This window comes from Vibrio sp. 10N.261.52.C11 (genome assembly GCF_041471405.1).
Lineage (GTDB): Bacteria > Pseudomonadota > Gammaproteobacteria > Enterobacterales > Vibrionaceae > Vibrio > Vibrio crassostreae_C.
This window is the reverse complement of the sequence record NZ_JBFROI010000014.1, coordinates 115,343-173,013: the sequence shown is the minus strand read 5'-3', so window position 1 is coordinate 173,013 and position 57,671 is coordinate 115,343. Positions and strand designations below refer to the sequence as shown.

51 protein-coding genes and 2 pseudogenes (1 of these 53 cut by a window edge) are annotated in these 57,671 nt (G+C 44.8%); 15 read left to right on the top strand and 38 right to left on the bottom strand.

Annotated features, from left to right (window positions below):
- From serS to lrp, 5 genes are all read right to left on the bottom strand, one after another.
- A protein-coding gene (gene serS, locus AB4323_RS06145; RefSeq protein WP_017107656.1) for a serine--tRNA ligase crosses the window boundary here: on the bottom strand, positions 1-306 show its 5' portion. Its footprint begins 1,002 nt before the window's first position; 306 of the gene's 1,308 nt are visible here — the first part of the coding sequence; its start codon is at positions 304-306; its stop codon lies beyond the left edge, outside the window.
- A gap of 142 nt (positions 307-448) precedes the next feature.
- The gene (locus tag AB4323_RS06140; RefSeq protein ID WP_017060249.1) at positions 449-1,804 is read right to left on the bottom strand and encodes a replication-associated recombination protein A; all 1,356 of its coding nucleotides are present in this window, start codon (positions 1,802-1,804) and stop codon (positions 449-451) included.
- A 64-nt stretch (positions 1,805-1,868) separates the two neighbouring features.
- Entirely contained in the window at positions 1,869-2,465 is a 597-nt protein-coding gene (gene lolA / locus AB4323_RS06135) for an outer membrane lipoprotein chaperone LolA (RefSeq protein ID WP_372098779.1), read from the bottom strand.
- A 75-nt stretch (positions 2,466-2,540) separates the two neighbouring features.
- On the bottom strand, positions 2,541-5,717 hold the full coding sequence (locus tag AB4323_RS06130) for a DNA translocase FtsK 4TM domain-containing protein (protein WP_372151927.1): 3,177 nt from the start codon (positions 5,715-5,717) through the stop codon (positions 2,541-2,543).
- Between the two features lie 163 nt (positions 5,718-5,880).
- Positions 5,881-6,375 (bottom strand): leucine-responsive transcriptional regulator Lrp, encoded by a 495-nt coding sequence (gene lrp, locus AB4323_RS06125; RefSeq protein WP_004734558.1) that lies wholly within the window; start codon positions 6,373-6,375, stop codon positions 5,881-5,883.
- Positions 6,376-6,531: 156 nt separating this feature from the next.
- On the opposite strand from lrp, the gene ald reads away from it, so the two are divergent.
- Positions 6,532-7,656, top strand: a complete 1,125-nt coding sequence (ald, locus tag AB4323_RS06120) for an alanine dehydrogenase (RefSeq protein WP_102332952.1) — start codon at positions 6,532-6,534, stop codon at positions 7,654-7,656.
- A gap of 155 nt (positions 7,657-7,811) precedes the next feature.
- Here the strand turns inward: ald and AB4323_RS06115 are convergent, their stop codons facing one another.
- Both AB4323_RS06115 and cysB read right to left on the bottom strand, forming a co-directional pair.
- Positions 7,812-9,014 (bottom strand): methyltransferase, encoded by a 1,203-nt coding sequence (locus AB4323_RS06115; RefSeq protein WP_102393838.1) that lies wholly within the window; start codon positions 9,012-9,014, stop codon positions 7,812-7,814.
- Between the two features lie 140 nt (positions 9,015-9,154).
- Positions 9,155-10,129 (bottom strand): HTH-type transcriptional regulator CysB, encoded by a 975-nt coding sequence (gene cysB / locus AB4323_RS06110; RefSeq protein WP_017060244.1) that lies wholly within the window; start codon positions 10,127-10,129, stop codon positions 9,155-9,157.
- A 322-nt stretch (positions 10,130-10,451) separates the two neighbouring features.
- On the opposite strand from cysB, the gene AB4323_RS06105 reads away from it, so the two are divergent.
- Together AB4323_RS06105 and miaE are read left to right on the top strand one after the other, a co-directional pair.
- On the top strand, positions 10,452-11,216 hold the full coding sequence (locus AB4323_RS06105) for a DNA repair protein (RefSeq protein ID WP_102332954.1): 765 nt from the start codon (positions 10,452-10,454) through the stop codon (positions 11,214-11,216).
- Between the two features lie 143 nt (positions 11,217-11,359).
- The gene (gene miaE / locus AB4323_RS06100; protein ID WP_372151925.1) at positions 11,360-12,115 is read left to right on the top strand and encodes a tRNA isopentenyl-2-thiomethyl-A-37 hydroxylase MiaE; all 756 of its coding nucleotides are present in this window, start codon (positions 11,360-11,362) and stop codon (positions 12,113-12,115) included.
- Positions 12,116-12,219: 104 nt separating this feature from the next.
- Here the strand turns inward: miaE and pyrF are convergent, their stop codons facing one another.
- The 11 genes from pyrF to AB4323_RS06045 form a co-directional block, all read right to left on the bottom strand.
- Complete coding sequence (gene pyrF, locus AB4323_RS06095) at positions 12,220-12,915, bottom strand: orotidine-5'-phosphate decarboxylase (protein ID WP_017060241.1); 696 nt, start codon at positions 12,913-12,915, stop codon at positions 12,220-12,222.
- Between the two features lie 124 nt (positions 12,916-13,039).
- A complete protein-coding gene (lapB, locus tag AB4323_RS06090) occupies positions 13,040-14,215 on the bottom strand; it encodes a lipopolysaccharide assembly protein LapB (RefSeq protein ID WP_017060240.1) in 1,176 nt (391 codons plus the stop codon).
- 12 nt (positions 14,216-14,227) lie between these two features.
- On the bottom strand, positions 14,228-14,500 hold the full coding sequence (locus AB4323_RS06085; RefSeq protein ID WP_017060239.1) for a LapA family protein: 273 nt from the start codon (positions 14,498-14,500) through the stop codon (positions 14,228-14,230).
- 129 nt (positions 14,501-14,629) lie between these two features.
- Positions 14,630-14,914, bottom strand: a complete 285-nt coding sequence (gene ihfB, locus AB4323_RS06080; RefSeq protein ID WP_017060238.1) for an integration host factor subunit beta — start codon at positions 14,912-14,914, stop codon at positions 14,630-14,632.
- Positions 14,915-15,035: 121 nt separating this feature from the next.
- Positions 15,036-16,706 (bottom strand): 30S ribosomal protein S1, encoded by a 1,671-nt coding sequence (rpsA, locus tag AB4323_RS06075; protein ID WP_010439921.1) that lies wholly within the window; start codon positions 16,704-16,706, stop codon positions 15,036-15,038.
- Between the two features lie 106 nt (positions 16,707-16,812).
- Positions 16,813-17,493 carry a (d)CMP kinase gene (gene cmk, locus AB4323_RS06070; protein ID WP_017060237.1) on the bottom strand — a complete coding sequence of 227 codons (681 nt, stop codon included), beginning with the start codon at positions 17,491-17,493 and terminating at the stop codon, positions 16,813-16,815.
- Positions 17,494-17,785: 292 nt separating this feature from the next.
- Entirely contained in the window at positions 17,786-18,532 is a 747-nt protein-coding gene (gene kdsB / locus AB4323_RS06065; RefSeq protein ID WP_017060236.1) for a 3-deoxy-manno-octulosonate cytidylyltransferase, read from the bottom strand.
- A complete protein-coding gene (locus AB4323_RS06060; protein ID WP_004736429.1) occupies positions 18,532-18,711 on the bottom strand; it encodes a Trm112 family protein in 180 nt (59 codons plus the stop codon). The genes kdsB and AB4323_RS06060 overlap by 1 nt, the downstream gene beginning before the upstream one ends.
- A complete protein-coding gene (gene lpxK, locus AB4323_RS06055) occupies positions 18,692-19,699 on the bottom strand; it encodes a tetraacyldisaccharide 4'-kinase (protein WP_029235494.1) in 1,008 nt (335 codons plus the stop codon). The genes AB4323_RS06060 and lpxK overlap by 20 nt, the downstream gene beginning before the upstream one ends.
- Positions 19,700-19,712: 13 nt before the next feature.
- Positions 19,713-21,461 (bottom strand): lipid A ABC transporter ATP-binding protein/permease MsbA, encoded by a 1,749-nt coding sequence (gene msbA, locus AB4323_RS06050; protein ID WP_372151924.1) that lies wholly within the window; start codon positions 21,459-21,461, stop codon positions 19,713-19,715.
- Between the two features lie 31 nt (positions 21,462-21,492).
- Positions 21,493-23,820, bottom strand: a complete 2,328-nt coding sequence (locus tag AB4323_RS06045) for a DNA internalization-related competence protein ComEC/Rec2 (RefSeq protein WP_372151921.1) — start codon at positions 23,818-23,820, stop codon at positions 21,493-21,495.
- 17 nt (positions 23,821-23,837) lie between these two features.
- On the opposite strand from AB4323_RS06045, the gene AB4323_RS06040 reads away from it, so the two are divergent.
- Complete coding sequence (locus tag AB4323_RS06040; RefSeq protein WP_372151919.1) at positions 23,838-24,350, top strand: DUF2062 domain-containing protein; 513 nt, start codon at positions 23,838-23,840, stop codon at positions 24,348-24,350.
- A gap of 205 nt (positions 24,351-24,555) precedes the next feature.
- Here AB4323_RS06040 and lolE read toward each other — a convergent pair whose 3' ends face one another.
- Genes lolE through lolC form a run of 3 tightly spaced genes read right to left on the bottom strand, consistent with a single transcriptional unit; the run spans position 24,556 to position 27,694 of the window.
- Positions 24,556-25,800, bottom strand: coding sequence for a lipoprotein-releasing ABC transporter permease subunit LolE (gene lolE / locus AB4323_RS06035; protein WP_017072111.1), 1,245 nt, complete (start codon positions 25,798-25,800; stop codon positions 24,556-24,558).
- Positions 25,801-26,493 (bottom strand): lipoprotein-releasing ABC transporter ATP-binding protein LolD, encoded by a 693-nt coding sequence (gene lolD / locus AB4323_RS06030; protein ID WP_017060230.1) that lies wholly within the window; start codon positions 26,491-26,493, stop codon positions 25,801-25,803.
- A complete protein-coding gene (gene lolC / locus AB4323_RS06025) occupies positions 26,486-27,694 on the bottom strand; it encodes a lipoprotein-releasing ABC transporter permease subunit LolC (RefSeq protein WP_372151917.1) in 1,209 nt (402 codons plus the stop codon). Before lolC ends, lolD begins: the two co-directional genes overlap by 8 nt.
- Before the next feature lie 227 nt (positions 27,695-27,921).
- Between lolC and AB4323_RS06020 the strand changes: the two genes are divergently transcribed.
- The 4 genes from AB4323_RS06020 (at position 27,922) to AB4323_RS06005 (ending at position 33,473) form a co-directional block, all read left to right on the top strand.
- On the top strand, positions 27,922-28,491 hold the full coding sequence (locus AB4323_RS06020; RefSeq protein ID WP_017065300.1) for a hypothetical protein: 570 nt from the start codon (positions 27,922-27,924) through the stop codon (positions 28,489-28,491).
- A 6-nt stretch (positions 28,492-28,497) separates the two neighbouring features.
- Positions 28,498-31,959, top strand: coding sequence for a transcription-repair coupling factor (gene mfd, locus AB4323_RS06015; protein WP_229647169.1), 3,462 nt, complete (start codon positions 28,498-28,500; stop codon positions 31,957-31,959).
- A gap of 63 nt (positions 31,960-32,022) precedes the next feature.
- A complete protein-coding gene (locus AB4323_RS06010; RefSeq protein WP_017065298.1) occupies positions 32,023-32,790 on the top strand; it encodes a peptidoglycan binding protein CsiV in 768 nt (255 codons plus the stop codon).
- Between the two features lie 137 nt (positions 32,791-32,927).
- Positions 32,928-33,473, top strand: a complete 546-nt coding sequence (locus AB4323_RS06005; protein ID WP_017060225.1) for a GNAT family N-acetyltransferase — start codon at positions 32,928-32,930, stop codon at positions 33,471-33,473.
- 111 nt (positions 33,474-33,584) lie between these two features.
- Here AB4323_RS06005 and AB4323_RS06000 read toward each other — a convergent pair whose 3' ends face one another.
- The 7 genes from AB4323_RS06000 to hinT all read right to left on the bottom strand — a co-directional run bounded on the left by AB4323_RS06000 (position 33,585) and on the right by hinT (position 40,138).
- Complete coding sequence (locus AB4323_RS06000) at positions 33,585-34,874, bottom strand: NAD(P)/FAD-dependent oxidoreductase (RefSeq protein ID WP_009847154.1); 1,290 nt, start codon at positions 34,872-34,874, stop codon at positions 33,585-33,587.
- Between the two features lie 512 nt (positions 34,875-35,386).
- Positions 35,387-35,926: an alpha/beta hydrolase YcfP gene (ycfP, locus tag AB4323_RS05995; protein WP_009847155.1), complete on the bottom strand. Its 540-nt coding sequence runs from the start codon at positions 35,924-35,926 to the stop codon at positions 35,387-35,389.
- A 108-nt stretch (positions 35,927-36,034) separates the two neighbouring features.
- Entirely contained in the window at positions 36,035-36,889 is an 855-nt protein-coding gene (locus AB4323_RS05990; RefSeq protein WP_102429150.1) for a phosphotransferase, read from the bottom strand.
- A 169-nt stretch (positions 36,890-37,058) separates the two neighbouring features.
- A complete protein-coding gene (gene lpoB, locus AB4323_RS05985) occupies positions 37,059-37,649 on the bottom strand; it encodes a penicillin-binding protein activator LpoB (RefSeq protein WP_004736264.1) in 591 nt (196 codons plus the stop codon).
- Between the two features lie 86 nt (positions 37,650-37,735).
- Positions 37,736-38,119 (bottom strand): YcfL family protein, encoded by a 384-nt coding sequence (locus AB4323_RS05980; protein WP_017060222.1) that lies wholly within the window; start codon positions 38,117-38,119, stop codon positions 37,736-37,738.
- On the bottom strand, positions 38,119-39,510 hold the full coding sequence (locus AB4323_RS05975) for a hypothetical protein (RefSeq protein ID WP_280532479.1): 1,392 nt from the start codon (positions 39,508-39,510) through the stop codon (positions 38,119-38,121). Before AB4323_RS05975 ends, AB4323_RS05980 begins: the two co-directional genes overlap by 1 nt.
- Before the next feature lie 277 nt (positions 39,511-39,787).
- Entirely contained in the window at positions 39,788-40,138 is a 351-nt protein-coding gene (hinT, locus tag AB4323_RS05970) for a purine nucleoside phosphoramidase (RefSeq protein WP_017065295.1), read from the bottom strand.
- A 277-nt stretch (positions 40,139-40,415) separates the two neighbouring features.
- Here hinT and AB4323_RS05965 point away from each other — a divergent pair, with 277 nt between their 5' ends.
- Complete coding sequence (locus AB4323_RS05965) at positions 40,416-42,407, top strand: methyl-accepting chemotaxis protein (RefSeq protein ID WP_372109965.1); 1,992 nt, start codon at positions 40,416-40,418, stop codon at positions 42,405-42,407.
- A 197-nt stretch (positions 42,408-42,604) separates the two neighbouring features.
- Complete coding sequence (locus AB4323_RS05960) at positions 42,605-43,771, top strand: DUF1887 family protein (protein ID WP_017065293.1); 1,167 nt, start codon at positions 42,605-42,607, stop codon at positions 43,769-43,771.
- 213 nt (positions 43,772-43,984) lie between these two features.
- Here AB4323_RS05960 and udp read toward each other — a convergent pair whose 3' ends face one another.
- The 4 genes from udp to AB4323_RS05940 form a co-directional block, all read right to left on the bottom strand.
- Entirely contained in the window at positions 43,985-44,743 is a 759-nt protein-coding gene (gene udp, locus AB4323_RS05955) for a uridine phosphorylase (RefSeq protein WP_017065292.1), read from the bottom strand.
- 282 nt (positions 44,744-45,025) lie between these two features.
- Positions 45,026-47,383: a zinc/cadmium/mercury/lead-transporting ATPase gene (locus tag AB4323_RS05950; protein WP_372151915.1), complete on the bottom strand. Its 2,358-nt coding sequence runs from the start codon at positions 47,381-47,383 to the stop codon at positions 45,026-45,028.
- A gap of 153 nt (positions 47,384-47,536) precedes the next feature.
- Complete coding sequence (locus AB4323_RS05945; protein ID WP_017065289.1) at positions 47,537-49,000, bottom strand: MATE family efflux transporter; 1,464 nt, start codon at positions 48,998-49,000, stop codon at positions 47,537-47,539.
- A 179-nt stretch (positions 49,001-49,179) separates the two neighbouring features.
- Positions 49,180-49,596, bottom strand: a complete 417-nt coding sequence (locus tag AB4323_RS05940; protein ID WP_017060213.1) for a CBS domain-containing protein — start codon at positions 49,594-49,596, stop codon at positions 49,180-49,182.
- A gap of 302 nt (positions 49,597-49,898) precedes the next feature.
- Here AB4323_RS05940 and AB4323_RS05935 point away from each other — a divergent pair, with 302 nt between their 5' ends.
- Both AB4323_RS05935 and AB4323_RS05930 read left to right on the top strand, forming a co-directional pair.
- On the top strand, positions 49,899-50,132 hold the full coding sequence (locus AB4323_RS05935) for a hypothetical protein (protein ID WP_017060212.1): 234 nt from the start codon (positions 49,899-49,901) through the stop codon (positions 50,130-50,132).
- A 167-nt stretch (positions 50,133-50,299) separates the two neighbouring features.
- Entirely contained in the window at positions 50,300-50,596 is a 297-nt protein-coding gene (locus tag AB4323_RS05930) for a hypothetical protein (protein ID WP_029235295.1), read from the top strand.
- Between the two features lie 97 nt (positions 50,597-50,693).
- On the opposite strand, the gene AB4323_RS05925 is transcribed toward AB4323_RS05930, so the two are convergent.
- Positions 50,694-51,680: a glycosyl transferase family protein gene (locus tag AB4323_RS05925; RefSeq protein ID WP_081324522.1), complete on the bottom strand. Its 987-nt coding sequence runs from the start codon at positions 51,678-51,680 to the stop codon at positions 50,694-50,696.
- 167 nt (positions 51,681-51,847) lie between these two features.
- Here AB4323_RS05925 and AB4323_RS05920 point away from each other — a divergent pair, with 167 nt between their 5' ends.
- Positions 51,848-52,456: a TetR/AcrR family transcriptional regulator gene (locus AB4323_RS05920; protein WP_372151913.1), complete on the top strand. Its 609-nt coding sequence runs from the start codon at positions 51,848-51,850 to the stop codon at positions 52,454-52,456.
- 123 nt (positions 52,457-52,579) lie between these two features.
- Positions 52,580-53,074, top strand: coding sequence for a peptidylprolyl isomerase (locus AB4323_RS05915; RefSeq protein WP_017060208.1), 495 nt, complete (start codon positions 52,580-52,582; stop codon positions 53,072-53,074).
- A gap of 130 nt (positions 53,075-53,204) precedes the next feature.
- Here AB4323_RS05915 and AB4323_RS05910 read toward each other — a convergent pair.
- A pseudogene (locus tag AB4323_RS05910) lies at positions 53,205-53,321 on the bottom strand (cytochrome c); the annotation flags it as partial.
- Here AB4323_RS05910 and AB4323_RS05905 point away from each other — a divergent pair.
- A pseudogene (locus AB4323_RS05905) lies at positions 53,319-53,444 on the top strand (MarR family transcriptional regulator); the annotation flags it as partial. The pseudogenes AB4323_RS05910 and AB4323_RS05905 sit on opposite strands and share 3 nt — an antisense overlap.
- A 100-nt stretch (positions 53,445-53,544) precedes the next feature.
- Here AB4323_RS05905 and AB4323_RS05900 read toward each other — a convergent pair.
- From AB4323_RS05900 to AB4323_RS05885, 4 genes are all read right to left on the bottom strand, one after another.
- The gene (locus tag AB4323_RS05900; protein ID WP_372058572.1) at positions 53,545-54,411 is read right to left on the bottom strand and encodes a DMT family transporter; all 867 of its coding nucleotides are present in this window, start codon (positions 54,409-54,411) and stop codon (positions 53,545-53,547) included.
- Between the two features lie 110 nt (positions 54,412-54,521).
- Positions 54,522-55,619 carry an alkene reductase gene (locus AB4323_RS05895; RefSeq protein ID WP_017065285.1) on the bottom strand — a complete coding sequence of 366 codons (1,098 nt, stop codon included), beginning with the start codon at positions 55,617-55,619 and terminating at the stop codon, positions 54,522-54,524.
- A gap of 14 nt (positions 55,620-55,633) precedes the next feature.
- On the bottom strand, positions 55,634-56,011 hold the full coding sequence (gene gloA, locus AB4323_RS05890) for a lactoylglutathione lyase (protein ID WP_017066787.1): 378 nt from the start codon (positions 56,009-56,011) through the stop codon (positions 55,634-55,636).
- A 203-nt stretch (positions 56,012-56,214) separates the two neighbouring features.
- A complete protein-coding gene (locus tag AB4323_RS05885; RefSeq protein ID WP_017068098.1) occupies positions 56,215-57,150 on the bottom strand; it encodes a LysR family transcriptional regulator in 936 nt (311 codons plus the stop codon).
- Positions 57,151-57,671: the final 521 nt, after the last annotated feature.

Below are 57,671 nucleotides of genomic sequence, written 5' to 3'. Positions count from 1 at the left end.
TGTGATCGTTTCTAGCTCAGATTGAAGATCAGCCAATGCTACTTTAGCTTGGTCTAGTTCTGCGCCTAAGTTGCCTACTTCTGCAAGGATACGCTCAGCTTCTTCATGGTCGCCTTTTGCTTTCGCTTGACCAATGGACTTCGATCGAGAGTTACGTAACGCTTGTAGCTCTTCAGTTTTCATCTGAAGGGACTTACGTTTTTCTTCAAGTTCACGAATTGTCTCTACATCAAGGGTGAAGCCTCGACGTGCTAATTTTGCCGCTGTTTCATCCAGCTCAGCTCGAAGTAATTTAGAATCCAGCATTGCTAATCCTATGCTTTAGTTATTTGAATATTCAGTAGCTTGCTACTGAATCACTGCTAAACCCCTAAAACTGGTGTTATTTCGACCAATTTATAACGATTTAATTGAAATTTTATGACTAGGTAACGATATCCAAAAAAGACTACTTTTCATAGCGTTTTTGTGGGCTTTTTGCGTCCAAATCCGCCAGATAATCTAGCTTCTCGCCAATTTTGGTCTCTAAGCCTCGTTTTGTTGGGAAATAGTATTGCTTCTCTCCCATTTCAGGAGGCAGATACTTTTCACCAGCGGCGTAGGCTCCTGGTTCGTCATGAGCATAACGGTATTCTTGCCCGTAGCCCATGTCCTTCATCAAAGTTGTCGGTGCATTTCGCAAATGATGCGGCACTTCATATTCAGGAAGATTGTGAGCATCTGTTAACGCTTGCTTCCACGCGGTGTAAACGGCGTTACTCTTTGGTGCACATGCGAGATAAACAACCGCCTGCGCAATCGCACGCTCCCCTTCAGCAGGGCCAATGCGCGTGAAGCAATCCCAAGCCGACATCGCTACCTGCATGGCGCGAGGATCAGCGTTACCGATATCTTCAGAAGCAATCGCCAGCAAGCGTCTAACGATATACAAAGGATCACAACCCGCAGCAATCATTCGTGCTGACCAGTACAAGGCCGCATCAGGGTTTGAGCCACGAATTGACTTATGAACCGCGGAGATTAGGTCGTACCAAATATCACCCTTGTTATCGAAACGAGCGACTTTCTCACCAGCCACTTCAGCCAACAACTGCAAGGTTATCGCTTTCTCGCCTTTATCGTTGTCTTCTGCCATGTCATACAGCAGTTCAAGGTAGTTAAGCGACATACGCGCGTCGCCGTTAACCAGTTCTGCAAGGCGATCTAAAACATTATCAGCAAAATCAACAGGCACATCACCTAACCCACGTTGCTTATCTTCAATCGCTTGGCGAATGACAAGAGAAATATCATCTGTGTTCAGGGACGTCAGTTTGTAGACACGCGCACGTGACAACAAAGCGTTGTTCAGTTCAAAAGATGGGTTTTCTGTCGTCGCACCAATAAAGGTCACGGTGCCATCTTCGATATGAGGCAGAAAAGCATCTTGCTGACTTTTGTTAAAGCGATGGACTTCGTCCACAAACAGGATGGTTCTGCGCCCTGCTTGCTTGTTCTCGCGCGCTTTTTCAATTGCAATACGAATGTCTTTTACGCCCGAGGTTACCGCCGATACGCGTTCCACTTCAGCATTCGCATAGTTTGCTGCAACTTCGGCTAACGTCGTTTTACCGGTGCCCGGAGGCCCCCACAAAATCATCGAGTGGATATGGCCCGCTTCCAACGCTCTGCGAAGTGGTTTACCTGGGCCTAATATATGCTGCTGACCGATGTACTGTTCGACAGTTTCCGGTCTCATACGAGCAGCAAGGGGACGAAAATCTTCGTCCCCCGCAAAATCTAAGCTGTAATTACTCAATTGCAATCTCTTGATTCGTTGATGGCATTAATGCCTATCGACGTACTACCAAACGATCTGCTTGTTTAGATCAGTTTCTTTGGTCGTCGACCTCGACACCTTCCGGTGCCACAAAAGTAAAGCGGTCTGCTGCAGGTTTACCCAAATCAACATTGCTAAAGGTAAACTCACCTTTTTGACCGTCTTGTTCAATCACATTAAAGCCCTGAACAATGCCCTTTTCGGTGATATTAATCTGGAAGTCGCCCTGATTAGAATCGACAGCAGTTGGCGTTAGCGTGAATTGGTTACCCGTTTGCACCACATTATAGTTATCCCAATCACTTTCTTGGTTACGTGTAAGCAGGACAAAAGGTGTCTGTGATGTCGCTTGCTCTTGCCAATAAATGCTCACTTGCTCAATGAACGGGCTGTAGTACCACAAGCTTTGGCCATCAGATACCAACAAGTTTTCATCAGGGAACGTGGTCTCCCAGCGGAACAGGCTTGGGCGTGCAATCTCTACCGTGCCCTCACCTTCCATAACAACATCACCATCAGGGCTGGTCACGACTTGTTTAAAGTCAGCGCTGAAGCCTGCGTTTAATGCCAAGCGGCTACTCAACTCTTCTTTCGGAGAAGCAAACACTGAGAAGCTCATAAATAAAAGTGCGAATACTTTTTTCATCAATAATCCTGTTAGAACATAAGTCGGTCATATTTTCGATTTGACCGACTGAATAGTTATGAGTTCCTACCGGAACTAATCTTTTGGTGGCGCTGGTGCTAAGACTTCTCGGTTACCGTTATGACCTGGAGCACTTACTATACCTTGAGCTTCAAGTTGCTCGACAATACGTGCAGCACGGTTGTAGCCAATCTTGAATCGACGCTGTACGCCTGAAACTGAGCCACGACGTGAATGAACAACGTGTTCTACCACTTGATCAAACAGAGGATCGACCTCTTCATCACCTTCCATCTTCTCACCCGGAAGCAAGGTTTCTGGGGTTTGTTCGCCGTTGGTGATTTCATCAATATAGTTTGGCTTACCACGCGCTTTCCAGTTATTCACGACTGCGTGTACATCGTCATCAGATGCAAAGGCACCGTGAACACGAGTTGTATGGCTAGAACCCGGTGGCAAGTAAAGCATATCACCCATGCCCAATAGTGATTCCGCACCACCTTGGTCAAGGATAGTTCGTGAATCCGTTTTAGTTGATACCGTAAAGGCCACACGGGTTGGAATGTTCGCTTTAATAAGACCAGTAATAACATCCACTGATGGACGTTGCGTCGCTAGGATCAAGTGAACACCCGCCGCACGTGCTTTTTGTGCCAAACGTGCAATCAGTTCTTCAACCTTCTTACCAACCACCATGATTAGGTCGGCAAATTCATCAACGATAACCACAATGTAAGGCAGCTTCTCAAGCAATGGCGCTTCTGGGTCCATGCTGTCGCCCGGCTTCCACAGTGGATCGTGAATTGGGTGACCCGCTTCCGCTGCCATCTTAAGCTTATCGTTGTAACCTTTAATGTTACGAACGCCTAATGCTGACATCAGCTTATAACGTCGTTCCATCTCGCCAACACACCAACGAAGGGCGTTCGACGCATCTTTCATGTCGGTTACCACTTCAGACAATAGATGAGGAATACCCTCATAAACCGATAGCTCAAGCATTTTCGGGTCGATCATGATGAAGCGAACATCTTCCGGTGATGCTTTGTAAAGCATACTCAGAATCATTACGTTCACACCTACCGACTTACCAGAACCGGTTGTACCTGCAACCAGAACGTGAGGCATTTTCGATAGATCAGCAATAACGGCTTCACCAGCGATGTCTTGTCCTAGAACCACTGTCGTTGGCGATTTCGCTTCTTGGAACTGAGGGCTAGCAACCACGTCTGAGAAGAATACCGTTTGGCGACTCATATTCGGCAGTTCTAAGCCAACATAAGGTTTACCCGGAATCACTTCTACGACACGTACTGCCAATGCAGAGAGCGAACGCGCTAAGTCCATAGAAAGGCCAGAAATACGGCTTACTTTCACACCTGGAGCCAGATCAAGTTCGAATCGAGTGATTACTGGACCTGGGAAAATGTCGACAACGTCTGCTTTGATCTTGTAGTCCGCTAGCTTAGATTCAACAAGACGAGCAATTGCCTCTAGCGCATCACGGTCAATAAAGGTTTCACGCTTTTCAGGGTGGAATAACAATTCAAGCGTGGGTAATGGCTCAGCAGGCTTAGGTAAATTAACATCTTGTTGAACCAAGAACGGATTCTGCGCCGCTGCCATATTCGCTTGGGCTTCAGAAACAATGCTTTGGAATGCGGCGACATCTTGATCTTGATCTTGATGCGCAGGTTCTTCTTCCGTTACTTCTTCCCAAGGAAGATCAACAGTTGGCTCTAGGTTTTGTGCTGTTGGCTGTTCAGGTTCTGAATGTTCTTCTTGATAAGGGAAAGGTTCAAACTGTTCTTCGATTAATGCTGCGTCAGCTAATTCAGCTTCAGCCTGTTCTGATTCAAGCTCTGAGCCCTGTTGGTAGCTTTGCTCTTCCGTAACATCAAACGGTGAAGGTTGTGCAGAGAAATCGTCTTCCACGGTTGCTTCTGGCTCGCCCATAGGTGAAGCGTATAAAGATTCAGGTTGAACATCTTCAGAACCAAATTCGCCATTTACTTGTGGTGAGCTATCTAATTCTGGTTCAGCACTTCTAAGGTCAGCATGAGCAGGGCCAACTTCTGGTTGTTCGTTCTGCATGTATTGTTGGTAAGCAACCTGAGAATCATGCGCGTCAACCTGATCTTGTTCTGCTAGGTCATCTTCATACATGGCCGCATTTTCTAGCTGCTCTATCGTTGCATTCAACTGTTTAGAGCGCTCAATACCTTCTTCTAGCGGTTCTTCTGGCGCTTGGTAAACAGCTGCTGCAGGGATCGTTTGCTCTGACTCAATTACCGCTTGAGGCTGAACCTGAGGTTCTTCATGAACAGGAGCTTCTTGTTTCGCAGGAGCATCGACAGGCATATGAATATTGTAATGACGCTTCGGCGATGCAGCATTGTCTCGCGCATTTGTCGCCACGTCTGCCGACTCATTGGTCGCAGAAAAACTCATCGCAGGATCTAGCGGATCATGCTCTGTTGATTCTTTGTTGCCTTCTATAGCAGGAACATCGCGGTAAGTTGGCGCTTGATGCTGCTGATGACGTTCTTCGATTAAATCGCGGTCTGCTGATTCTCTTAATTGAGGCTCAAGCAGCTCTTGGTCTTGTCCACGAGCCTTATTAACAGCAGACGTGAAGAATTTGATGGCACATTCACCCAACCATTCCACAATACTTAACCAAGAAATACCGGTTAATAGAGTAAAGCCAGCCCCCCATAAGAAAAGAAGAACCAGCGTACTACCAAGAACATTCAACGTTGGAAGAGCAAGGCTTGTTAAGACGTCGCCCACTACGCCACCGGATGAAAAGTACCAGATGTCGTCAAAGTTGATATCCGCTAAACCACAACTCGTAAGAATTAGGATAGTCAGGCCAAGTAAGCGAGTGCCCCACAGCATGAAGTCGATCTGCTCGTCTTCATTACGTTTGCGGAATAATACCCACGCAGCAACCGTCACTAAGATAGGCAAAGGGTAAGCCAAAGAACCAAATACGAAGAAAAGCGTATCCGCCAACCAAGCACCTAGGTAGCCACCCGCATTTTGAATGTCACCACCCCACGCCGTTTGCGACCATGATGGGTCTGCAGGACTAAAAGTTAATAACGCAACGGCAAGTAGAATAGAGAAGAGAACACCGAGAATCAGACTGCACTCTTTGAGACGTTGAGAACCACTCAAACGAGGAGACTGAGGCTCTTCACTCGTTTTAATGATTGTTTCTACTTTATTACTGCTCTGCTTGAACATAAACCAACTTAATAATTAAACGGGATAAAAACATCTCGAGCGGCCAAAGCCGCTCGTTTCAATGAAACTACTGTTGATTTAACCATATCAAACAGAAAAACCCAATTCCAGAAAGCAAGAAAGCGGAACAAATGTCCGCTTTCTTTCATTTCACCAATTGTGACTAACGAGTTTTAATCACAAGTTGATTGGTTTGTTTCACTTCTTCCATTACTACGTAAGTTCGAGTGTCGTTTACGCCCGGTAGACGAAGTAACGTATCACCCAGTAGCTTACGGTAAGCACCCATATCAGATACACGTGTTTTTAGAAGATAGTCAAAATCACCCGACACTAAATGACACTCTTGGATGTCATCCAGTTTCTGCACAGCGGTGTTGAATTGTTCGAACACATCTGGCGCACCACGGTTCAACGTAATTTCAACAAACACTAAAAGTGAAGCATCAAGGTACTGTGGGTTCAGCAACGCTGTGTACCCAGTAATGTAACCTTGACGTTCTAAACGACGAACACGTTCAAGACATGGAGTTGGAGAAAGTCCTACTCGTTTTGAGAGTTCAACGTTTGAGATACGACCGTCTTTTTGCAACTCATTAAGAATGTTGCGGTCAATACGATCTAGTTCCTTGGACGGCTTCTTATAATTGTCTGCCATTTTTTATTCCACCTTATTACTTCCTTGCAAAAAAATATACTACAACTTTTTAATATTCAGTATCAAATTTTATCTAAACCTATCTATACTAGATATTAATTCGACAGAATTACCCTACACATAGATAAAACAACCAAAATAAAATGAGGAGTCAGGATGATCATTGGCGTACCTAAGGAAATCAAGAACCACGAATACCGCGTTGGTATGACCCCAGCTAGCGTGAGAGAACTAATCTCACACGGCCACCAAGTTTTTGTAGAAACCAATGCCGGTACTGGTATCGGTTTTTCAGACGATGATTACATCGCTGTAGGCGCATCCATTCTTCCTACTGCTGCTGACGTTTTCGCGAAAGCAGAGATGATTGTAAAGGTTAAAGAACCTCAAGCTGTCGAGCGAGCTATGCTTCGCGAAGGGCAAATATTATTTACCTATTTACACCTTGCACCAGATTTTCCACAAACTGAAGAGCTTATCAAGAGCAAAGCTGTCTGCGTAGCCTATGAGACTGTAACAGATAATATGGGTCGCTTGCCACTATTAGCACCAATGTCTGAAGTAGCTGGTCGTATGTCTATTCAAGCAGGTGCACAAACATTAGAGAAATCTAACGGTGGTTGTGGTCTTCTTCTTGGTGGCGTTCCAGGTGTTGAACCAGCAAAAGTTGTTGTTGTTGGTGGCGGTGTTGTAGGTGCTAACGCAGCACGTATGGCTGTAGGCCTTCGCGCTGATGTTACAATTCTTGACCGTAACGTAGATACACTGCGTCGACTTGATGAAGAATTCCAAGGTCGCGCAAAAGTGGTTTATTCTACTGAAGACGCCATTGAGAAGCATGTTCTAGAAGCAGACCTAGTAATTGGTGCAGTACTAATTCCTGGCGCAGCAGCTCCAAAATTGGTTACAAAAGAGCACATCGCTAAGATGAAGTCAGGTTCAGCAGTTGTTGATGTTGCAATCGACCAAGGCGGTTGTTTCGAGACTTCTCACGCAACCACTCACGCAGACCCAACTTACATTGTTGATGACGTAGTTCACTACTGTGTTGCAAACATGCCTGGCGCTGTTGCTCGTACTTCAACTTACGCACTAAACAATGCAACACTTCCTTACATTGTTAAGCTAGCGAACAAAGGCTACCGCGAAGCACTTCTATCTGATGAAGGCTTCCTAGAAGGTCTAAACGTTATTCACGGTAAAGTAACTTGTAAAGAAGTTGCAGAAAGCTTTGACCTTGAATACGTAGACCCAGCAGAAGCAATCGCAATGTTTAACTAATGATGTAATGACTAACTGAACGCAATAATCTTCTCGTTGAAGCGTTCAGTTAACTCATACACATTAAACAAAAAGCCAGTACGACATTATGTCGCGCTGGCTTTTTTGCATTAATGGATTTAGTTCGTAAAAACACGTAACAGTACGGTTTACCACTAGCGCTCGATTTTAACCCCATGAATCAATAGATTTCTTGGCGTAATACTGCGTTCACAGAACTCTTCAATCGTAGCTTCATAACCTTGCTCTTGCAGATAGATAGCGCGATCTAAAGCCAGCCATATCTCTAATGGTCGTCTAAAGACTTGTTGAACCAAACTCAGCTTTTCCATTTCCCAGAAAAGCGCTTCGCCTTGAATCAAATAAGAGTCAAAATCAATATCTGAGCCCAGCGATAGCTCTTTCACTTCAGATGCCCAACGGCAGAAAGATTCAAAACCCTCAGCTAACTCTGATTTTTTGATGCTCGGTACAGGAATGTATTCGTCAATGTTAAGTTCAGCCTTAAGCAACTGGCTGAAGCCTAGACGATAGCTCATCTCTAGTTGACGATGTCTTTTTACTCTTTCACCACCAGTAACGGTTTCTTGAAGCGGGATTCTCAAGTCGCTCTTACTTAACGTTAATGCTGAGCTTTTCGCGATAGAAGACATCGCTTGATAGTTTTCGTCTCGAATAAGATGATAACAACAAGGGGAAATCGTGACCGCTGGTAGCCCATGTGACACTGACTTTTTAACTAGCTCAACATGAAGATCACCACAAGCATGAAGGGCCACGGCATGTTGGTACGAATTAAACACGTCATCGGCCTTGTCTGAAAACGCATCTCCTTGAACAAAATCCATCGCTAACTTCTGGTCATCCGCAATCTTTTGTCCGCTTTCGCATAACGATTGCTGCCATTCAAAGCTAGTGACTTTTTGATCCGATTGCTGAGATAGGATTCGACCAAGAAAGCCTTTACCAGAACACCACTCGAGCCACTCTTTGCCATGGTGATGGCATAATGCAGCCTCGCCCATTGCGACAATTTGATGTAGCTTTCGGCCAGGAATACCATCAGCAGTACCACGTGGGAGGTCTAAACCAACCAAAGCAGTGTTATCGAACTGGATGTTTTGGGTAGCAGTTTCTAATTCAGGTAGGAAACGAGTCAGTTCCTCAATCAAAAGCTGAGGCTGCTCTTTTAAGGTTTGAATGCTTTCATTATCTAAGCTTTCTAACCAATCAACGAGTGGACGATTGACCTCTTTCCACGGCTGCTGTTGAGTTTGGCATAGGTGAAAAGGCTCTGAACGCCAGTAAATCTGGTGCTCTAGCAAAAATGAATCGAGTATTTTAAATCGTGAATGCATGCTTCCCCCTATGATGCGTGGATTGTAGGGGTAAGAGGTCGAAATGGAAAGGCCCGATAAAGAAAACGAAAACTAAAAGCCCAAAAGAAAAACGGCCTGCAAATACAGGCCGAATAAGAATCAAAATTTACACGATGAGATTAACGAACTGGCAGTTCGATATCTTTAAACATCTCTTCGATCTCTTCGTTCGATTTCAAAGAAATAGCTTGCTCAACCACAGGGCGAGTTAAGTGCGGTGCAAAACGCTCCATGAAATCAAACATGTAAGAACGCAAGAAGGTGCCTTTTCTAAAACCAATGCTGGTTGTGCTCGCACCAAATAGATGGCTCGCATCAATCGCAACCAAATCAGTATCTTGCTCGTGGTCAATAGCCATACTTGCAATTACACCAACACCAATGCCCATACGAACGTAGGTTTTGATTACGTCTGCATCGGTCGCAGTAAACACAACACGCGGTGTTAAACCTACTTTGTTAAACGCGGTATCAAGCTCAGAACGGCCAGTGAAACCAAATACATAAGTCACGAGAGAGTAAGCCGCAAGATCTTCGATCGTGATATTACGCTTCTGTGCCAGGGGATGATCTTTGGTCACGACGATCGAACGGTTCCAGTGGTAACAAGGCAGCATAATCGCATCTTGGTAAAGGTGTAGCGCTTCCGTTGCAATCGCAAAATTCGCTGTACCTTTAGCGACGGCTTCTGACATTTGGCTTGGCGTACCTTGGTGCATGTGAAGCGATACTTTTGGATAGCGCGCCGTGAAACCTTTAATCACATCAGGCAGTGCATAACGAGCTTGAGTATGAGTCGTTGAAATATTCAATGTACCCATCTCTGGATGTGTGTGTTCACCCGCTACCGCTTTAATGCTTTCAACGCGCGCCAAAATCTCTTGAGAGATACGAATGATATCCTCACCCGCTTGGGTAACCTGCGTTAGATGCTTGCCGCTACGCTCAAAAATCTGAATGCCTAGTTCGTCTTCAAGTAATCTAACTTGCTTACTAATGCCAGGCTGAGATGTGTACAAACTCTCTGCTGTAGCTGAAACATTTAGGTTATGGTTTACAACCTCAACAATGTACTTCAGTTGCTGTAACTTCATATCTAACCTCGTAATCCTTTACTCATTTCTGTGCTAACTTATTTGCAAAGAGAGCGTTATAGTCGCGTGTAATATAATTAATAGTTATAACGCTTCGAACACAAAAATGACAGGAAAATTGAGTTTTTCTAGCTTAACAAACAAAAACATCACTAACGCTTTGCAACCCAACCCTCATTCTCATACATTAGTTGGTAAGTTTTGATTGCCGATTTCGCTCAACAAGAGATAATCAGAAATTGCAATTTACGAGTGCCGATACACAATGGAATCGTGTATCCTCTCCAGTTAGCTATAGAAAATAATAAGCAGACTCAAATATATGAATATTGGTTTAATAATCGTCTTAGTAGCCGTTCTTTTGGTGTTAGTTTTAGGCTACAACATCATGCTTCAATATAAAGTTAAGGTAGAAACAGCGAAGAAACAGGAAGCTTCTCGTTATCTAACCATTATTGACGGTACAGAAGAACTGATTGGCAACGCTCATCACATGCCGTTTAGCCAAGATCTTCTTGTATGCTTAAACAATCGAATTCTTGATGCATTAGAAAACATGTATCAACTCGATCCAAAAAATAAGCAGCTTGACCAACGCATTGAAAGCGTAAAACAACAAATCACTCAGCTAAAAGAGAACTACAAAGGTGGCGAGAGTACCGCTTTCCGCGTACCAAGTAGTGACAAGCAAGCGATCATGATGCTTAAGTTAGTTAAACGCCTGCGTGATACGGTGCGCAACGAGCACAATAAAGGCCGTTTCGAGACTCAAGCTTATGTGGTTGAAAATGCTCGCCTAGAAACAATTCAAATCCGTATTAACATTGAAAATGTTATCAAACGTGCAAACGATTCGATTTCTCGCGGACAACCGGGAACAGCGATTCAGCTATTACGCAAAGGTATTGATGCTTTGGCGACTAAGAACGACTCGTACTCTAATCAAGCCAAAGAAAAGCTTCAACAGATGCTTAACGAGCTTGACCAGAAACGCCAAGACAAAAACGCTCAAGATTTGCAGCAGATGGAATCTAAAGAACGAGAAGACGATATGGATGCCCTCTTCGGTCAGAAGAAGAAATGGTAACAGTCTAACTCAACACTTAAAGGCCGCCTTATTTACATTAAATAGGCGGCCTTTTTTGTAGCTGTTGAATTTCCTTTCTCTGTATAGGGAGATCTCTTGAGCTGTGATAAAATCCCCGCATTATCAACAAACTTTCCCTGACCATGTATCAAGAATTACTCGCTCCAATCCACTCTTTTCTTAAAGCCGAAACGCCAGATTCATGGATAGATGAAGCCAAAAAGCCAGAAAATCTTCACATCATTCTACGCGATCACATGCTGTGTGAACTTAAGGCGGCACAGAGTGCTTTATTCCTTATTCGCAAGTACGCCGTCGATAAAGAAAGCGCGAAGCAACTGAATGAATGGATTTTGCCATACGAGCAATTTGCTTACCGTCGTATCGGAGACTTAGAGTCTCTGCGTGGTAAAAGCAACGTATCCAAGCAAATAACAGCGAAAGAAAGCTGTAATTACGGTGCTGACCTAATCGATAAGATGGTTTTACTGATCAAAGAAGAGCTGCATCACTTCTACCAAGTCATGGAGTTGATGGAGAAGAAAGGCGTGACTTACCAGCCAATCGAGGCGGGTCGTTACGCTAAGGGCTTGATCAAACAAGTTAAGACTTACGAGCCTGATGCTCTGGTTGATAAGCTTATCATCGGTGCGTTTATTGAAGCTCGCTCTTGTGAGCGCTTCGCTAAATTGGCTCCTTTCTTGGAAGAAGACATGGAGAAGTTTTACGTGTCTCTACTTCGTTCAGAAGCTCGCCACTACCAAGATTACCTTGAGCTAGCAGAACAGATCGCAGGGAAAGATATTTCAGAGCGTATTTCGCATTTTGCTCAAGTAGAAGCTGATCTTATCACTTCAGAAGACAGCGACTTCAAATTCCATAGTGGTGCTCCGGTTTAGGCTCCACACAGAACATTCAGTCCAGTTTAGACTAATCCAGACTAAAAAATTAAGGCCAGCAATTTGCTGGCCTTCTTTATTTATATCTCAATCCAAATATAGACTTAAGCAAGCGTACCGTTGATCTCTGCAAGTACAGCAGCAGGGTCTATCGCTTGCGTAATCGGACGACCAATAACAAGGTAGTCTGAACCTGATTCAATCGCTTTAGAAGGCGTCATGATGCGCTTCTGGTCACCAACATCTGCGCCGACAGGACGAATACCTGGAGTAACTAGCTTGAACTCTTGACCAAGTGCACCTTTAAGCAAAGAAGCCTCTTGTGCAGAACATACAACACCGTCTAAGCCAGAGTTTTTCGTTAGAGAAGCCAAGCGCATCACGTGTTGTTGTGGTTCAAGATCCAGACCGATACCCGCTAAGTCAGATTGCTCCATACTGGTGAGTACCGTTACACCGATTAACAGTGGACGATCTTTGCCATAAGGTTCTAAGATTTCGCGAGAAGCCGTCATCATACGCTCACCGCCACTTGCGTGTACGTTCACCATCCAAACACCCAGTTCAGCGGCAGCACGGACTGCTTTTGAACATGTGTTCGGGATGTCGTGGAATTTAAGGTCTAAAAATACTGAGAAACCACGCTTATGTAATTCACGAACAAATTCAGGGCCAAACAGGGTAAACATCTCTTTGCCCACTTTTAGGCGGCAAGATGCTGGGTCAATTCGATCGACAAAGGCTAACGCATCCGCTTGATTATCATAATCCAAGGCTACAATGATTTTTTGGTCGTTCATTTCATCTCCTAACGCAGTTAACTTTCTAAAAATTTCTAATCACCTAAGCAGGTGATAAATAACAGTCATAAAAATGCAGCCCGAAAGCTGCAATTAATAATTTGGTCTTAAAGTGACCACAAATCTATTCACCATCAAGCCCACGAATAGGCTTGATCGTCCCCCACCCTTTACATGAAGGGCAGTGCCAATACAAAGAGTGTGTCGAGAAACCACACTGACGACAACGGTAATGAGGCTTAACCTTAAGCTGTTCACCAACCATAGATTGAAGTGTGGTTAAGCTGTCTTTTGCTCGGCCTTCTTCTGCTTCCGCTAGGTGGTAATCGATTAATCGATAAAAACCTTTCATGGTTGGATTTTTAACAAGCTGCTTTGTCAGTAACTCTTGAGCAGAGCCTACATCTTCATGGTGAGCAACCAATTGCGCCAGCATCAGTTCGGCAGATACACCGGCTTTCTTCTGAATACACGCTTTGAGGAACTCGACCAATTGAGCTTCTTGTCCAAGCTTGTGGTAACACTCAGCAAGGGTTGGCAACACCTCACTGATAAAATCGATATCTTGTTCAAGTACCGATTCAAGACAATCAATTGTCTTTTGGTAATCTTCGTTCGCTAAGTGGAACTTCCCTAGCGCGATACTTGCGCGAACACATTTAGGGTCTTCAGAAAGCGCCTTCTTAAAATGCTGAAGCGCTTTAGAACGATTACCATCGGCTTGTTCTTGCATTGCAAGCTCACACCAGAAATGCGCGACTGTGGCACGCATCTTCATTTTTTTCTTGCCGAGCTTAACTAAGATATTTCCGTAATGGATAGCCTTGTTCCACTCACGGGTCTGCTGATAAATAGCCACCAACTGCTGTAAAGCGCCCTCTTTATGGTCAGGTTCTTCTACAAGTTGTTCAAAGATTTTTTCAGCGCGATCAAGGAAGCCAGAGACCATGTAGTCTTTAGCTAATTGTTGCAGTGCGAGATTTTTCTGATCGAGGGTAAGCCCCGAACGAGAGATGAGATTTTGGTGAATACGAATAGCGCGGTCGACTTCGCCTCTTGAGCGGAACAAGTTGCCCAAAGCCAAGTGAGTATCGATGGTTTCATTGTCTACTTGAAGCAGTTCAATAAAGTGATCAACCGCTTTGTCAGATTGATCTGACAGTAATAGGTTCAAACCCGTCACGTATTGACGGGAGATCTGGTGTGATTGCTTTTGTTTTTCTTGCTGAGCGTTACGATTACCCATATACCAGCCATAAGCGGCTGCGATGGGCAAAAGTAAGAACAGTAACTCTAACATCAAATATAGCCTTTAAGCTTTAGTATCAGCAGGGACCTGCTTTGATTGCTTATTGAGTTGCTTCTTCAAGCGATGAATTTTTAGCTGAGACCGCATGTGCATATTACCAAAGACTAACCAAGCAAGGGCGAAGCCTGAAACGAATACAACACCTAATAAACTTGATAGGTGGAAGTCACCTTGCGCTAGCAGATAGTTGAAATTCACAGTTGTTTGGTTTTGAGAGCCTAAAGCCAGTGCAATTAGGAAAAGTGCGATAACGGCGACTATTTTTATAATTTTCATAGTTCATCACTCATTGGTTGGTTAGCTGTACGATTATGCAGGAAAATTACTAATCAGACCACCATATTATGGTCATAAAAAAGCGGCATACATTATAGTATGCCGCTTTTCTTAATTCCGATAAGTAGGCTACATTCCTGAGTTTACTCGTTCACGCAGCTCTTTACCTGGTTTGAAGTGAGGAACGTATTTACCTTCTAACTCAACCTTGTCACCAGTCTTTGGGTTACGTCCAACACGAGGCTCACGATAATGCAGAGAAAAGCTGCCAAAACCGCGAATTTCGATTCGATCACCACTTTCTAGTGTTGAAGCCATATGCTCTAAAATGTCTTTTACAGCGTCTTCAATTTCTTTTGCAGAAAGATGCGTTTGCTCAGCGCACAGTCTCTCAATCAATTCAGACTTAGTCATAGTTACCCTCGTTGGTTTTCTTTTTAGAAATTATAGACCTATCGGAAAAATAAGCAAAAAAAAAGGAGCCTTACGGCTCCTTTCTTGGCTAGATAGCTATAATTCTCTTAATGAGAAGCTATTATTCGCCTTTAGCAGCTTTGAATGCGTCTGCCATTGCGTTACCGAACGCGCCTTCTTCAGACTTGTTCAGTGAAGCCATTGCTTCTTGCTCATCAGCTTCATCTTTAGCTTTGATAGATAGGTTGATTACGCGGTTCTTACGGTCTACACCAGTGAACTTCGCTTCAACGCTGTCGCCAACGCTTAGGATTAGAGATGCATCCTCGATACGGTCGCGAGAAACTTCAGAAGCGCGGATGTAACCTTCAACGCCTTCGATTAGCTCGATAGTAGCGCCTTTCGCGTCAACTGCAGTAACAGTACCGTTTACAAGAACACCTTTCTTGTTGTCAGCAACGTATGCGTTGAACGGGTCGTTTTCCATTTGCTTAACGCCAAGAGAAATACGCTCACGCTCTGCATCTACTGCTAGAACAACAGCAGAGATTTCGTCGCCTTTCTTGTATTCACGTACAGCTTCTTCGCCGGCAGCGTTCCAAGAAATGTCAGATAGGTGTACAAGACCGTCGATACCGCCTTCTAGACCGATGAAGATACCAAAGTCAGTGATAGACTTGATCTTACCAGTAACTTTGTCGCCCTTAGCTTGCATTTCTGCAAATGACTGCCATGGGTTAGCTTTACACTGTTTCAGACCTAGAGAGATACGACGACGTTCTTCGTCGATATCAAGAACCATAACCTCAACTTCGTCGCCAACATTAACAACTTTAGAAGGGTGGATGTTCTTGTTAGTCCAATCCATTTCAGAAACGTGTACTAGACCTTCAACGCCTTCTTCGATTTCAACGAAGCAGCCGTAGTCAGTTAGGTTTGTAACACGACCAGAAAGCTTGTGACCTTCTGGGTAACGCTTAGCGATTGCTACCCATGGATCTTCGCCTAGTTGCTTAAGACCTAGTGAAACACGAGTGCGCTCACGATCGAACTTAAGAACTTTAACTAGGATTTCGTCACCAACGTTAACGATCTCTGATGGGTGCTTAACGCGCTTCCAAGCCATATCTGTGATATGTAGAAGACCGTCAACACCGCCAAGGTCAACGAATGCACCGTAGTCAGTAAGGTTCTTAACGATACCTTTAACTTCAGTACCTTCTTGTAGAGTTTCAAGAAGTTCGTCACGCTCAACACTGTTTTCAGATTCGATAACAGCACGACGAGAAACAACAACGTTGTTACGCTTCTGGTCTAGCTTGATTACTTTGAACTCTAGCTCTTTGTTTTCTAGGTGAGCAGTGTCACGGATAGGACGTACGTCTACTAGAGAACCAGGAAGGAAAGCACGGATACCGTTAAGTTCAACAGTGAAACCGCCTTTAACTTTACCGTTGATGATACCAACAACAGTTTCAGCTTCTTCGCAAGCTTTCTCAAGTACGATCCAAGCTTCGTGACGCTTAGCTTTCTCACGAGAAAGTTGAGTTTCACCGAAACCATCTTCAACAGCGTCTAGAGCTACGTCTACTTCAGCACCAACTTCAACTTCAAGTTCGCCAGCAGCGTTCTTGAATTGTTCAGCAGGGATAGCAGATTCAGACTTAAGACCAGCGTCTACAAGAACGAAACCGTTCTCGATAGCTACTACAGTACCTTTAACGATGCTGCCTTGTTGGAATTCAGTTTCAGATAGAAACTCTTCAAAGAGTTGAGCAAAAGATTCAGTCATTATTTAATCTTCAATAATTAAACGTCCATGGGTATCCTACCGCATGGGGTTGATAAATTCGCCGGTCATCATCCTTGCGACCAACGTTCGTACTAGCTCGGCGAAATTACCCAGCCAGTTTCGATTCAATATAGTGTAGTGCTTTTTCTACTACCTGCTCAATATTCATTGAGGTGGAATCAAGCACTAGAGCATCCTCTGCAGGGCGAAGTGGCGCCACTGGGCGATTACGATCTCGGTCGTCTCGCTCTTGGATCTCGCTCAAAAGGTCGTCAAATTTAACATCTAACCCCTTTTGTTGCAACTGTTTAAGGCGGCGACTCGCACGCTCTTCAGCACTTGCATCTAAAAATATTTTCGCTTCAGCTTCAGGAAACACAACCGTTCCCATGTCACGGCCATCTGCAACCAAACCAGGCGCAGCGCTGAATGCACGTTGACGACGAAGCAGTGCTTCGCGAACGCGAGGTAAAGCAGCAACTTTTGAAGCCGCCATGCCAGTCTCTTCTTTACGAAGTTCACCAGACACATCTTCACCTTCTAGGATAACCTTAACTAAGTCGCCTTCAGCAATAAACTGCACGTCTAAGTGTGTAGCAAGCGGTACTAAAGCATCCTCTGATTCAGTATCCACACCATGGTGAATTGCCGCTAAAGCCAATACGCGATAGATCGCGCCTGAGTCTAGAAGATGAAAGCCTAGCTTATCTGCTAGCAACATACACAGGGTACCTTTACCTGCACCACTTGGTCCATCAACCGTAATCACTGGGCTTTGAGAAGGCATCTTTTACTCCACGTTTTGTCGTAAGTTTTATTCTGTACTAGCGATTCGCCACTACTTTATAGGCGGCATATTATAGAGAAAAATTGGAACTCGAGCGAGGTAAATCTCAGATAATTCCGTGTTGATGATGCATAAACCAATGCAACTATCTCAATATCCGTTTGCTTAGGTTAATAAGACACGCACGCGCTTTTCGATAGCGCACTTTTCGATAGATAGAAAAAAGCCTCGCAATAGGCAAGGCTCATGATTTTTCATTTTGTAGAGCAAACAAGAATTCGCTCAAAGAAGCTTAACCAATAATAGCTCGAACCGCTTCTAGGTCTTCAGGCGTATCAACACCAGCCGCAGGTGCTTCCGCCGCAACGTCTACGTGGATTTTTTCACCGTACCAAAGTACTCGTAATTGCTCTAGGCACTCAATACGTTCAAGAGTGCTTGGTTCCCAGTTAATGTAGGTATTGATAAAACCCGCTCGGTAAGCATAGATACCAATATGACGAAGCAAAGGAGATTCCGCTGCAGTACCGTTGTTCGCGTAAGCATCGCGATCCCAAGGGATGGTTGCTCGGCTAAAATACAAGGCATAACCGTCTTTATCGGTTACAACTTTAACGGCATTAGGGTTAAACACTTCATCAGCATGAGTGATTTCCACACCTAACGTTGCCATCGGAGCTGTACTGTTAGCAAGATTGTTGGCAACCTGATTAATGATCGAAGGTGGGATAAGTGGCTCATCACCTTGAACATTCACGATAATATGATCATCAGGAATATTCATAACTTCAATCACTTCAGCTAGGCGTTCAGTGCCCGATTCGTGATTCGGTGATGTCATACAAACGGTCGCGCCAAATGCTTTAGCCGCTTTTTCAACTCGAGCGTCGTCGGTAGCGATAATAACGTTATCGGCACCCGCTTTCATTGACTGTTCGTATACCCATTGAATCATCGGCTTTCCACCAATGTCAGCAAGTGGCTTCCCTGGTAAACGGCTCGATTGGTATCTTGCAGGTATAACAACCGTATAAGACATTACTTACCCTCATCCATAGAAACGGTGCGAGCTTCAGGTTCTAAAAGAACAGGAATACCCTCTTTAATTGGGTAAGCAAGGCGATCAATTTTACAAACAAGCTCTTGCTTATCCTTGTCAAAAGTTAGTTTACCTTTACATACAGGGCAAGCAACGATCTCAAGTAGACGGTGATCCATAGTATTCCATAACCTCTTTTATTCTTTTTAAAATTTGCTGTTGCGAATCTTCATCGAACTGCGCAGAAACTGGAAGATACCACCAGTTATCTTGAGCATATTCTTCGCATTTTACAGCGTCTTTTTCTGTCATAATCAGATTCATACCTTTCTTAGCTAAGGCATGAAGTTCATCTTTATCAAAATCTTGATGATCGGCGAAACCCTGTGTGAATACCACATCACCATCAAGATCTTCCAATGTTTTAAAAAAGCGCGGTGGGTGGCCAATACCGGCAAAAGCAACCAGCTTCTGTAATTCTGCCACAGACCTTTTCTGACCAGTCTTTAGGTTAACCGCTTGGCTTGGAAGCAAAGACATCGAGAACTCTCGCCCATGCGCTTTACCGCCATTGTTAACCAAAAAGTCGACTTCATCTAAACGAGATACAGGCTCTCTTAACGGGCCTAAAGGAATTAGGCATTCGCTACCAAAGCGTCTTGCGCCGTCGATAACTGCAAATTCAATGTCGCGTTCAAGCGCGTAATGCTGAAGGCCATCGTCAGTGATAATCACATCAACACCTTTGCTCAGCAATGCTTTCACTGCGTTAGCTCGCACAGGGTCGACTGCGACTGGCGCACCAGTTCGCTTACGAATCAAGCGAGGTTCATCACCCGAATGCTCTGCTGGCGTATTTTCATTCAACACTAACGGATAGCTTGGTGCTTTTGCACCGTAACCACGAGACACAACTCCAGGTTTAAAGCCGTGAGCCTGAAGCATTTCTACTAACCAAATCACAACCGGGGTTTTACCATTTCCACCAGCGGTAATATTGCCCACAACAATAACAGGTAAAGGCGGGCGGTAGGTCTCTTTCTTCCCAGAGAGGTAAGCATCACGACGTTGACCACTAATCAATTTGAACAGCAGACTCAGTGGCCACAATAGCGGCCAGAGAAGATATTTCAACGGGTGATTGTTAAACCAAATCTTTTCGATCACAACAAAACCTAATTTATCCGCTGAACTGAATTCGGTGTAATTGTGCATAAGCACCATCATGCGCGATTAGCTCAGCATGTGCGCCCCTTTCTACAATATGACCATCATCAACCACTAGAATCTCATCAGCTTGCTCGATCGTAGAGAGTCGGTGTGCGATAACTAATACTGTTTTGTCTTTCTGCAGTTCTTCTAGTGCAGATTGAATCGCTCTCTCTGACTCGGTATCCAGTGCAGACGTTGCCTCATCAAGAATCAAAACTGGTGCATCTCTCAATAGCGCTCGTGCAATCGCAATTCGCTGTCTTTGACCACCTGATAGATTACCACCATTCTCGCCAACAACCGTATCAATACCGTTTTCCATGTTTTCGATAAACTCACTCGCATGGGCAAGTTTAGCTGCATGTTCAATCTGTTCGCGGGAATATTCATCGTGTGCGGCGTAAGCGATGTTGTTCGCGACCGTATCATTAAATAGGTGCACATTTTGAGATACAAGAGCAAAGTGCTCCCGCAGGTTTCTCAATTCGTAATCACGAATGTCGTGGCCGTCAAGCTCAATTGAACCTGAGTCTACATCATAAAAACGAGTAAATAGGTTGGCAATGGTACTCTTGCCCGAGCCAGAACGCCCAACAAGCGCAACCGTTTTACCTTTCGGTATATTGAAGCTGACCTTATCAAGTGCTGGTTTCTCTGCTCCTTCATAAGTAAACGTGACATCTTTTACTGCAACTTCACCCGTTACAGATTCAGGCTTCAACGTCCCTTTGTTTTGCTCAGTATCTAGATCCATCAAACCAAATAGAGTTGTACTCGCTGCCATACCGCGTTGGAACTGAGACGTTACACTAGTTAGTGCTTTTAATGGGCGCATTAAGCCGAACATCGCAGAGAAAATAACAGTAAATGTGCCGGGGGTTAACTCAGCTCGAATAGAGTCAAAGCTAGCTAAGATCAACACAGTCACAACGGCAACAGACGCAATCATCTGAATTATTGGGTTAGCGGCTGCTTGTGCTGTTACTAACTTCATACTCTGTTGGCGCATTTGGTTACTAACTTGATCAAAACGTTGCTTCTCTATGTCTTGACCACCATAAGTTAGAACTACTTTATGTCCTTTCAACATTTGCTCTGCAGACGACGCCACATGGCCCATACTTGTCTGCATATTTTTAGAGATCTTTCTGAATCGCTTAGAAACTATGGTAATAGCCCAAGCGACAACGGGTGCGACAGCAAATAGAACTAAAGACAACTGCCAGCTATTCCAGAACATCAGCGTCAACAAGCCAATAATACTTGCACCTTCACGGACAATACTGACTAACGCCTTACTGGTTGCTGCAGACACTTGCTCTGAATCGTAAGTAATTCGAGATAGCAATGCGCCTGTCTGTTCTTTATCGAAGAAAGAAACAGGCATGTGCATAAAGTGGCTAAAGATCTTACGACGAATTTCCATGACCACATTGCCAGAAACCCAACTGAGGCAATAGGTTGAAACAAAACCACTGACGCCACGCACAAACATCATAACAAATATGATAATTGGAAGTGTACGTAGGAAGTCTGACTCAGCGTTACCAAAACCTTCATCAAGCAGAGGCTTCAGTAAAGAAATCATATAGGTATCAGAAACGGCATTTATAATAAGCGCAATAACTGCAACACCAAGGCCGGCCTTATACAGTCGAATATAAGTCCAAAGTCTTTTAAATGTGACCCAGGTAGTTTCATCTGTTTGTGTTGACATAGAATCGCTTAATTTTCTCACAATAATCTATCTATTCTACTCCCTTACGAAGCATCTGCCTATACCACTGCCTGCCTTGTTGTTCTCTAATCGTATGATATTTCCAACCTTCCTGACTGATTGTGATGGTTATTTGTCCGCTTTCTCCGGTATCAAGCCAAGCAATACCCGTTTCATGATAACGTTCAATCACAGATTTGCTTGGCATTCCCCACTGATTACCTTTGGCCAAAGAAGCAATTGCTAGCTGAGGTGAAACTGCCTCAATAAACGGCTTAATCGACGACGAACTACTACCATGATGCGGTACAAGCATCACGTCGCTCTTGAGCCGCTGACCTTCACGAGCAAGTAGCCACTCACTTACCCGTTCAATATCACCAGTTAGCAACATCGAAAACTCAGAATTGGGCTCAAAAATTCTGACCACACACGAATGTGGGTTGTACGCCCTCTTTACTCTTTGAGGTGGCCATAAAACCTCAAAATCTAGACCCTGCCAGTTCCACGCCTCTCCCAAAGTACATGTTTGGATATTCGACTGAACTTGAACAGTCGATTGTGTTTGTTGATTGATGTTCTGACTGGCTCTTATCCACTTAGGATTGTAGTTTTCAAGTAACGCTGGATAGCCACCAGCATGGTCAGAATCGAAATGACTCACTATCACACCTTCCACCTCATGAACTCCTCTCTGGTTCAAGGTGGGAATCAGCAAGGATTCAACAATCGAACCTCCCTGCCACGCGTTGCCGAGATCGTAAACAACGACCTGATTGTTCTTTTCCAAAACTAAAGACAACCCATGCCCAACATCCAAGATATCGATTGTTAATTTGTTTTGCGGCTTACCGAACTCCCACCACAGTACAAACACTGCAATGACCAATATTGATAGTGTTCGTTTGAGATATCGACTGACGAACCCGAAAAATAAGATGAGGAATACAGACAACGCCATACTGTGATTATCAACTTGAATCCAAAATCGTTCAGAGAAAGGAAGGCTAAATACGAGAGGATCAAGCGACAAGTCGACCAACATCCAGAGCTGTTCAGAAAAACCATGGCTTAACGCTGTCAAACTCATCACCTCCGACACTGACTCCAATATTAAGCTAAGTAACATCGCAAGAAACAGTAGCGGGATCGTTACCATCGATACCCAAGGCAAAAGGAGCAAGTTGTAGAGAACAGAGACTAGACTCACCCCTTTGAAAAACAGTATCGAAAAGGGAGCAATAAGAAATGTCAGCATCAGTTGAATCTTGATGAGCTGCAGCACTCGATCGATCAGAGTGGCGTTTGAAGATGATGGCCGACTATTCAAGGCGATATAAATAACGGCACCCAACGCACCAAAGGATAGCCAAAAGCTGCTCGACAATGCTGAAAACGGCCAAATCAGCAGAACCACGCACAGGCTTAAGACGACATACCGAAGCACACTGATATTTTGCCCACGCCACAAGAAATAGCTCGCGATAATACACATCACTAAAGCTCTCAAGGTTGGCAGCGTGAATCCAGCAAACCAACTGTAGAAATAGGCTAAGCCGAGACCGAATATTGTGGGAAACCAAAGAAATGAAGGTGAGAGTAACCTGAATATCTTTCCTACCTGATAGCCGATACCAAAGGCAATCCCAATATGTAGCCCCGAGATAGCCATCAAGTGAATCAAACCACTGCTTTTAAGCAAATCCCAACGCTGAGGATGAATAAGGTCTCGATAACCAAAACTCAAAGCCATAATGAGGTCTTGATTTGCTAACTCACTTAACCTTTCAAGACGGTTTTCAAACCAATGAGACCGCATGTTGGTATTGGTGTGAATTCGATATTGGGTATCGGCTCTGTAAGTTGCATTGGCAACCACACCGGTGCTAAACAAATACTTTTCTAGATCAAAGCCTGCTTCATTGAGTTTACCCCACACTGGTTTTATTGAGACTGATAAATAGACATCATCCCCGAGCGTCAACTTAAAAGGAGTAAACAAACGCAATTTTATCAATTGGGGAAAGGTTAATTTTTCGCCGCCAATTGATCTGGCTACTATTACGCTTTCAAAACCGTGGCTATTTTCACTAAAAAGGCTAACAACCGAAGCATTTATGGTAGTATTCTGCCCTGATTGGAATAAGCGACTCGTTTGTATTTCAATCGCATTCCCCAGGCAGATAACTAGTATCAATGCTGTTACTAGACCTCTTGCACTCCGGAAAACGCTATACTTTGTTGATGCTAGCAGTAACAACAGCATCAATGGTGCCCAAACCCAATGTGGCATCACAGGCCAAAAGCTGGCAGACACAACTGTCGCAGCAAATGAAATCAAGAACCAAGTGTTAAACAAGAGAGTAGCTTCCTCCTATGCCAAGAAAGTTTATCAAACGATTTATGCCTGACCATGAGCTAATCAAGCGTCAGAAAGCATTGAAAGTTTTTGGCAATGTTTTGTACAACCCCAACTTATGGTGCCTTAATCGTCGCTCTGCGGCTGGTGCGTTCGCTGTTGGGTTATTCATGGCGTTTGTCCCTTTACCAAGTCAAATGATTATGTCTGCAGGGCTTGCGGTCGCATGTGGTGTTAACCTACCACTGTCTGTCGCATTGGTTTGGATCAGTAATCCTGTGACTATGCCGGTGCTGTTCTACTTTGCTTATAAAGTAGGCGCGTTTGTGATGCATGTGCCGCCTCAAGCCTTTCATTTCGAACTGTCTTGGGATTTCATCTTGGCGCAAATGAGCACCATAGGACCTCCGTTCCTGCTGGGTTGTCTGATTTGTGGCGTGGTTTCAGCAATGATTGGCTACTTTGGTATTCGCGGTTTATGGCGCTACTCAGTAGTAAGAAGTTGGAAGAAGCGACAAGCAAGGCACTGAACGCCATTTCTTGTTATTCAATCTAACCTTGTATGCGCTTCACTTAAAACGTACACAAGTTAAAATCGGATGAGCTACTTACCTCTGCAAGATTGGCATGTAACGAAAGTCGTAAAGAACACGAATTGAATTCAATAAAAAAGGATCCCACTGGGATCCTTTTTTGTATCGACTGAAAACTGACGGCCTGTTATTTAGGCGAATGCTATTTAGAACTCAGCACTGAGGCTGGATTCAACTTCGCCGCGCGTGATGCTGGGTACCATGTCGCCAGTAAACTCAGCACAATCGCAGTGCCGGAAACCACAACAACATCCGTCATATCAAGTTGTGATGGCAAGAAGTCGACAAAATAGATATCACCGGACAAGAACTGGTGATCGACCAACTTTTCAAGTCCTTTGATTAGTGTCGTGAGATTAAGAGCGACTAGCACACCTATTGCACTGCCCACTAAACTGCCTAACACGCCTGAGAATACGCCCTGCCAAACAAAGATGCGCTTCACAAGGCCGTCTGATGCACCCATGGTTCTTAAAATCGCGATCTCTGATGCTCTGTCTTTTACTGCCATCATTAGCGTCGAGACAATATTGAAACAAGCCACACCAATAACCAGTACCATCACCAGATACATGATGGTACGAACGAGTTGGATATCTCGATACAAGAAACCAAACTTCTGCTGCCAGCTTCGTAGATACACATACACATCAAGCTGATTGCCCACTTCACGCACAATAGAGTTCGCGTTCAGCACATCGGTCACTTTTAAAGAGACTCCAGTTACCGCCTCACCTAAGTTGGCGTAGACCTGAGCATCACCAATCGGAATCAGAGCCAAGCTGTGGTCAATCTGGCCATTAAGCGTCAGCAAGCCAACCACTTTCACTCGAACACGCTTTGGCGCCTGAACCTTCACAGAACCGTTTACTGTTGGAATCATCAAAGTCAGGTAATCACCCACTTTCGCACCCAACACATTCGCTACACCAGAGCCCAGAATGATCTGTTGTTGTCCTGCCTTAAACTCGCTCCAAGCTTGTTTATCGATAAAACTCGATAGACTTGATACCTGTTGTTCAAGTTGTGGATCAACACCGCGAACTTCAATTGCTTTGAGCTCTTTGCCCTTTTCAGCAAGCGCTGTAATTTTTACATAAGGCGCAGCAGCAACGACTTTATCGTGCTTAACCGACTCCTCAATCACGTGCTCCCAACGAGTCACAGGCTCATTCACGCCTTCAAATTCACCATGAGGAATGACAGAAAGTACTCGTGATTGAAGCTCTCGCTCAAAGCCATTCATCGCAGATAAGCCGATAATGATCACCGCGACACCAACCGCAATACCAATGGTCGAAGACAATGAGATGAACGACACCATCTTGTCTCGTTGTTTCGCACGGCTAAATCGGCCGCCTATCAATAGAGATAAAGAGGAAAACACTTAGCTCTCCTCTTTTTCTACGTTGACCAGTAAACCATCTTGCATGTGAAGTTGGCGATCCATCTTACCGGCAAGTTCACCATCGTGAGTCACGACCAAAAAGGCAGTATCGTATTCACGGTTCAGTTCACGCATTAAGTCGTAAATAGACAGTGCGGTGTTATGGTCAAGGTTACCGGTTGGTTCATCCGCCAACACTAGCGCAGGCTTATTCACCAATGCACGAGCAATCGCCACACGTTGCCTCTCGCCACCAGAAAGCTCTGAAGGTCGGTGGTCCACGCGGTGACTCAATCCAACTTTGTCCAACAAACGTTGTGCTTCTTGCTTTGCTTTAGCGGGCTTTTCGCCGCCAATCAATAACGGCATCGCCACGTTTTCTAAAGCTGAAAAGTCAGATAGAAGATGATGGAACTGATACACAAAGCCAAGATGCTGGTTGCGAAGCTTCGCCTGCTTATTCGAACTCAAAGATGCTAAATCTTGACCAAGAAAACTCACACTGCCCGCAGAAGCATCGTCTAATGCGCCTAAGATATGCAGTAAGGTACTTTTGCCCGAGCCAGAGGTACCGATGATTGCTACTAGCTCACCCTTTTCGATGTCAAAGCTGACTCCCTTGAGCACCTCAGTATCTAACGAGCCTTCACGGTACGTTTTACGGATATCATTACATTGAAGAAAATTACTCATAACGAAGGGCCTCAGCAGGTTTCACAGACGATGCACGATAAGAAGGGAATACAGTGGCAATCAGGCCAAGTGCAATAGCCAGAACCACAACAACAGCGATTTGAATTGGGTTAATCAAAATTGGTAACTGACCACCAAACGAGAATAGAGCAACACCCATCGCTTCTAAAATCGGGTTAAGGTTCATTGCCAGAACAACACCTAGTGCGCCGCCGGATAGTGCGCCAATCACGCCACTACTCGCGCCCTGAACCATAAAGATGCCCATCACTTGGCCGTCAGTCATGCCCTGAGTTTTAAGTATCGCGACCTCAGATTGTTTCTCCATCACCACCATAATCAGCGCAGAGATAATATTAAATGCAGCAACCCCGATGATCAGACCAAGCATTAGGCCCATCATGTTTTTCTCCATACGAACCGCTTGGAACAGCTCGCCACGTTGGTCACGCCAATCGCTCCACAACCATCCATCAGGTAAGGGTTGGTTCGATAGTTCCGCGACTTCAAATGGGTCTTCAAAAAACAGTCGCCAACCTGAAATGGTGTCTGACTTATAACGCATCAAACGCCCAGCATCTTGGATATCCGTCACCATAAGTTGGGCATCAATATCCGAGCCCGTATTAAAGATACCAGCTACGGTGAAATTACGTTGGCTAGGAATACGCCCCAATGGTGTGTATTGACTCGCGCTGGTCACCATTAGACGAACTTTGTCGCCCATCGATACTTTTAGGTTTCTCGCCAGAGTATGACCAAGAAACAGCTGATATTGCCCAGCTTGAAGTGAAGACAAGCGACCCGCGATTAAGTGGTCTTGAAGTGGATCATCAGAATTGGGTTGGATGCCAATCAAAAGGCCAGCAGAAAGCTGAGCAGGGCTCTGAATCACTGCCTCACTGCGAACAATCGGTTCAACATGACCATTAAGCGAAATTTGTTCTGCGAAGCTTGGGGCTTTTTCAGAAAGTGAGGTCGTGCCTCCTTGTTCATAAACCACCGCTTGAGGAAGAACGCCGAGAATTCGGTCTTTTAATTGCGCTTCGAATCCATTCATTACCGATAAAACAGTAATCAAAGACAGCACACCAATGGTGATACCTGCCGTCGACATGTAAGAAACAAAACGGCTAAAGCGATCACCTGAACGGCCTTTCAAATAACGCAGGCCAACAAACATTGAAATAGGATGAAACATACTTTGAACCATCAAAAAGGGATGCGGGTTAATGTAACGGGTATTGCTGTTACTGTGTAGGGGGTAATTGAAAATATAGAGTGAATTAACTCAATTAGTTAGGCCTGAAAAACAGAACCCTGTCAAAACACCAAATTTCAAACAACTATTTGATAGTTTCAATTAACTGACCTTGATTACTGCGGCCACATAGCGATAATCAATAGATCACTTCAAGGAACTAACGCATGACAGAACAAGAGTTTTTCACCGTTCACCATAGCCTTACCGCTAATATTGAACCAATGGACAGCGGCTTCACTTTACCTTCTCAAATTCAATTCGAATCTGAGATCCCAGCACCATTTGTGGTGGCAAGTGAATTTAGCCAATTGGATCTGTTAGCTGACAGCGCTCGAGCGGAACTGAAAAACAGCGACTTGAAGAATGTCACCAGTTTATTGGATGCACAAAACTCAAAATTAAACCTCTTGTTGAGCTTTATGTTATCGCAGCAAGATGATGAGAAATTTCGCACTCACACCTATTCATTTGGTGCGAGTCAGTTTTCCTGCTTTTCAAAAGCAGACATCGAACCGGGTCGCTTAGTAAAAGCCAAACTTTTTCTAGAGCACCCAGCTGCAGCCATTTATTGCTACGCAGAAGTATTTGCTAGCGAGGCGAAAGACTCAGGTTTCGAAATCAAATTTAAATACGCTCATCTTCGCGATACCGACCAAGACCTGCTAATTAAAGCGGCACTTTATCAACAACAGAAACTCTTGCGTCAACGCTCTCTAGACCGAGATAACAAGTAAATTAACATGACCAAAAAATCCATATTTACACTACCTAAACTTAAAGGTGCCGGTGACAAAAAGCACATCGGTAACCTAGTCGGTTCTTCTCTCGCTCTTGCCATTGCCAAACTCGCAGAGCAACACAACAGCCATACCGTCTTGGCTGTACCCGACCCACAAGTGGCGCTTAAGCTTCAATCTGAAATTGAACAGTTTACGGCACATGAAGTCGCATTATTCCCTGACTGGGAAACGCTGCCATACGATAGCTTCTCGCCGCACCAAGAGATCATCTCAGATCGTATCGCACGCCTTTACGCACTGCCAACACTAAAAGATGGCATCACGATCGTTCCGATCAGCACGTTATTGCAACGCCAGTCACCGCGAGACTTTTTGCTACAACACACGTTAATGGTGAAAACGGGTGATCTGTACTCGTTAGAGAAGCTGCGTCTTCAACTTGAAAAGTCTGGCTATCGTTATGTAGACCAAGTGTTTGGCCCGGGTGAGTATGCGAGTCGAGGTTCAATTCTCGACTTGTTCCCAATGGGCAGTAAAGACCCGTATCGAATCGATTTTTTCGATGACGAAATCGACACTATTCGTACTTTCGATCCTGAAAACCAGCGTTCTATCGAAGACATCTCTGAGATCCGCCTGCTGCCTGCTCACGAATTCCCAACCTCGGAAACAGCGATTGAAGATTTCCGTATTCGTTGGCGCCAACAGTTTGATGCGCGCCGCGAACCAGAATCGGTTTATATGCAGGTATCTAAAGGCACATGGCCTGCTGGTATTGAGTATTGGCAACCACTGTTCTTCGATCACACAGAAACCTTGTTTGATTACGTTGCCGATGAAGCGCAACTGCTGATTCTAGGTGATGTCGAGACTGCAGTAGACTCATTCCTAACGGACGTTGCTCATCGATACGAACAGCGCGGTGTTGACCCATTACGGCCACTTCTCACGCCTGAACAACTGTGGCTGAAGAAAGACGAGCTGTTCGCACACTTCAAACAGAAGCCACAAGTCAATCTGAGCTTAGATTCAATTGAAGAGAAAGCTGGACGTACCAACCTTCCGGTTGTGTCTCTTCCTGATCTCAGTGTTCAGCATCAGAATAAAGAGCCACTCGCAAACCTAAGAAAGTTCACTGAAGCCTTCGAAGGAAAAGTGGTCTTTTCAGTTGAGTCTGAAGGTCGTCGTGAAGCTCTGAGTGAATTACTGCGAGGCATTAAAGTTCGTCCAAGCGAAGTTGAAAACCTCGATGCGGCGATTAAAGGTATAGATAAGTTCAGCCTGATCTTAGGGTCAGCGGAACATGGCTTTATCCACGAAGAGCAAAACATCGCCCTTATCTGTGAAAGCGACCTGTTGGGTGATCGCGTTGTTCAGCGCCGTAAGAAAGACAAAAAAAGTGTTAACAGCGACACTGTCATTCGTCACTTAGCCGAACTTAAACCAGGTCAGCCTGTTGTACACATTGACCATGGTATAGGTCGCTACATCGGCCTACAGACTCTCGAAGCCGGTGGTATGAAAACCGAATACGTAACCCTTGAGTATCAAAACGATGCCAAGCTCTACGTACCTGTTGCTTCTCTGAACTTAATCGGACGTTACTCGGGTGGCGCTGAAGATTCAGCACCACTACATAAACTCGGTGGCGAAGCGTGGCAAAAAGCTCGTAAACGCGCCGCGGAGAAAGTCCGTGACGTTGCAGCAGAGCTACTTGATGTTTACGCCAAGCGAGAGCTAAAACCTGGCTACAAATTTGTGCTCGACCGTGGCCAATACGCGACTTTCAAATCTGGCTTCCCGTTTGAAGAAACCGATGACCAAGCGATGGCCATCAATGCTGTTATGTCTGATATGTGCCAAGCCAAAGCCATGGACCGTTTGGTGTGTGGTGATGTTGGCTTTGGTAAAACCGAAGTCGCGATGCGTGCAGCATTCGTTTGTACCGACAACAGCAAACAAGTAGCGGTTTTAGTTCCTACTACTCTACTTGCTCAGCAACACTTCGAAAACTTCCGTGACCGTTTCGCCAACTTGCCGATTCGTGTTGAGGTTCTATCCCGATTCAAATCAGCTAAAGAGCAAAAACTAATCATGCAAGATGTCGCCGACGGTAAAGTGGATATCCTAGTCGGGACTCACAAGCTGCTTTCGAGCGATATTAAGTTTAAAGACCTAGGCCTGCTGGTTGTCGATGAAGAACACAGATTTGGTGTACGTCAGAAAGAGAAAGTGAAAGCGATGCGTGCGGATGTCGATATTCTAACGCTTACTGCGACACCGATCCCGCGAACGCTGAACATGGCAATGAGTGGCATGCGTGACCTTTCGATCATCGCTACACCACCCGCACGACGCTTGGCAATTAAAACCTTCGTTCGCGAGAGTGATGATGCCATCGTCAGAGAAGCGGTGCTGCGTGAAATCATGCGTGGTGGCCAGGTTTACTTCCTACACAACCAAGTCGACACGATTGAGAAAACAGCAGAGTCATTGCAAAAGCTGATTCCAGAGGCGCGCGTGACTGTAGCTCATGGCCAGATGCGAGAGCGCGAACTGGAACGCATCATGAATGACTTCTACCACCAGCGCTTCAACTTACTGGTGTGTACAACCATCATTGAAACCGGTATCGACGTACCAACGGCAAATACCATCTTGATGGACAGAGCCGATAACCTTGGTTTAGCACAGCTGCACCAATTACGTGGTCGTGTAGGTCGTTCGCACCACCAAGCTTATGCTTACTTGTTAACGCCACACCCTAAAGCAATGACCAAAGATGCGATCAAGCGATTGGATGCGATTGCTTCGCTCGAAGACTTGGGCGCAGGCTTTACCTTAGCAACTCACGATTTAGAGATTCGTGGTGCGGGTGAGCTGTTAGGTGATGAACAGAGTGGTCAAATCCAGTCAGTTGGTTTCACCTTGTACATGGAGATGCTTGAACAAGCGGTTGAAGCATTGAAGGAAGGTCGAGAGCCATCGCTTGATGACCTACTGCGTGAACAAACTGAAATTGAGATGCGTTTGCCAGCACTATTACCAGATGACTACATCCCAGACATCAATACACGTTTGTCTACCTATAAGCGTATTGCGAGTGTGAGTGACTCCGACGAATTGGCAGAGTTGAAAGTCGAGCTGATTGATCGCTTCGGCCTTCTGCCTGATGCAACCAAGAACTTGTTATCAGTTTCTGAGCTAAAATTAGCCGCAGCGTCTATCAAAGCGAAGAAAATTGAAGCCCACGATAAGGGTGGATTCTTAGAATTCTACCCGGATGCTGACATAAACCCGACCTACCTTGTTAAACTGTTGCAATCTCAACCGCAAAAGTTTTCAATGGAAGGACCAACAAAGTTCAAGTTTACGATACCATTGGTCGACAGACGGAAACGAATTCAATTTGTTAGTGATTTATTGGGCGAATTCAGACAAAACTTGCTGCCTTCAGCATAAGACCCAATCCACTTGCACATATAAATTATCCAGCCGGTAGTTCGGCTGGAAGACGGAGTAAAAATGAAAAGACTGATCCCACTGCTACTATTGTTCGTCTCACTGCCAAGTTTGGCGCAGAGACAATTTGATATAGAAGTGATCATTTTTAAGCGCGCTGTTGATGCAGAGAAGGTGAACGAATCTTGGCCAAATACACAGCCTAAGATTTCACTTGAGCGTGTTGGTTCATTTCAAGATACCCAATACCGAGCAAAGAAAGGCGTTCAAATGCTTCCTTACTCGGAATATAAGTTAACGCCTCAAAAAGACAAGCTACGTAAACACGCTGGCTTTGAAGTTCTGATGCATACCGCTTGGCGTCAAGGCGACCAAGGTAAGAGCTCGGCACCTGTTTTCCACATTCAAGCAGGTAAAGATTTCTCTAAACAATTTAATGCTGATGGCTCTGAAAAAGGCGCAATCACTGCAGGCAGCGCTGATGGGTTCCAAGAAGAGACCATTGATAAGCCACTCTACGAATTAGACGGCAAGCTGCAAATCTACGTTCAGCACTACCTATACGCTGAAACGACATTAGATTTAAAAGCGCCAAGCGTTCGTGAAGTGACTCTACAAGAGCAACAAATCGAGCTAGATTCACCAGTAAGTGGCGCAGAAAGCAACGTCCAAGTGGGCAACCTAACTGAGATTTCTCCGACGGTTGAAGTCCAAGAGTTCCTTAAGAGCTACCGCATGGACCAAAAACGTCGTATGCGCAGTACAGAAACTCACTACCTTGACCACCCACTTCTTGGAATGGTGATTCAAGTTAGACGTGTAGCGCAGTAAATTACTTGCCGATTCGGCTATAATTATATAAATAATTCAATCCGCCCTCCTAGTGAGGGCGTTTTATTAAGTGCTATCTATCTTTATTCTGTACTGACTTTCTTTGCTCAGTACTTACACGTTACTTGGTACGCTCTATGAGCCCTGAATTTCAGATCAACACACAAAATCTTAGCCTTAAAATCATTGAGGCCTCAGATGCTCAAGAATTTTCTCAGCTGGTTAAGTCCTCCCCTAGCTTGCTGCCATGGGTCGACTGGTGTCATAAAGAGTTTTCTATCGTCGAGGCCGAGAAATTTATTCTGGCAACTCGCCTGAACTGGGTGAAAGCCGATGCGTTTGGTTTTGGCATCTTTGAACGAAAAAGCGATAAGTTAGTCGGTATGGTTGCCATTAATGAGCTTTACCACACCTTTAATATGGCGAGTTTAGGTTATTGGGTCGGTGATGACTTTCAAAGGAGAGGGATCGCCAAAGAAGCGATGTTCGCCCTATTTGAATTTTGTTTCGCGCAACTCAAGTTAACGCGTTTGGAGATTGTCTGCGATACCGAGAACCTACCCAGCCAAAAGTTGATCGAGAAGTGTGGCGCTGAGCGAGAAACCATTGCCCAGAATCGATTTCTGTTTAACGGTAAGCCGAAAGATGGCGTGGTTTATTCTGTGCTACCTCCAACGTCTTAACAGCAGAAATGAGTTCAACACCTGCGATAATCCATAATCGACACGATCAAAAAAGAGCTCCGAAGAGCTCTTTTTTATTATCAGCGTAATGCTCTGAGAAGGCTTACCTGATTAGTGAAGCTTTAGGTTTGGACGAAGTACACGGTTAATACGACCAACCAGCATCATCAGTGATGTTTTGATTAAGCCGTGAAGCGCCATCTGGTGCATGCGGTACAAAGAGATGTAAACCACACGAGCAATACGACCTTCGACCATCATCGAGCCTTTCGTCAGGTTACCCATCAAGCTACCTACCGTAGAGAAACGGCTGAGTGAAACTAGCGAGCCTTTGTCTTTGTAGATGTAGTCTTTCAGGTCACGACCGTTCAACTTAGCAATGATGTTGCTGAATGCACAGCTTGCCATTTGGTGAGCCGCTTGTGCACGTGGCGGAACGAATGAACCGTCTGCTTGTGTACATTGCGCCAAGTCACCGATTGCAAAGATGTTGTCATCCAGTGTTGTTTGCAGCGTGTTCTTCACAACCAACTGGTTGATACGGTTGGTTTCAAGACCACCGATATCTTTCATGAAATCTGGTGCTTTGATACCTGCTGCCCATACCATGATTTGAGCTGGGATCTTGTCACCATCTTTGGTTGTTAGGCCGTCAGAATCCGCCTGAGTCACCATCGTATTCGTACGAACGTTCACACCAAGCTTGGTTAGCTCAGAGTGTGCTGCACTTGAAATACGAGGAGGTAGAGCTGGAAGAATACGCTCACCCGCTTCAACTAGGTTTACGTTCAGCTTGCTTGAATCTAGGTCGCCGAAGCCGTAAGTACGAAGTTCTTTAACGGCGTTGTGTAGCTCTGCAGAAAGCTCTACACCAGTTGCACCAGCACCAACAATCGCGATGTCTACCGTGCCTTGACCGTTCTTAGCGTGAAGCTTTAAGAACTGATTGTTCATTTCTGTACGGAAACGGTGTGCTTGCTCTGGGCTATCAAGGAAAATACAGTTGTCACGAACGCCTGGAGTGTTGAAGTCGTTTGACGTTGAGCCTAGCGCCATCACTAGAATATCGTATTCAAGTTCACGGCTTGGCATCAGCAGTTCACCGTGCTCGTCTGTAAGCTCGCTTAGTGCAATCACTTTACGCTCACGATCGATGTCGTTCAGGCTGCCCATTTGGAAATCGAAGTAATGGTTTTTTGCGTGCGCACGGTAGCTTAATGCATCAACACCTTCATCCAGTGAGCCCGTTGCTACTTCATGAAGTAATGGTTTCCATAGGTGGCTTGCTTTACGGTCTACCAGAGTAATCTGGGCACGTTTCTTACGACCTAAAGTGCGGCCTAGCTTAGTTGCTAGTTCTAAACCACCAGCACCGCCGCCTACTACGATAATTTTTGTCACAATGACAATCCTCTACAAAATGAATAAATGGGGTTCGGCTCGATTACTCCAACCGATAAATTCTATGTATCTACTCGGCCTTGAATGCGAAGGCTGTTACAAATTGGGTTACCGCGAAAAAGAATAACGACAGCTCACCGAGTAGTTAGAGGGGTTACAAACAACAAATAATGGTTTGTTGCTTTGCTCACGTGGATAAAAAAGGTGACTACCTGAGAGGCAGAACACAAATTATGGGCAAGTTTTTTCACTCGCTCTCAATTTTTTTTGATATTTGTCAAAATATTTTGCTTGGGAACATTATATATAGCAAAAAGATGACCGCAACAAAAAAATCCTTACCCTCAATGAGGATTCGCGACTAATTAGTTAACGTTTGCGCAAACTGATCTATAAATGCACAAACCGACCGATAAAACATATACAACTACTTTATCAATACCAATCTCTAAGATTCAGATGTGAAAAAGCAGCACTCATTGAGCACTGCTTTTATAAAACATCTGGATTGATTAAGCGTTTTTGAACGCTTTCATTGCTTGAAGATGTTGAGAGATCTTTTTGAATTTATGACTCTCTTTCTCATCCCAGATTACATCGTAGTAATCTTCTAGCGCGGCAGCTGTTTTGGTATTGTCGTGAATTTCATCTTCACGAGAAAGCACCACTAAACAGCGTCCTTTGTTTTTCATACGGTACTGAGCAACACATTTAGTTGCGATGTCTTCGTACTCTTCTGGACGGTCAATTCGACCTACCATGTTGTTCTCAGGGTGCAGATTAGGGTTGAACACCACCTGCTTAATCCCACATAAGAAACCAATACGCTCAGACCAAAAACCACCTAAACCTACACCACAAATAATGGGATGCGGATCATCGGATTGCTCTATCACCTTATGCACTTCTTTTAGCAGATGCTGCATATCGTGTTTTGGATGCAAAGTACTGTAGTTGATGAAACGAACGTCATCATCAATGAATTGCAACTGCAGTATTTTTTCGTGATTGCCCGGGCTTGTTGAGTCGAAGCCATGTAGATAGATAATCATTGTACCTCCCCCGTTGAATATTGGTACGTTTTGATCAATCTAACACGAAAAACAAGGTTTTAAAGGTAACAGCTGAGAAATTATATTTTTCACTTCCTAAACGTGATCCTAGCTACATAAAGTGTGACTCAGAGCCTCCGCTTCACGCAGATAACTTTCATCGCCCCAAAGCTGATGAGCAAGTAAATACCATAGCATCGCCATCATCTGGCTTCTTGGTAACCATGCTTCTACACCATCAAGCCAAGGCTGAACATCATGGATTCCTCGCAGCTGACAGTACTTCTCAACCGCTTCTGTGACTTGCGCGCCAGCAACCGCAATGGTTAATGTCAAATCGAGCCTAGGGTCTGCGAGCGCAGCGTATTCCCAATCAATAATCTTAATGCAGTCACTGTTTCTCACTAGGTTATAACCACCTAAGTCAAAATGGCACAAAGACAGGTCAACATTGGTAATACTCGGAGCCACGCGCCACTCTTGATAAATCTTAGTGCAGGCTTCGGTCTTATGAATCGCATCAAGCTGCAGCCAGTAATGATCGACTCGCGCTGTGAAACTGAACGGTTGGAGTGGTAATCGCGCGGTATTCACCAGATGCACTGAGATCAGAGTCTTCAACAAATCATCAAGCTCTAAGCCTTCGTAAAGCGTCTCACCCGCAATCCATTCAACCAATAAGCCTTGCTCATTGACCACTATTGGACTTGGTCCAATACCTAGACGCTCAATTGCGGAAAGCACTTGATACTCTTCATGACGAGAGATAAAGAAAGCTTTGGTGATAGGAGTGGTGGGCCGCCAAACATACGCGGTGCCATCGGCTAACACCAACTTCCAACATCGATTGGTCAACCCGCCGGTCAGCGTTTGAGCTCTAACAGGTGGCTCAGAAAAGTAACCATCAAGCGAACTCAAACTGGTATCAAGAAGCTTAGCCTCAGACCAAGAAAAAATTGCCATATTTACTCCCTATAAACGTCTTCATTTCCCTACAAAAAAGACACTGACCAAAAGCCAGTGTCTCTTCATAAACAGCACATCATGCACTGCATTGGCGTGTGACCAAGCTATGTGTGGCCAAGCTAGACGCTGTCAAAACTGGCTGCGTTTAGTTGGCAAGTAAGCGAAATTAAAGGCCTAGTAGGCTCTTAGATTGTTGCTTACGGATTTCAGTCTCGTCAGCCCATTCAATCAAGCCAGACTCAAGATCCATTAGACGCATCGTCATTTTGTAGTAAACGTCTTCGTCGCTACCGTCTTTCTTAACGATGCTTGATAGGTTGCCGTACAGCATGTATTGAGCACCGACCATTTTACCGAATTGAATTGCTGAGCTTTGATTTACAAGCTCATCATTGTTTTGGAAGTTCAATTGGTCACGAACAGACTCTACACGGTCCATATCAACGAAACGGAACTTACCAGAATTCAGCATTTTAGTACTGATAGTGTCAGTGATTGACTCAGTATCGATGTGCTCACTTGTCTTGTTCTTGATTCGCTCTACGAACACGATTGGACGTTGCTCTCGAGTAATGTAAGACACTGAACCAGACGCCATCATGCTATCGACCATTTCACCCGCAATCGTTTGAAGGTCAGTTGAACCGAAATCGATTGTCGTGGTTTCTACTGCTTGTGCATCACCGTAGCTTACCTTGTTTGAACAACCGCCTAAAATAACCGCTAAACCTAGTAGCGCAACGACACTCTTTTTCATTTTGTTTCCTCAACTTATCACTGAGCGGGGTTACCCACACTCTTAAATTCTTGTATTTACGAATCATTAGACCCGTTTTATCAGACTTACTGCTCTCGGAACTGGACTCTGAACTGAGTTGCTTTCGGGTTTACCGACACTTCCGACAACGAAATGCTTTCAAAACCACGAACAATGGCTTGCTTCCAAGGGCCTTGTTTTAGATTGACCTCAAGCCCGGCATCGTCGTACCAGTAAAAACGATAAAGGATATGTTGATCGCCTTTATAGTTACTGTTTAAACGAACGATTCCGCGCGTATGACCGTCGACCAGATCGGTACGGATATCTTCAACCTGTAAACGGCTGCCCAATACCTTGTCACCAAAGAAAACGTTCTGAGTCAGACTATCAACCCTTACGCCAGCTGTATTATCAGCACAACCAGCCAGAGCCATAACCGCTGCTAAACTCACTAACCACTTTTTCATTACAGCCTCCCTAGCTGTTTATGCCACATTGTTGCGTTGTTACCTTGTCGAGAAATCCACACCAAAGTGGTCTGCCCTTCTCGGATATCAAAGTCATACGTTTTAGCGCCCGCTTCTAGCGTATATTGACCGCTGTTTGCTACGAACGTGCTGCTCTTAATCTCAGCCGGTAGAGATTGCCAACTGCGAGTATCTGGTTGTTCGGTGAATGTATTCCACACATTGAACAAGATATTGCCGACATCGTTGCCTTTGGTTGCTTCTTTACGAATGCGATCTTTCGCGACTACACGTAGCGCTTGGCGAATAACAATGCTCGTCATACGTTCAGATAAATCATTCTGAGCCATCGCGTTTACATCCGTGATCAGGTGTTCTTGTAAAGGTTGTCCGCTGATTCGCAAGGCAGAAAAACGCTCTACGTTTTGACTCGGGTAATAGGGCAGCGCAAGAGAGTATATTGCCCCCTGATCGCGACTGTCATAAACAGGTAAATCTAGTCGCCAACTGTCCATAGCTTGTACAGCGCTCTGCTCTTGAAGAACAATCACTCGCCCTTCACCTGTACTAAGTTTAGAAGACTGCTTATAGCGTTTTTCTAATGTCGCTAAATCTTGTCGCATCCCTAAACGTGCGGCAGTTGCCATCGTTCTGTCGATGATTTCTTGGTTATCTGGCATCACAGCCAAAGCACGACGATAGTCAACATAGGCACTGTTTAAATCATTTGAAGCTTCATAAAGCAGACCAGACAAGAACATCAGATACGCATTCTGTACTGACTGCAGCTTTTTACCCGCATCAGGGTAATTAGCAAGGATGCTACCCACATTGGCAGACAACCCCTGCTTCTTCGCATCGCTGGCTGCACGGTCTAACTCAGCTTCACGTTGCTTCTTTGCTTGTTCTTGAACTTGGTTGGCGCGACGCATTTCAATCACCGCACCTTCTAAATCGTTTTTCTTGAGATAATTTAAACCGAGATACAGATGAAGAAACCCCAGTTCATAATCGGCTGGCACATACTCGGTAATATTATCATTCACCGCCAACGCACCCACGCTGGTCGCACTGTCTGAAATCGAGATAACGGCTTTTCTTTGCTGCTCAGTTACCGCCTGATCCGCCACTTCAAACGAAGACTTACTCTCTGGGTATTGCTGATCCAGAAGGTTAATTCTACCTCTTTCAAAGTTATCAAGGATGTCACCCGCAGCGTAATCTGGTAGCTCTTGTTGAGCCTCTGAATAATCTCCAGATTTAACGGCTTGGTAGATCTCTTTGTTTTGCGCGCTGTAATGACTGAACAGGCTTCCTGCAGACATACTCGCACAACCTACGGTCAACGCCGATAACAGGGCAATGGAAGCGAATCTAAACTGTTGCTTCACTTATCGTCTCCGTGCATGTTTAAAATGCCTACTTTATTAGGGTCTGCTGACCTTTAATGGTCTCATTATCAAAACGAAACGTGTTGTAAAAAGGATCTCAAGCCAGTTGAAATCCTACTGATATAGCCTCTGCCTAAGCGATGCCGACATTCAGACAACAGATAGAACTTAAAGTTGGCATACAAACTACAAATTTTCCAACTAACTACTTGTGTTAACCCACTAATGAGCGCGTTTAAACTAGCTCATTAGCTTTCATTAACTCGTTAGCTTTTCATTAGCTCATTAATAGGGGGCCAAGTGGACGACCACCAACCAAGTGCATGTGAATATGATAAACCTCTTGGCCACCGTGAGAGTTACAGTTCACGATAAGACGATAGCCATCTTCTGCGATGCCTTCTTCTTTTGCTAACTTACGAGCAACAGTAAACATGCGCCCCATCATCGCTTCATCTTCGACTTCAACATCGTTGGTTGTCGGAATCAGCTTGTTTGGGATGATTAGGATATGGCTTGGCGCACGAGGGTTAATATCGCGGAATGCGGTTACTAAATCGTCTTGGTATAGTAGATCTGCTGGGATTTCTTTGTTGATGATCTTAGTAAAAATGGTTTCTTCAGCCATGTTTCTCTCCGATAAAACATTTATTTTTTAATGCTTTGAGTATGCGCTATGCCGCATCAAACCACAATAAATCTGCTTTAAAGCATAATAAAAAACACCGTTCAAATCAAAGAAAACGAGCCTTAGCTCTCAAGAATGGCATGTTGGTTATAACTGAGCGTTATTTTTGACGTATGCGTCATAAAACGCGTAAGCCGAGCTCAATAGAATGCTGACAATTTTGTTAGTTTTACTTTGACCTGACATTAGGTCTGCATTTTTATTTAGGGAGAAAGCCATGAAGGGATCTGTGATCAAGCGTATGTACGCTGGTTTCGCACTGATCATCATCATGTTCGCAGTCACGATAACCATCATGATGAACAGCATGAATCAGATACACAGCAATTTTGAGAGTGTCTCAGAAACCTCATTGCCACTTGTTGCGCTTTCAAATCAAACAAGTGTTCAATTGCTTTCTGCTGATAAGTCATTCAAAGATTTCTTAACCACACAAAACGCTGAACGCATGTCTGCAATGCGTACAGAATTTGCTGCATCACAAAACTCGTTTTCAGAAGTTCTCGGTAGTTTAGAAGCGGCAAGCCAAAACAATGCTTCACTTATTGAACGTATCGCGCAATTAAGAGCAATGGAAGAACGCTACTTCGCCGAAGCTGACGAAGCGATGAACAACTACGTTGCGATGTTCGAAGCGCAAGAACAAGTGCAAAAAGCCTCTCGTGACTTCCAACGTTTACATTCAGAATTAACCGTTGGCATGAAAGAGTACGTCGCCGACCAAAAAAGCATCTCTGTAAAAGTGATGGCAAAGAGCTACTTCATTAAACTGCAAGATGCAGAAGTCATCACCTCTGATGCACTTGCGAGCTCTGATGTTGCCTTCGTTCAGAAAGCCGTTAACCAAAACAAAAAGGCCGTTACTCATCTTAACTACGCTTATCGCGGCCTATCAACACAACTACCAGCACTTAAGAATGTCTTCGATGAGTCGGTTCAGAAGTTCACCAAAGACGTTGGTCAGAAAGGTGGCGTACTAGACAAACACAACAACTACCTACAAGCCAAGCAAGCGCTGTACGTGAACATCGCCAACCTAGCTGTAGAAGTTGACCAAGCAATGGCTGTTTTGGACTCGTTCAACGTAACTGCTGAAGAGCAACTCAACTCATCACTAGCAGACGCAAGCAGCATCTACGACAAAGGCCTATTCAACGCGATTGCAATTGGCATTGTTGTAACCGTGTTCGCAGCTGCAATTGGTTACCACATTGCACATAGCGTACGAGAGCCATTAACTCGCATCCTCGGTACGTTAGAAGGTCTAACCGAAGGCGATATGACTCAGCGTATCGATATTCGCTACGACAACGAATTCAGCCGCGTGAGCCGTCACATCAACACCTTGGCTGACAACCTACACAACATCCTTGTGAAGCTGAATGACGCTTCAGATGACTTAACTAAGACTGCAAGCGTCAACCAGAAGACGTCATCTGAAACGCAGGCTCAATTGAACAGCCAACGTGAGCAAACCGCGACTGTTGCGACCGCAATGACAGAGATGTCTCATTCTGTACAAGAAGTGGCGAACAGCGCGCAAAGCTCACTCACCATGGTTCAACAAGTAGAATCGGCTTCTGAGTCTGGTCGTCAGATCATGAACACCAACATCAGCACCATTAATCAGCTTGAAGTTCGCCTTACTGAATCAGTGGGCGCTGTAGGCGAGCTACAACAGATGAGTAGCCAGATTGGTTCAATCCTTGACGTTATTCGTGGTATTGCTGAACAGACCAACCTACTTGCACTTAATGCGGCAATCGAAGCAGCGCGTGCAGGTGAACAAGGTCGTGGTTTTGCAGTCGTTGCCGATGAAGTACGAGTGCTAGCACAGAAGACCACTCAATCAACCTCTGAAATCGAGACTATGATCAGCAATCTGCAATCAAGCTCGAAAACGGCAAGCAACGTTATTGAAAGCTGTATGACCGATATGGACATGTCGGTTCAACAAGCTTCAAGTGCAAACAGTGCGATGGAAGAGATCCAAGCCTTGATTCTAGAGATCAGCCACATGAGTACACACATCTCTCAAGCAGCCGCTGAGCAGAGTGAAACGTCTGGTGATATTGCACGCAACATCGAAGACATCAACCATATCGCAGATAAGAGTTACCAAGCGATGTCTTCAATTGCAGAAGCCAGCCAAAACCTAACAATTTTGGCGAATCAGCAAGGTGATTTAGTACATCAATTCAAACTATAGATAAATGAAGAATCGATAGATATTTAGTGAGATTGTTGAGACTTCTTACCCAATAGTGGTAACTAATTGAGCTAGGGCAACTTTTATCAAGGGTTGCCCTTGTTTTTTATGAGCTTTGTCATTATATGATTATTAAGGCTTGCTGCTTCCCGTTTTTTCTTTCACCTTTATGAGCGAGCCGCTATTAAGGAATTTATATGGCTGTTCATGTTGGCATTATCGATCAAGACCCCATTCGCTTGCTCACCCCATTACTTGATAACCGAACGGTCAGCACCCACATCGTGTTTATCGGCGACAAGAATCAAGTCAGTATGTACAAACGTTTAGACAGCGTTTTGCATAAGCGCGACATTACGAGTGAGTTTTTCGAAATTCCGACCATCGTAAATACGTCCGTCATTAAAGAATCTATCCAAACCCTTGCCGAAGACCTCAAAGCACGCGGTCAAGAAGTGAAGCTCAACGCAAGTTGTGGCCTTCGTCACCGCCTACTTTCTGTGTACGAAGTATTCCGTACTTACCACTGGCCAATCTTCGTGGTTGAACCAAACAGTGACAAGCTGTGTTGGTTGTACCCAAATGGTAAAGAAGATGCACAAGTTCAAGACCGCATCACCATCGACGACTACCTGACTGTGTTCGGTGCTCGCGGTGAATTCAGCGATGTTCAGCTGTCTCCGCAACTGGATCAGAAACTTTATGAACTGGGTGAACGTTGGGCAAGTAACGCACTCGAACTAGGCCCTGGCCTTGCGACATTGAACTACCTAGCAACGACCTGCCGTAAAGAACAAAAACTTGATGTAGGCCTATCTGAGAAGCAACAAGGCTATCGCGAGCTCAACATGCTGCTGAGCGATTTGGTTGAAGCTAAAATTGCGACTTACGACAATGGTATTTTGACCTTTGCCAACGAAGACGCGCGCCGCTTCTCAAACGGTGAATGGCTTGAAACATTGGTTCACAGCACAGTTAAGCAGATCCAAGATGACATGCCGACCATTCAAGACCGTTCTTTGAATGTTCAGGTATACCGTCAACTGGGTGAACGTGAGGTTCGTAACGAGCTTGATGTTGCCTCTGTGGTGAACAATAAGCTGCACATCATCGAATGTAAGACCAAAGGCATGCGTGATGATGGTGATGACACCTTGTACAAACTGGAATCGCTTAGAGACCTGCTAGGTGGCCTACAAGCACGTGCAATGTTAGTGAGCTTCCGCCCTCTTCGCCATAACGACATCACACGAGCTGAAGATCTTGGCCTTGCATTGATTGGCCCTGACGAATTGAAAGATCTTAAAACACACCTAACGGCATGGTTTACAGCTGCGGGTGGCAGTGAAGATCTAGAGTACTAAAAACCAATAAGCTCATGAGAGCTCAATGCTCTTAAGCAGATTGTTAAAAAGGCGAATGACGATTAAGTCACTCGCCTTTTTTGTTGTCTGTTTTCTCTATTGATTACTTTCAGACGGCACAAAAAAATGGCCGCATCATACGATGCGGCCATTTTCAAAATTTAATGTCACTTGAAGACTTAATGCTCTCTAAAACTCAGAGCACTTTAAGACTTAAAGCATTTTACGAGCGGCTTCTACAACCACTTTGATTGAACGTGCTTCTGTTACTTTTAGAGTGTCGTGATCAGGCGTCTCTTTTTGAGTACGGTTGATGATTACACCAGCAACACAACCTGCTTTCAGACCAGAACTTGCACACATAGTTAGCAGTGTTGCAGATTCCATCTCGAAGTTTAGAACGCCCATGTCTTGCCATTCTTGCATAGAGCCTTGGAAGCGCTTAACAACGCGACCAGAGAACGTGTCGTAACGCTCTTGACCTGGGTAGAACGTATCGCTTGATGCCGTTACGCCCATGTGAACTGTTGCACCTGATTCATCAACTGCCGCTTTCATTGCTGTTGCAACTTCAAAGTCAGCCACTGCTGGGAACTCCATAGGAGCAAAGTGTAGGCTAGCGCCGTCTAGACGAACAGAACCTGTAGAAACAATCATGTCACCCACGTTTACGTGAGGTTGGATAGCACCAGTCGTACCAACACGTAGGAAAGTGCGAACACCAAGTTGAGCAAGCTCTTCAACTGCGATAGAAGTCGATGGACCACCAATACCTGTTGAACATACAACAACTGGTTTGCCGTCTAGCTCTGCGCGGTAAAGCGTGTATTCACGGTGACTAGCAAGGAATACTGGGTTCTCCATCTCTTCTGCAATTTTTTGCACACGAGCAGGATCACCAGGGATGATCGCAAGAGTAGCACCGTTAAGATCTGCTTCAGTAACACCTAAGTGGAAAACAGCTTGAGACATAGTTCGCTCCTTTTGGCTTATTGGGCTTTTTACCCTTATTTAAGCTCATAGTAAATTCGTGGGGTACGAACACACTCTAACCAAGCTCATTACAAAATGAAGTGATACATGTCACATGAATGATCGCAACAATAATTCAAGTTTCAGAAAAAACCGATTGGCATCACAAAAATAAGCAATCCGCACGCCTATGTTGCATACTAATGAGACAAAAAGCGCCTTTAACGTATTACCGCTAAAGGCGCTTTTATATTAAGAATGCTCTATGTCGGTGAGCTCGATTTAGTACGCTTTAGATTTAAATCGAAGCAGACGCAATGCGTTCAATGTCACCAATGCAGTTGCACCACTATCCGCTAAAACTGCCACCCACAAACCGGTAATACCTAACAAGCTTGTCACCAAGAATACGACCTTCAAACCAAGCGCAAGGGCTACGTTTTGACGGATGTTGTTCATGGTCGCTTGCGACAGTTCAATCATCGCTGGCAGCTCAGTTAAACGGTTATGAGTCAGTGCTGAATCCGCCGTTTCCAAAGCGACATCCGTACCACCACCCATTGCGATGCCGACATTCGCCGTTTTCATTGCTGGTGCATCATTAATGCCATCACCGACCATCGCCACGTGCGACTGTTGAGATAACTCCTCAACGTAAGATACCTTGTCGCTTGGCAATAGGCTTGCCTTGTACTGCATACCAATCTTGCTACTGATCGCTGCTGCACTGCGCGGATTATCGCCGGTCAACATGATAGATTGAATACCTAATTCATTAAGTCGTTCAATCGCAAGCTTAGCGTCACTGCGTAACGTATCTTGCCAAGCAATCAGACCAATCACCGTCGTAGCTTGCTCTGTTGATTCTTCTTGATCTTTAACCTCAAGAGCAACCACAACCGTCTTGCCCTCACCTTCTAATGCTTCTACCTGAGAAACCACATCGGCACCAAGTTCGAACGTGACTTTAGACGGTGACAGAACCTGATACTTAACACCATCAACATCCCCTTCAACACCACTACCAATCAACGCTTTCTTGTTGTGTGATTCAGGAATCTCTATATTCAGGTCTTTTACTTTAGCGACAAGTGACTGCGCCAACGGGTGAGTAGAGCCAACTTCAATCGCCCCAACCACACGCAGCATCGCGTCTTGTTGCCACCCCGATAGAGGTTGAATATCCGTAACCTGAGGCTTACCTTCGGTCAGTGTGCCTGTCTTATCGAAGGCGATGGTTTGGATTTTACCAAGCTGCTCTAGCGCTGCGCCGCCTTTAATGAGCGCGCCACGTTTCGCTGCTGCTGCTAAGCCAGAGGTAATCGCTGCAGGAGTCGAGATAACCAAGGCACACGGACAAGCAATCAACAATAGCGCTAGGCCACGGTAAACCCATGTTTCCCATGGCTGCGCAAACAACAATGGTGGTGTGATGATGACCAACAGAGCCACTACCATCATTAACGGTGTGTACCAACGGCTGAACTTATCGAGGAATCGCTCTAGTGGTGCTTTACGAGACTCTGCTTCTTCAATCAGATGAAGAATGCGATCGATCGCGTTCTCACCCTGTTTTGAAGTGATGGTGATACGAACCACTTTATCGACCACCACAGCGCCAGCCATGATGCTATTGCCTTCGATGTGTTCAACAGGAACAGATTCACCGGTTAACGCACTTTCATCAAAGCTTGCCGCGTCTGTAATCAATTGGCCGTCAGCAGGTAAACGAGAGCCCGCGGCCACTTCAATCACATCACCTGGAACCAGTTCACTGACTGCTACTTCTACACGCTCGCCGTTGATGATCTTAGTCGCGTTTTCTGGTACCAATGCCATTAGCGCTTGAACGCCACTTCTTGCTCTTGATGAAGCAAACGCTTCTAAGCGCTCACCAATCAAGAACAACAATAGAACCATCGCTGCTTCCGCAGTTTCGCCAAGGTACAAAGCACCCAGCGCGGCAACACTCATTAAGGTTTCAATAGCAAACGGTGTACCTGAACGCGCCAGCTGAACCGCTTTCTTCGCCACCGGATATAAACCAAGCAGACAAGTTACCGTAAACAAGCCTTCACTTAATTGAGGTGAGGTGATTTTTACAAGCGCCGCAAACAGCATTGCCGCTGCAATCGCGATAATCTGTAAATTAGGTTGGATATAAGCTTGCCAAAAAGTCTCAGGTTGTTGTTTTTCTTTCTTTGAACCGACTTCCGTAAGAGGGAAACCCGTTTTGATAGAGACCTGTTCAATGGTGTCAGCAAGGCTTTCATTATCGAATTTCACAACCAGCTTTTCGGTAGCAAAGAGAACCTTCGCTTGAATAACACCGTCAATATTGCTGATCGCGTTTTCTATTTTTCTTGCACAAGCTGGGCAGTCCATTCCGGCAACCAGCCAACTTTTCGAAAATTTGGCATCGAGAGATAAAGTTGAGGACTGACTGTCTTCTTCTCCACTATCCGACGAACTACAACAATCATCTCCAGACGATGACGAAGCAGCAGAAGAGCTACAACAACCAGATGAAGTACCTGCTGCTGTGATGCTTGAAATTTTAGGGCTAGAGCAACTTGCTCCTGCCGCTTGAGGTTGAACGTCCACTTTTTCTGAGCGGCACGCTGCATGTTTTGCGCACATAATGTATCTCCTTAATACTCAAAAGCCTTGAGGTTGTTGCTAACTTACGAGCAACAGAACCTTAAGTTCATCAAAAGTATAAACCTTGGAGGCTACTCCAAGGTCAAGAAGAAGTTTTCAAGAAAACAAAAATATTATGCCAGCGCCGATGGCTTACTGAGATTTAAGCTCCGCACACTCTTCACGGTTAGCGGATACATCATCAATAAGAACCGCATCGTGTGAACAGAATGGCTGAGTGTTCAAGCTGACAATCGACACATCATCTTCCACTGGATCAACTTGAGATCCTTGCATCAGTTCAGCGATATGATGTCGAAGCACCAAGATACCTAAAATTCCGAACAAAACATTACCCAAAGCTTGACCATAGAGAACACCCAAAGCGCCATACCATTGCGAACCTAGATATACGAACGGCAGAGTACCTAACGTCGCTTTACCCAAATTCAATGCTGTCGAGTAAAGCGGTTTACCTAGGTTGTTGAAAGACGTGTTGGCAACAAATAGTGCACCGTTAAAGGTGAAGGTTAACGCCACATAGGTACAGAAAGCCGCCACAATGATTGCTGCATCACCTTGTAAGCTAAAGCCTTGAATGACATAACCTTGAACGAAGTACAACAGAATACAAACAGCGATGGTGTATGCCGTAGTAACCAGCAATGAGTTATTGAGTGTTTCTTTTACTCGGTCCATGCGTTCAGCACCAAAGTTCTGACCAATGATTGGCCCCACAGCGCCAGACAAGGCAAAGATAACCGCAAAACAAACTGGCGTCAGACGACCTATCACGGCAAAGCCCGCGACAAAATCCTCACCATATTGTGCGATACCCGTTGTTACAATCGCATTACCGATAGGCGTTGCGGTATTGGTGATAATCGCAGGCAGCGCAATCGCCAATATTGGTCGAATATTAATGCGCCATTGCACAAAAGAAGGCGGAGCTACCAGCTGATGGCTGCGAATAAGAGGATAAAGCGAAAAGAATAGCACCGAGAAACGAGCGACAACCGAAGCGATAGCCGCCCCTTCGATGTTCCAACCAAAACCAAAAATAAACAGAGGATCGAGAATCGCGTTAACAATGCCGCCAGACAAAGTTGCCCACATCGAACGCTTAGCATCACCTGCCGCTCTTAAGCCCGCACCCGCTGCCATCGCTAACGCCAAAAATGGACCACTAGGTAGCAAAATCTGTAGGTAAGCTTGAGCGCGTTCGGCTGCAATGCCTTTGGCGCCTATCGCGGCTAGCAGCTCTGGAATATAAGCGAACATGATTGCAGTTATGGTTGAACTGATAACAAACGCAGTCAGCATGATACTGGTGCTTAGGTTTCGAGCGTGCTCTTGATTCTTGGAGCCGATGGCTTTGGACACTAATGCGCCCATGGCAATGGAAGTACCGATAGAAACGGAGGTAGAAAAGAAAGTCAGCGTACCTGCAAAGCCTACCGCAGCAGCCAATTCAACCTGTCCGAGCATACTGATAAACAGCATGTCGAGCAGATCGACCACAAATAACGCCATCAAACCGACAGAGCCAGCCCCCGACATCACCAATATGTGGCGCATCGTTGAACCTTCAACAAACTTTGCCGTTTGATTTGACATGAAACCTCCAAAAGTTGGAATACCCAAGAGCTAAAGCCTAATCAGCTGTTCAACTGTTCAACTGGCTAGGGATCCAAAAAGAAAGGATCGACCAAGAAAAGCGCTATACAGAAAAAAGGCGCTAGTGCGCCTTTTTTCAATTGAGAGTATTGAGAAAAATAATCGTTCTTAACACGCTACTATACCTGATGTTTGAAGCATTCTTCCAAGTTCTTGCCAATTGCTCTCAAAACATCAGTTCTGGTGATAATACCCACCAGTTTTCGATTATCGATCACAGGGTATGCTTTAGGTTTTCCAACCTGCATCATGTCCGCCAATTCAATAATGGATAAGTCAGGTGACACCGACAGCACTTCTTGGTACATACAGTCACCCACAAGGTGTGTGTCTTGGCAGAAGTAACTGACCTTCACAAGTTTCTCGAGTAAATCCTGCTCTGAAAGGAAGCCAATCACTTGTTCGTTATCATCGATTACGGGCCCACCCATATGGTGGCTACGCATCACTTTGTCTAACGCTAGACTTAACGGCATATCAGGAGTAAATGTCACAACCTGCTGCGTCATGTAATCTTTCACTTTAATAGAATGCATTGCGTTCTCCCTAAATACTTTGCGTCATATATTTTCTATCTTGTTAAGTTAATTGTTGTCTAAAATCTTGATTTTACTAAATGGATTTCAACAATTTTATTGATAGGCAAAACCTAACAAGACAAAAAAGTGAGACAAACAAAGGGTTGAGCACGTTTTCGAACGCCAGAAAAAAGAAAAAAAAGAGCCCTTACAAAGCCTTACTTTCCCTTGCTTAACCTTACTTAGCCGAGCTAGCCTGCGTAAATAAACCCTGTAATCTTCACCTCACTAATAATTAGAAATCCCGTTTTAGGAAGTTCATGCAACACGACAACAACATGTACGCGTATATTTACGCAGGTAACGACGGCACAGAAAACACACTCATCGCCACTATCGATAATCAAGAAAAACCGCTGATATCAAGCTGCGTTGATGAGATAAAACGCATGTCATGCTTAGCCATTGATTTAGCAGCAAAACACGACCTAAAAGTGAAGCTGGTGAAATATCAAAGAGAACAAGAGATCGACTTCGGCCTATTCGTTAAATAGTGAATCCGACACTGATTTGGTTAATCTCTAACTGGCAGCCATAGTAGCATTAGCAAGCGCAATAGCCGTGAATGGCTGCCGAATTCGACCTGACAAGCCTAACGGGTAAAGGCTATAATGATCAGACGGCGCCCTTGCCGATTTTCATTGTCCAAATACGGTTTACTATGTCTTCCCAAACCCCACCTAAAACGTATCTAACGAATTCCTTATCTAAGTTAAAAAGCTACTTTAGTGAGTTATTGGATTTCCAATCACGCATTTGGGTGGTTCATATCTTTGAAGACTCTATTACCGATCAGTCGTTTGTGATTAATGAAGATGGCTTTAAAGAACCGCTAGAGTGGATGAAAAAACGTGATTACCAAGCGAGAATGCTTGATCGTGTTGATAAGATGAAAATCTCACAGGTGATTGAGATTCAGTTCGAAGACAAAATGCATCGCTTGATGCGAGTGAAGTAGCTTTATTGTTTGGGCGTTCACGAAAAGCCCTTGCTAGAAATCAAGTATAAAAAGGCCAGCGCTCGCTGACCTTCTCTCATTGATTACAAACCACCATCTAACGCGCACAATACTCATGCCACAGGCGCACCGCTTTCTGGTATGCCTCAGTTTTATCGTGCGTTTCTGCAAAGAGAATGGCTGTCATGCTGTCGACAACGGTATTCGCCATTAGCGCCATATCTTCAGCCGATGTGCCAAGTACACATTGACTAGGAAGTGGCAGCTCTAGGTTCATCATCTCTTCCCAGTAGAACGATTCGACTTTGTCAGGAGAGCTCATCCATACCGTTTGGCTAACTTTAGGATTATATTCCGACTCACCGTTCATCCCTTTGAATGAAATCACCGAGTGGGATTTATTTCCGATAACATGCTCAACTTCCGCATGAAGTTGTGGAAAGCCAGGATGGAAACTGCCACGCAGACCTAAACGGCCACCACCAGGATTCAATGCTCGAACTACCGTGTTAATTGGTGTTCTCAAACCGTAGCGGTGTTTCCAACCAATCATGGTTTGTGCTTCGGGCGCAAAGTTAGCTAGCGGTAAATAAGCAATGCCGTCTTGTTCAAGAATCGACTTAGCATGTTCAGGGCTCTCAGCACTTTGCACACCGACATCTTGCAAATGGCTTTCAACGTGCGTCCTACCGCTCGGCTTATCCATATAGCCATGCATTAACACTTTATAGCCATTGTCAGCTAAGATTTTTGCCGCCAACAAGTTCCAAGGCTTGCCACTGGCGTTATCGTTACGCTTACCTGCATAACACGGCCAATCAATATCAGCGCCTAAATCTGGCACTCGAGATTGAAACGCTTTTACAAAGCCAGCGATCTCTTCATTGGTTTCATTCTGCACACGAATCAACATCAGTAGCATAGCCATTTGGTCGTCACCGACTTCTCCGCTTAAATACTCATCCATGATGCGGTAGGCTTGTTCGAACGATAAAGGCTTACGCCCTCTTTCTCCTCGTCCAACTGTACGAATACACTCTAAAATACTACTCATTGATTGTTTATTCTCTTCCGTTGATATCAATAAAATTCGAATACACTTTCGATTCTATGATACCCACCGTGCATTGCAAAGCGATTCAGTTGCTCTCGACCGAATTACCAATACGCGGATTGGTGTTCTAAAAGTAAACTTACTGGTGTAAAATTAGCGTATGTAATGCTAACCGCGACATATTGAGTAGTATCCCGATGACTGTAAAAAAAACGCTGAGCCAAAGAAAACGTGAATCGATCGTTGCCGCTGCTATCGCAGAGTTTACTGAGCATGGCTACAAGGCCACCAGCATGGATAAAATATCGAGTCGCGCAGAAGTATCAAAGCGCACCGTATACAATCACTTTGCCAGCAAAGAACTGCTTTTAGATGAGATTCTAGACAGCATTTGGAGCAAAACTCTGGCCGCAACGCATTTCCCTTATCAAGCAGAACTGCCACTTGAAGAACAGCTTTCGTCGATAGCCAATCAAGAACTTGAGTTACTTGAGTCTGAAGGCTTCATCGACCTGTCACGCGTGTTGTTCTCAGAGTATTTCCATAACGCCGAACTGGTGCATCAAGCGATGGAAAAATATTCCCAAGCAGAAAGTGGACTTACAACCTGGATTAAAGCCGCGTTGGCAGACGGTCGTTTAGTAGAACTAGACCCACAATTCGCCTCCACGCAGTTCATTGGTCTGCTTAAGTCTTTTGCGTTTTGGCCGCAAATCATTGGTCATGTGCCGTCACCGGATGCTGCGCACAAACAAGTGATCATTACTTCAAGTGTCGAGATGTTCCTTAAACAATATCAGGCGTGATTTTGGTGGTTGATGAGAATTCAACCACAATAAAACCATCACTGGTATCCGCTGTTATTTTCCCTATACTGCAACCCACTTTCGTCATTACGACTCAGTAAAACTTCAACTTTAGGTAACCCTATGATTACTTTCACCACCAACTTTGGCGATATCGAGATTGAACTGAACCTTGAAAAAGCGCCAGTAACGTCGAAAAACTTCCTTAAATACTGCCAAGACGGTTTCTACGAAGGCACGACATTTCACCGTGTTATTGAAGGTTTCATGATTCAAGGTGGTGGTCACACTATCGACATGACAGAAAAACCAACTCGCGCCCCAATCGTCAACGAAGCAAACCGTGGTTTGAAGAATGTGATTGGTTCTGTGGCAATGGCTCGGACTGATGCACCACATTCTGCAACGGCGCAGTTCTTCATCAACCTTGATGACAACGATTTCCTAGATCACACCTCAACAACCAATGCTGGCTGGGGTTACGCGGTATTCGGTAAGGTTTCAGCAGGTATGGATGTGGTAAACAAAATTGCGAAAGCACCAACAACCATTCGCTGGGGACACGAAGATGTGCCTTGCGAAGATATTGTGATTACAAAAGTCACTATTCGCGACTAATTCATTCACGTCCTTTCCCGCCCCTAGTGCATTCGAATTGATGGCATAAAGAAAAGAAGGCTGTGCGATAGGACTATGGTGGTAAGGGTTCGACTTTACCACCTGTATTTAAAGCTCGTTGTTAGAATAGTTACCAGCGAGAACGATAAGTACGGTGACACCCTTTGCACGTCTTATTCGCAGAATTTAACCCTTGCTCTGCACTCGACAAGTCTTGTTCAACACTCGCCTGATAAGGCTCAGAAAAGCACTTGAAGAACAACTCGTTCCTATCCCCGTTCGTTTAAACAAAGAGTTGATGAACGAGTTAGATGCTGAAGAGCAACAACAAATGCTCAAGCTACTTCAGAAAGTAGTCGCGGCAATCTGATCTTACCGCGTTCACTGCTTAGCAAGCTTAGTGCTTAGAAATTATTACACTCTGAACGTGTATTGAAAAACAACCCACACTCGGCCTTGCGCCGAGTGTTTTATTTTCGTCTCGACCATTTGATATAGCAAAATAGTGAAGCAATGATCACCGCCCCACCGAGCAGCTTCTGCATCTCTACACTTTCGCCAAGCACACTCACACTTAACAGCAGCGTCCACACAGGCTCAAGAATCATGATCAATGCCGCCACTTCCATGTTCACGGAGTGCTGACCGACCGTTTGTAGCAAGTAACGAATAGACGTTGCGATCACCGCAGAGACAATAAACCAGAAGACTAAGGTTTTGGTGATTTCGAACTCCGGCTGAGCTGTCATAGAAGCAAAGGCTAAACCACTCACACCCACCACAAACAGTTGCACACAGATTGATGCGATAGGCTTGATATTGGTAATCACACGCTTGTTCATCACAAAGTGAACAGACAACAAAATCGATGCTAGTAAGAAATAAATCTGACTCTGCTCAACATGCCAGCCGTTACCCAAAGTCAGCAACAGCATGCCAATAATCGCGATCGGGAAAGACATCCAAAACGCGCGATTAGGCTTAACTCGAAACAAAATCCAAGACACAAACGGTGCAATGATCATGGCTAAGCTCATGATGAATGCCCCTTCCGACAAGCTTTCAGTCACCGAAACTGCAAACACCCATACCTGCAATGAGGCAGACAACAACAAACCCACGCCGCAAAGAGACAGAATCTGCTTAAACGAAAGCTTACGAATATGGTGAATACAAAATGGCAGAAGAATAAGACTCGCGACGAGGAATCGCACACCAATGAACACTGGCCCAGGCATTTCTAATACCACCAGCTTAGATGCAATCCATCCCACCCCAGCTAGCAGGGTGGCAAATAGAAGGTAAAGCTCTCCGCGCATCGCTTTCACGTTCATCATTTTACTTAGTCCAATAACAAAAAAAGCAACCCGACTCTGCAAGGTTGCTTTTTATAAACATTCAACAGGATCGAGATACTATCTCAATACTCTGCTTCAGGCAGCTGTTTTTAGCCTGCGTATTCTGGGTAATCCGTTAAACCTTTTTCAGCACCACCGAACAATGTGTTTGGATCGTGCGCTGCAAGTGGGTAACCATTTTGAATACGAGCTGGTAAATCTGGGTTCGCAACGAATGGACGACCAAAACCAACCATGTCAGTTACGCCTTCAGCAACGGCTTTTTCGCCACGCTCGCTATCGTATTTACCCGCATAAATAAGGACACCCTCGTAGGCTTCACGAACTGCTGCTTTAAATGCTTTTGGCGTTTCAGGTGCATCGTCCCAATCAACTTCTGCAATGTGTAGGTAAACAATTTTGTATAGGTTAAGTAGTGCTGCCGCCGCTGTGTAAGTCTCTACTGGTGTAGCGTCAACCGTACCATTCAACGATGTGAACGGAGCAAGGCGTACACCAACACGGTCAGCACCAATCGCTTCAACCATAGCTTCAACCACTTCGCCTAGGAAACGTAAACGGTTTTCAATTGAACCACCGTATTCGTCAGTGCGGTTGTTTGCTTCAGAATCGATGAATTGGTTGATTAAGTAACCATTCGCTGCGTGAAGTTCGATACCATCAAAGCCTGCTTCAACCGCATTCAAAGCCGCTTGGCGATACTGTTCAACCACCTCTTTGATGTCTTGTTTCGTCATTTCACGAGGTTCAACCACATCAACAAAGCCCGGTTCATCAGTACCGTTATCGATGAATACCTTTACGTTTTGTGCTTTAAGTGCAGAAGACGAGATTGGCTGTTCACCACCAATGTTGTCTGGGTGTGTTACACGGCCTACATGCCAAAGTTGAGCGAAGATAACGCCCTCTTTTTCATGTACGGCATCAGTCACTTTTTTCCAACCAGCGATCTGCTCATCAGAATAGATACCCGGAGTCCAAGCATAGCCTTGACCCATAGGTGAAATTTGTGTGCCTTCAGCAATAATCAAACCTGCAGAAGCACGCTGAGCGTAGTAAGCCGCCATCATATCGTTTGCTGAATTACCAGGTTGCGTTGCGCGAGAACGCGTCATCGGTGGCATAACAATACGGTTTTTAAGCTCGATATTACCAAGTTGAATTGGTTGAAATAGTGCGTTTGTCATTGTTATATCCTCGATTAACCTAGTTGAATCAGTTCGATTTGGTAGCCGTCTGGGTCAGTAATAAAAGCGATATGAGTTGAGCCGCCTTTCACTGGACCCGCTTCGCGAGTGACGTTGCCACCTAGCGATTTGATTTTGTCACATGCTGCGTAAATATCTTCTACACCCAATGCCAGATGACCAAACGCGCTGCCCATCTCGTACTCATTCGTATCCCAGTTGTACGTTAGCTCGATAGTCGTGCCGCCTTGCTCATAGCCAACAAAAACCAATGTGTAGCGGTACTCTTTGTTTTCGTGGCGTTCAAGTTCCTTCATTCCCAATACCTTGGTGTAGAACTCGATAGACTTGTCTAAATCAGTAACTCGGATCATTGTGTGTAGGAATTTCATATTTCGCCCTTTTTAGCCCAGCAACCTGAGCCGATATAATCGTGAGTGGAGGTTACCCACTTCTTTGTTAGGGTTAATATACGAGCTGACAGCAAATAAATGAAATTATCATAAATTCTCATTGTGATAATTTTTTATTATAACTCACTTAATACAAGTGATTTGTTAAGAAGATATTTGGCAAACAAAAGATAGGGCGACGATCAGAAAGCGGAGCGCCAACTGTTTAGTGATTTAGACATGTCATTAGTCGTATTGATGATCTGCTCTCTCAACCACTTATGTGCCGGATCGGTGTTCTGTTTTTTCAACCAAATGAGGTAATGAGAGATAGGCTGATAATCGAAAGGCGGTTTGAACAACTGTAACCCAAGACGTTCCTGATACTGGTTCGCCATAGAAAGCGGTACAACAGTGATGTAATCAGTCTGGCTACACAGCATTAGGTTACTGGCCATAGAGCTGCCGTGAATTACAATTTTACGCGAGGATAAGTCTAACGAAGTGTAGTGAGTCAAACTTCTTACTTGGCGACGTGTTCTGGCTAAAACCGCATGTTGCTCACTGAGATATTGCGCCTCGGTGATCTCACCTTTGATCCTAGGGTGCCCATTTCGGCAAACAATCACAAACTCACTATCGTAGAGCTTTTCGCTCATCATGCTTGAATGCTCAGGCAACACAATGTCGATCATCAAATCAAACTTCTGAGTTAATAGATCCTCATGGACTTGATCATCACTATCTGGTTGGTCATACACCTCAAGAGATAAGCCTTGGTTAGATAACTGAGAAAATCGATCGAGCAACATCCACTTTAAATGTTCGGGAACCGAAGCCACAAACCTGCGCTCTGTACTCGCTTCATCAAACCCAGCCATACCTTGAAACACGCCGTTGAGCTCGTGTATTGGCGCTTTGATTTGCTCATACAAGCTTTGCGAGTAAGCAGTAGGCACAACCCCTCGCCCACTGCGCACAAACAACTCTTGGCCAATTTCATTTTTCAGTCGGCCGAGCGCAGTGCTGATCGTCGATTGATTGGTATTCAAATGATCGGCAGCCTTACTCAAACTGCCCTGCTCCATCACCGCTGAAAACACAGCCAATAAGTTAAAATTCGGAATGTCATTACTCATGATTCAGTGCTCATTTGGCGATAGATTTAATTATCTTATCGTAAAAGCGATAGAATGAAACAACGGATGCTCATTGAGAAAACAAAACTGAGAAGGAAGCATCATATGGTAAAGAGCAAAAATGTCAGAACAACTCACTCTTTCGAATAGCTGCCACATTCGCCAGATTGGAATCTAAATCTCTTCGCTGTGCCAGTAACGCTTAATCCACCCAAACTCACCCTAGACTGGTCGGAGTATTCAATATTTCCGTCCTGCCTTATTGATACTTTTATAGCCACTTCTATGATCCAGGCTAATTAAATAGACATATTTTATAAGCCGAGTTTGAGCCTGTCCAAATAAACCCACCTCACGTTTAAGCAACCACTCAATTCATCGTAATTACGATAATTCAATATCGCAATAATGCGTAGATAGCACCAGTTACACTTCCTATTATTTCGCCAACAAATCAATTCTTAACCTAAACAGAAAACCTAAAAATGTGTAGATGATGGTGTTGCACACATCACGGAAGA

What these genes read in the sequence shown, in the direction of transcription:
- lolA (WP_372098779.1), bottom strand. Translation starts at nt 2,465, where the DNA reads ATGAAAAAAGTATTCGCACTTTTATTTATGAGCTTCTCAGTGTTTGCT.
- AB4323_RS06130 (WP_372151927.1), bottom strand. Translation starts at nt 5,717, where the DNA reads ATGTTCAAGCAGAGCAGTAATAAAGTAGAAACAATCATTAAAACGAGT.
- lrp (WP_004734558.1), bottom strand. Translation starts at nt 6,375, where the DNA reads ATGGCAGACAATTATAAGAAGCCGTCCAAGGAACTAGATCGTATTGAC.
- ald (WP_102332952.1), top strand. Translation starts at nt 6,532, where the DNA reads ATGATCATTGGCGTACCTAAGGAAATCAAGAACCACGAATACCGCGTT.
- AB4323_RS06115 (WP_102393838.1), bottom strand. Translation starts at nt 9,014, where the DNA reads ATGCATTCACGATTTAAAATACTCGATTCATTTTTGCTAGAGCACCAG.
- cysB (WP_017060244.1), bottom strand. Translation starts at nt 10,129, where the DNA reads ATGAAGTTACAGCAACTGAAGTACATTGTTGAGGTTGTAAACCATAAC.
- AB4323_RS06105 (WP_102332954.1), top strand. Translation starts at nt 10,452, where the DNA reads ATGAATATTGGTTTAATAATCGTCTTAGTAGCCGTTCTTTTGGTGTTA.
- miaE (WP_372151925.1), top strand. Translation starts at nt 11,360, where the DNA reads ATGTATCAAGAATTACTCGCTCCAATCCACTCTTTTCTTAAAGCCGAA.
- pyrF (WP_017060241.1), bottom strand. Translation starts at nt 12,915, where the DNA reads ATGAACGACCAAAAAATCATTGTAGCCTTGGATTATGATAATCAAGCG.
- lapB (WP_017060240.1), bottom strand. Translation starts at nt 14,215, where the DNA reads ATGTTAGAGTTACTGTTCTTACTTTTGCCCATCGCAGCCGCTTATGGC.
- AB4323_RS06085 (WP_017060239.1), bottom strand. Translation starts at nt 14,500, where the DNA reads ATGAAAATTATAAAAATAGTCGCCGTTATCGCACTTTTCCTAATTGCA.
- ihfB (WP_017060238.1), bottom strand. Translation starts at nt 14,914, where the DNA reads ATGACTAAGTCTGAATTGATTGAGAGACTGTGCGCTGAGCAAACGCAT.
- rpsA (WP_010439921.1), bottom strand. Translation starts at nt 16,706, where the DNA reads ATGACTGAATCTTTTGCTCAACTCTTTGAAGAGTTTCTATCTGAAACT.
- cmk (WP_017060237.1), bottom strand. Translation starts at nt 17,493, where the DNA reads ATGCCTTCTCAAAGCCCAGTGATTACGGTTGATGGACCAAGTGGTGCA.
- kdsB (WP_017060236.1), bottom strand. Translation starts at nt 18,532, where the DNA reads ATGTCTTATACGGTTGTTATACCTGCAAGATACCAATCGAGCCGTTTA.
- AB4323_RS06060 (WP_004736429.1), bottom strand. Translation starts at nt 18,711, where the DNA reads ATGGATCACCGTCTACTTGAGATCGTTGCTTGCCCTGTATGTAAAGGT.
- msbA (WP_372151924.1), bottom strand. Translation starts at nt 21,461, where the DNA reads ATGTCAACACAAACAGATGAAACTACCTGGGTCACATTTAAAAGACTT.
- AB4323_RS06040 (WP_372151919.1), top strand. Translation starts at nt 23,838, where the DNA reads ATGCCAAGAAAGTTTATCAAACGATTTATGCCTGACCATGAGCTAATC.
- lolD (WP_017060230.1), bottom strand. Translation starts at nt 26,493, where the DNA reads ATGAGTAATTTTCTTCAATGTAATGATATCCGTAAAACGTACCGTGAA.
- lolC (WP_372151917.1), bottom strand. Translation starts at nt 27,694, where the DNA reads ATGTTTCATCCTATTTCAATGTTTGTTGGCCTGCGTTATTTGAAAGGC.
- AB4323_RS06020 (WP_017065300.1), top strand. Translation starts at nt 27,922, where the DNA reads ATGACAGAACAAGAGTTTTTCACCGTTCACCATAGCCTTACCGCTAAT.
- mfd (WP_229647169.1), top strand. Translation starts at nt 28,498, where the DNA reads ATGACCAAAAAATCCATATTTACACTACCTAAACTTAAAGGTGCCGGT.
- AB4323_RS06010 (WP_017065298.1), top strand. Translation starts at nt 32,023, where the DNA reads ATGAAAAGACTGATCCCACTGCTACTATTGTTCGTCTCACTGCCAAGT.
- AB4323_RS06005 (WP_017060225.1), top strand. Translation starts at nt 32,928, where the DNA reads ATGAGCCCTGAATTTCAGATCAACACACAAAATCTTAGCCTTAAAATC.
- ycfP (WP_009847155.1), bottom strand. Translation starts at nt 35,926, where the DNA reads ATGATTATCTATCTACATGGCTTCGACTCAACAAGCCCGGGCAATCAC.
- AB4323_RS05990 (WP_102429150.1), bottom strand. Translation starts at nt 36,889, where the DNA reads ATGGCAATTTTTTCTTGGTCTGAGGCTAAGCTTCTTGATACCAGTTTG.
- lpoB (WP_004736264.1), bottom strand. Translation starts at nt 37,649, where the DNA reads ATGAAAAAGAGTGTCGTTGCGCTACTAGGTTTAGCGGTTATTTTAGGC.
- AB4323_RS05980 (WP_017060222.1), bottom strand. Translation starts at nt 38,119, where the DNA reads ATGAAAAAGTGGTTAGTGAGTTTAGCAGCGGTTATGGCTCTGGCTGGT.
- hinT (WP_017065295.1), bottom strand. Translation starts at nt 40,138, where the DNA reads ATGGCTGAAGAAACCATTTTTACTAAGATCATCAACAAAGAAATCCCA.
- AB4323_RS05965 (WP_372109965.1), top strand. Translation starts at nt 40,416, where the DNA reads ATGAAGGGATCTGTGATCAAGCGTATGTACGCTGGTTTCGCACTGATC.
- AB4323_RS05960 (WP_017065293.1), top strand. Translation starts at nt 42,605, where the DNA reads ATGGCTGTTCATGTTGGCATTATCGATCAAGACCCCATTCGCTTGCTC.
- udp (WP_017065292.1), bottom strand. Translation starts at nt 44,743, where the DNA reads ATGTCTCAAGCTGTTTTCCACTTAGGTGTTACTGAAGCAGATCTTAAC.
- AB4323_RS05950 (WP_372151915.1), bottom strand. Translation starts at nt 47,383, where the DNA reads ATGTGCGCAAAACATGCAGCGTGCCGCTCAGAAAAAGTGGACGTTCAA.
- AB4323_RS05945 (WP_017065289.1), bottom strand. Translation starts at nt 49,000, where the DNA reads ATGTCAAATCAAACGGCAAAGTTTGTTGAAGGTTCAACGATGCGCCAC.
- AB4323_RS05940 (WP_017060213.1), bottom strand. Translation starts at nt 49,596, where the DNA reads ATGCATTCTATTAAAGTGAAAGATTACATGACGCAGCAGGTTGTGACA.
- AB4323_RS05935 (WP_017060212.1), top strand. Translation starts at nt 49,899, where the DNA reads ATGCAACACGACAACAACATGTACGCGTATATTTACGCAGGTAACGAC.
- AB4323_RS05930 (WP_029235295.1), top strand. Translation starts at nt 50,300, where the DNA reads ATGTCTTCCCAAACCCCACCTAAAACGTATCTAACGAATTCCTTATCT.
- AB4323_RS05920 (WP_372151913.1), top strand. Translation starts at nt 51,848, where the DNA reads ATGACTGTAAAAAAAACGCTGAGCCAAAGAAAACGTGAATCGATCGTT.
- AB4323_RS05915 (WP_017060208.1), top strand. Translation starts at nt 52,580, where the DNA reads ATGATTACTTTCACCACCAACTTTGGCGATATCGAGATTGAACTGAAC.
- AB4323_RS05900 (WP_372058572.1), bottom strand. Translation starts at nt 54,411, where the DNA reads ATGATGAACGTGAAAGCGATGCGCGGAGAGCTTTACCTTCTATTTGCC.
- AB4323_RS05895 (WP_017065285.1), bottom strand. Translation starts at nt 55,619, where the DNA reads ATGACAAACGCACTATTTCAACCAATTCAACTTGGTAATATCGAGCTT.
- gloA (WP_017066787.1), bottom strand. Translation starts at nt 56,011, where the DNA reads ATGAAATTCCTACACACAATGATCCGAGTTACTGATTTAGACAAGTCT.
- AB4323_RS05885 (WP_017068098.1), bottom strand. Translation starts at nt 57,150, where the DNA reads ATGAGTAATGACATTCCGAATTTTAACTTATTGGCTGTGTTTTCAGCG.